The sequence below is a fragment of the Bacteroidetes bacterium SB0662_bin_6 genome, assembly GCA_009839485.1.
GTDB lineage: Bacteria > Bacteroidota > Rhodothermia > Rhodothermales > VXPQ01 > VXPQ01.
In genome coordinates this window covers 57,672-115,342 of record VXPQ01000009.1, presented here as the reverse complement: position 1 = coordinate 115,342, position 57,671 = coordinate 57,672, and the positions used below count along the sequence as shown (strand labels likewise).

Genomic DNA, 57,671 nt, shown 5'->3' with positions numbered 1-57,671 from the left:
CCTCGCAGGGCATGCACCATGAAATAACCGTTGCGCTGAACGGCATTTTCGGTTTCCTGCAGGTCGGTTTTTCCCAAAGGCTCGATAAACCCGACCACAATATCGGCATCAGCATGAAGCGATTTTTTTAAGTGAAAGGGGGGTTCCCAACAACTCTTTTTCAATAGGATCGCCGGTCAAGCACCCGGTACTGGATCGCCTCTGCAAGGTGTTCAGGCCGTATCGTTTGGGATGTCGCCATATCCGCAATGGTGCGAGCTACCTTGAGTATGCGGCCGTACGCCCGGGCGCTAAGGCCCAGCCGCTGAATAACCGTTTTCAGAAGATTTTCCCCCGTGGCGTCCAGCGAACAATATTTCCGGACGAGCCGCATCGACATCTGGGCATTGCAATAGGCATTGTGCGGCAAGCCTTTGAATCGCTTGCGCTGTATCTCCCGCGCAGCCAATACGCGGCGCCGTACATCCTCCGACGATTCGGCCTCTCCCCGGTGAGATAATGTGTCGAACGGTACGGGCAGCACTTCGAGATGCAGATCAATGCGATCCATAAGGGGACCGCTTATTTTTCCGAGATACCGCTGAATCTGAGCCGGGGTGCATACGCAGTTTCCGCTCAGGCTGTGCAGCATCCCGCATGGGCATGGATTCATACTGGCGATAAGCATGAACCGGGCAGGGTACGCTACCGTAATGCGCGCCCGGCTGATCGTGATTTTCCCTTCTTCCAGCGGCTGCCGCAGCACCTCGAGGACCTGCCGCTTGAATTCCGGCAATTCGTCCAGGAACAGCACGCCGTTGTGCGCCAGCGAGATTTCTCCAGGCATCGGATTGCTGCCCCCGCCACACAAGCCGGCATCCGAAATAGTATGATGAGGAGCACGAAACGGCCGCGTCGTCACCACGCCCCGTTCGTTCAATACCCCGCCGACCGAATGAATCTGCGTCGTTTCCAGGGCTTCTTCCCGGCTGAGCGGGGGAAGTATAGTCGCAATCCTCCGAGCCAGCATGGTTTTCCCTGCGCCGGGAGGCCCCACCATCATCGCATTGTGTCCCCCCGCAGCAGCCACCTCAAGCGCCCGTTTCACGTCCTCCTGCCCCCGAACGTCTGAAAAGTCGCAGTCGACCCGCCGGGATTCGTGATCAAGCCGATAGGTGTTTTCCCTGAATGGAACCGGCCCGCCGGGCGCTTGCCTGAGGAAAGCATGCCCTTCGCGGATATTGGCCAAAGGAAGCACCTCCATATCGTTGACCAAAGAGGCTTCTCTGGCGTTTCCGGAAGGTACGATCACGGATTTCATGCCTTCCCTCCTGGCCCGCATCACCATAGGCAACACCCCCCGAATCGGGCGGACATCGCCGTTCAGCGCAAGCTCTCCAAGGACGCATGTCGTTGCAAGCGCCTCGTGCTTCGCGTCCTGCATGTGGGCCGCCAGTAATCCCAGCGCAATCGGAAGATCGAACGCCGCTCCTTCCTTCCTGAAATCGGCCGGGGCGAGGTTAATGGTGATCTTTCCATGAGGCAACGGGATGCCCGTGTTCTGGAAAGCAGCGTATATACGATCGCGACTCTCCCGAACCGCTCCGTCCGGCAAGCCCACCACGGCATAACTCGGCAATCCCGTCGAAATGCTTGTTTCGATCTCGACGGGAAGGGCATCTATGCCACACGTAGCGGCGCTCCGAACATGCGAAAGCATGGAAGCGTGTCATGATTTAACAGGCGAAATACGACGAACCCGCCTATAGACACGAAAAACGGGCAGGCATAACCTTCAAACCGCATATTCCGTACTTTTGGGTAATCCCATGCCCGGTGGGGGCCCCGCTGACCGCGTCATTCCGCATTATGCGGGGCCGCCACATACACTGCTTCATCATTCCTTGCCAACGCACCCCTCTCAGCCTCTGAGCTTTGCGGACTTAGGGCCTGTTGACACTAATCAGAGTATCCCGATGACGTACGGCATTACAGGCAATACACAAAAAAACCGCCTCTGGGAGCCGGTCGCAGAACTGGTTACCTGGCTGGAGCGCGAGGGGCTCTCCTTCAAGTTGAATAGCGACCTGGCCAACGGCCTGAGAGAACGGGAACTGCTGGATGCCGCGCTATGCGGATCCAGCGCCACCAGGGATCTGGCGCAGGAATCGGATATCATCCTGTCGTTCGGCGGCGACGGCACCCTGCTGACCAGTGCTCAGGAAGCAGGGACTTACGGAACGCCCATTCTCGGCATAAATATCGGACGGCTGGGCTTTCTGGCCGATATCGAAGTAACACAGGTCCGGGACACGATCAGATCCCTGGAACAAGGCATTTACCGGATCGAGGAGCGCCTCCCGCTGACGGCCCGGGTGACAAGCCCGAACGGTGACCGTAAATACTGGGCGCTCAACGAATTCGCGCTGGAGCGCAGCGGGTCGGCGGGACTCATATCCATCCGCGTGACCGTGGACGGCGTACACCTGAATGACTACTGGACCGATGGCCTGATCGTCGCCACCCCGACCGGATCGACCGCATACTCGATGTCGGCCGGCGGCCCGATTGTCGTCCCGGGAAGCGAGGTGTTCATTCTCTCCCCGCTTGCGCCGCACAGCCTCACGGTGCGCCCCATCGTACTGTCCGCCGATTCGATCATCGAAGCCGAGGTATTGAGCAACGACACGCCGTATGTATTGGGCTTCGACGGCAACAGCCAATCCTTCGACCACGACGAACGCTCCGCGGCATTCCGGTTCAGCAGAGCAAACCACCGGGTACGCCTTGTCAAGCTTCCCGAACAGCACTACTTCCAGACGCTCCGTTCCAAACTGATGTGGGGCGCCCGGGGAAGAGATTAAGGAGCCTCTGATTAAATCCGCATGGGCGAGGACCTTGGGACACGCCTTCTCTCAAAACATAAACGTGCGGTTGACGAGCCCCTAAAACGAAACCTCGATCGTGACGCGTCCCATTCTGTTCTTTCCTTTGCGGCTAAATTCTCTTTCATCTCCCTCCTGATAATCCGAGCCGAACCACCACAGGTTAGGAATGATACGCACGTTTTCATGGGGTGCAAAAGCCATTCCCGCCAACACGAACGTTTCGTTAAGCAGGGGATCGATTCGTCCGAATTCGCCATCGTTCCTGGTCAGATCGAGCCGACCCACAAATTCCACCAGCGGATTAAGCCTGATCGATCCGAACACACTGATACCGGATAGCCGGTTGAGCGGCTCATAAGAAGCCGTTTCTATAAATCCAGCCGCATTTTCGCTTCTTACGGTATACGCCTGCTCCTCCTCCAACTTCAACTCGTAGAGGAAGGCTTCCAAACCGAATCGGACAATGTCTCCCTCGTATCCTCCGAACACGGAAGTCCGCATTTTACGGTACGGGCGAGATATATCGATATCCCCCTCTATGATAAAATCGTCCAGGTACTTCTCGTAATCCGCCCCCACCGAGAAGACCAGTTTGTCGGACGGGTGGATGGAAATTTGAGCATATCCCTTCTTGTATTTGTCGTCGTCTGCACGATTCCCGTTGCCGTTGGCCAGCATCACCGCGTAGCGAACGAGATCGCCGCGCACCGGAACAGGGCCGTCGAACCGAATCCCGAAATCGCGGGACGAGTTGACCCCCTGCAGATCGAGAATGGTCTTTTCCAGACTGCGATATCCCCAAACACCCTCCGAGAGCTGGAACACGGGAGGCGGCATGACGCCTAACCTGGCGGAATGATCGTCAGTGTACTTCCAATCGATCCACATATCTTTCACAAAGGGGACCGGTCCACCGCTCCCGACTTTGCTATCGCTGGCCTCCAGACGAAAGCGGGCCCTGAAACGCTCGGAAATCGCCGCGTCGGTCGTCAGGTACAGTCTCCGGTACGTGAACCCGTGGAATGCGTCATTGATGGTTGCATCGCGGTCGCTATCCCACAGATTATCCTTGGGCTTTTGCCATAAAGCGGTCTCATCGTCATCGCCGAACCGGTAAAAATAATCCACATAGCCCAGCCCGCCGACTTTTACGGTTTGCCCTGTGGCGTCGCCTGCAAAAAGAGATATGATTAACGCTATTGCAAGAAGTGTACGATTCAGTGTAGCGTTCATGGCTTTACTTTCCTTCAGGGTATAGACATTGACCCTGATCGGCAACGTGTGAAAAGGCTTCCATCAAGTCCGGGCTGGACGCTGCCGGTATAATAGCGCGTAAATGTTATGCAGATATTATGCGAGTATTACGAATGACCCGCCTGGACGCGGAGAACATCGATTCTTCAGTGCGCTGGCGCCGACATGCCTGCAGCGGCGCATGAACTACTCCGCCAGGACGCAACAACACCGGAAAATCGTAAGCCTTTAGATAAGCAGTGGTCAGGGGCGGAATCGAACCGCCGACACACGGATTTTCAGTCCGTTGCTCTACCAACTGAGCTACCTGACCGGAAAGGGCGCCTTGTACGTCCCTTTCAGAACAACGGTTTCGGGGAAGGCTACGCGATGAAATCACTGGATAGCATAATTTTTTTTCGTAATGAGGTTATATAACGCTACCGTGCGTGTCTATAGGGCACATCTGGCAAGATGTGCGCGTGGCGTCGGACCAGGCGCCGTTCTTCATCCGGGGGACGGCGCCGGTTCGACCCTATACCTCCCGGCGTCAAGTGGTACAGATCGAAACCAAAACAGTGGACAGCCGGACCCAAACAGCATCTCTCGTCGAAACAGACGTTACGGTCCATGTCTCTATGCAATTCCCGTAAAGACGGAACCGTTGCATATTCTCAGGGTACGCGACCGTACTGTATTGGTCCGGTAGTTCAGTTTGGTTAGAACGCCTGCCTGTCACGCAGGAGGTCGCGGGTTCGAGTCCCGTCCGGACCGCTTAGCCCATGTTTCCGTGCACTCCCGCACGGCTCGCGCCGCAGGGCGCTTTCTCCCCCTTTTCTCCTCTTCGTATCACGTGAGGACAATCTGTATGTCCATCACGTTCGTGTGGGTCGGGCCTGTCTGGAGAAATCCCGGCATCCGACGCCAGAATCCGTAGGCATCGTTCCGTTTCAGAAACGCCTCCAGCTCCAGCCCCCGCCGGCGCGCCTCGACCGCGGTATCCGGAGTGGCTATCGCACCGGCGGCGTCCGTAGGGCCGTCTATGCCGTCGGTGCCTGCGCTCATAAGGCTTACGTCTTTCTCAGCCCCCGCCATACGGATGGCGGCGGCAAGCGCAAGTTCCTGGTTGCGCCCCCCAAGGCCATCCCCCTCAACCGTCACGAAGGTTTCGCCTCCCCATAAAAGACACCATCCGGGTTCCTGCACCAGGGCGCGACGGACCATGGCCTCTCCGACTTCCCGCGCCTCTCCGGACATCTCACACGAAACAACCTCAACACGGTATCCCAGGCGCTTTGCTTCGGCGGCAGCGGCCTCCAGGGCCGTACGTACGCTGCCCAGCAGCACGGCATGTACCTGACCGGATTCCGACGAGGGGCGTTCGGGCTGCCCGGCGCTTTCCTCGACATATTGCCAGACACTGGCCGGAACCTTGTCGCCGTACCGTTTCAAGACATCCAGCGCTTCCCGGGCCGTATACGGATCGGGGAGGGTTGGACCGCCCCCGATCACGTACATATGCTCCGTATCGTCTCCCGGCACATCGGAAAGGCATAGCGTCAGCACCTCGGCGGGAGCCGCCGCCTCGGCCAGGCCGCCCCCTCCGATTTGCGAGATGCGCCGGCGCACCTTGTTTATGGCATGAATGTCCGCCCCGGCGACAAGCAGCCTGTAAAATGCCTCGCGGGCGTCCTCCAGCGAAATACCCGCCGGAAAAGCAACACACAGTGCAGAGCCGCCTCCTGAAGCGGGGACGATCAGCAGATCGTCGGGGCCCAGCCCGGAAACCGCATCCAGCATGGATTGCGCAGCCAGCACACTGTTCTTGTCCGGCAACGGGTGCCCCGCCTCGACCACGTGGAAATTCCCCGGGATGACCGGCGTCTTCCCGGATGCACCGGGCCATATCCGCTTCGCATAGCCGTACGGAACGGCTGCCCACCCCGTGTACATCCGATCACCAAGGCGTTCACTCAGGGCAGCGACCATCGCCATGGAGGCCTTCCCCATACCCGCCACCACGATCTTTTCGTACTCTTCAAGAGAGCGGGCAAGCCCGGCACGCCAATCCGTCCCGTCCAGCAAAGCGTCCGCCTGCACGGAGGAAACGCCTGCATCAAAAATCCGGAGGGAATCTTCGACCCGGCCGGAAAAAGAAGGGCGCATGGCCATCTCTTCAATTCTCCTTCGCCTTGCCGTCCGTTTCGTGAAAAATCTTTGTGGCGGCGCTGATCATGGATGCCATATCCGCCATGTTGGCGGGAAGAATCAATGTATTTCCGGCCTTAGCCAGCGCACCGAAACGCTCCAGATAATTTTCGGCGATACGAAGTTGCAGCGCCTTGTCGCCTCCCTCGGCGAGCAAGGCCTCGGCCACCTTCCTCAGGCCCTCGGCGGTAGCCTCGGCCACCCTCAGAATAGCCTCCGCCTCGCCTCGTGCTTCATTGATTTGCTGCTGCATGGCCGCTTCGGATTCAAGAATGACCCGCTTCTTTTCCCCTTCGGCCTGATTGATCTGGGCATCCCGATCCCCCTCCGATTGCAGCACGACCGCCCTCTTTTCGCGCTCGGCGCGCATCTGCTTCTCCATGGCGGAAAGCACATCTTCGGGCGGGTTGATGTTCTTGATTTCGTAGCGAAGCACCTTCACCCCCCAGGGCTCGGAAGCAAGATCGAGTTCCCTGACGACATTCATATTGATGGCGGCGCGTTCCTCGAAGGTCTTGTCGAGTTCGATTTTTCCGATCTCGCTGCGCAATGTGGTCTGGGCCAGTTGGGAAATAGCGAATACGTAATTCCCGATTCCGTAGGAGGCGCGTTCGGCGTTCATGACCTGCATGTACAACACACCGTCTATACCCACCTGCACATTGTCGCTGGTAATGCACACCTGTTCGGAGATGTCCATCGCATGCTCCTTCAGGCTGTGCTTGTACGCTACCCGTTCGACGAAGGGGATAAGAATATTGAAGCCGGGATCCAGCGTGCGGGAATACCGCCCCAGATTCTCGACGACATAGGCGCTTTGCTGCGGTACGATCACCGCCGTTTTGATGATAACCACGATGGCCGCCAGAGCGATGACGCCGCCAACGATCAAGCCAATGTCAAACATATTCTTTACCCGTTGAATGGATACAGCAGCCTTATGCGCCGGCTGAAGCTTCGATTTCCAGCAAGGTGTTGTCGACAGCGATTACCTCGGCCTGTCCGCCGGCCGAAAGAGATTCGGAACCGACGTTTCTGGCGGTCCATGTCGATCCGCGCAATTCCACCCGGCAGCGCGCACCCGGGGCCACGTTCTCGGAGAGACTCACGGTCTCGCCGACAAGGGGATTGCCGGATTTAGGCGTCTGGCCGCGCAAGCGGATGTACAGGCTTTGCCGGAAAAACAGCATGGAAAAAATGGCCAGCCCGGCAAAAAGCACCCATTGCCCCCATATGGGCAAGGTCAATCCAACCAACCCGACCAGGCCCGTCAATATGGCCGCAAAGCCAATGATAACCAGATAGAACGCCGCCTCAAGGCCCATCAATTCTACGATCATCAGGCCAAATCCAATGACCAGCCAGCCCCACCAATCCATAAGATTTACCCTTTGATTTGAATCAAATACGACCACGCCGGCAAACTCTTTCGCCGCTCACCATGGTACGCCGATACAAGGGCGCGGTTCATTCTTTCCGGGCCTGCCCATAGTAGGCCTCGGGGCCGTGCTTGCGCAGAAAATGCTTGTCCCGGAGCGCATCATCGATCGGGCCGGCCTCTGGCCGCAGGAGCCGGGTACGCCACGCCATACATGCCACGGTTTCGAGCACGATAGCGTTCTCTACCGCCTCGGCGGCATTCCCGCCCCAGGCAAACGGTCCATGGCAAGCCACCAGCACGGCGGGCATCTCCACAGGATCTATTCCCCCCTGCTCAAAACACTCGACGATGACAAGCCCCGTGTTTCGCTCGTACTCTTCCGCGATCTCGTCTTCGCGCATCCGCCGCGTCACGGGGATGCTTCCCCGGAAATGATCGGCATGGGTCGTGCCGAGGCAATCAATAGGCAACTCAGCCTGCGCCCAACTCACTGCGTATGGGGAATGCGTATGTACGATAGCCCCCACGTCCGGCCAGGCCCGGTACAACGCCAGATGGGTCGGGGCGTCCGAGGAGGGATGAAACCGACCTTCCACCACCTCCCCCGTCTCCAGCGACAGCACCACCATGTCATCCACGGCAAGCCGGTCGTACGGAACCCCGCTGGGCTTGATCGCCATAACGCCCGCCTGGGCATCCGCAGCGCTGGCATTACCCCAGGTTCTTTCCACCAACCTCTCGATATCGAGGTTGGCCCGCCACGCCTGTTCCTTCAACTCGGCATACGCTGTACTCATCCCCGCACCTCGTCGCGTAGCGTAAGCAGCACTTTCATCACATCGAACAGGTGAGGCCCTTGCACTATATCCGGCGCACCATCTCCCTGTACGGCCTGCATGCCAAAGGCATCATGCATCCGACGGTAAAGCGCGTACAGCCGATCATAGGTCCTGCATCGTTCCGGATCGGGCTCGAACACCCGTGCACGCACACCCGTCATGGCGCGCAGGGCTTCCGGGAACCCATCGTGTCCCCCCGCAGCCTTCCCCGCCACTACGGACGCACTCACGGCTGCGCCCAGCGCACAGGTCCGGGCGCTCCGCGAAATCATGATCGGACGCCCCATCACATCTGCATAGATTTGCATGACCAATTCGTTTTTGTCCGATATGCCGCCGCAGTTGACAATGCGCTCCACAGGCGCCCCGTACTCCTCGAAGCGCTCCATGATTCTGCGGGCGCCAAAGGCCGTCGCTTCGATCAGGGCCCGGTATATTTCCGCCGGCGTGCTGTGAAGGGTCAACCCCACGATCAGCCCGGTCAGCCGCTGATCTACAAGAATCGTCCGGTTCCCATTGAGCCAGTCCAGCGCAAGAAGCCCGCTTTCGCCGGGGCGCAGCCGCCCGGCTTCCTCCGTGAGGGCCTCGTGCCCCTGCCCATCCGGTCGCACCCGGCGCACAAACCAGTTGAAAATGTCTCCTACGGCAGACTGTCCGGCCTCCATCCCGTAGTGTCCGGGGAGCACGGATTCCGGCACAATGCCACACAATCCGGGAATGTCCCCGGGATTTTCCTCCAGCGGGGCTACCATCAGATCGCATGTGGAGGTACCGATGATCTTGACGAGTGTGCCGGGAGCAATTCCCGATCCCACCGCGCCCAGATGCGCATCGAATGCGCCGACCGCCACCGGAATGCCGGCGGGCAGGCCCAGCCGTCCGGCCCATTCGTCCGTCAACGGGCCTGCCGCCTGCGACACGTTGAACGTCCGGTCGGGCAGCGTGCTGCGAACCCGCACGAGCGCTTCGTCCAGCGATCCCAGAAATTCCTCATCGGGATACCCGCCCCAATCCGTATGAAACATGGCCTTGTGCCCCGCCGCGCAGATCGACCGCTTCAGCCGGTCGGGCCGCTCCGTACCGGAAAGCATGGCCGGAACCCAGTCCGCGTGCTCCACCCAGGTATACGCCGCCTCGAACACTTCGGGGGCCACTCGCAAACAATGCCATATCTTCGACCAGAACCACTCCGAACTGTAGGTCCCGCCGCATTTTGCAAGGTACTCGGGACGCAACGCACGGGCGCGATCCGTAATCTCCCGGGCTTCGGCGTGCCCCGTATGATCTTTCCAGAGCCAGGCCTGCGCGTCCGGGTCGTCCCGAAACCGGTGGGAGAGGCCCAGCGGAACCCCCTCCTTGTCCACAGGGATCGGAGTAGAGCCGGTGGTATCGACGCCGATGCCTATCACGCGGCGGGCGTCGAATCCATGGTCTTCCTGCGCAGCTTCCTCCATGGCGGCGGCAACACTCCGCTCCACGCCCAATACGTAATCTCCGGGGTGCTGCCGGGAGAGATCGGGCCGATCCCGATCCAGCAATACACCGTCTTCGCCGGAAGGGTATTCGAAAACACCCGTACCCGCCTCGCGCCCCGTGGCGGCATCCACGACGAGCGCACGCACCGAATTGGTGCCGAAGTCCAGTCCTATGGCGTATGCGGAAGCCATGCGGCTTTTGTGCGTGACCCCGGATCGTTAGTGCGCCAGAAGCCAGTCGGCCACCCGGGGATTGAAGTCCTCGATGCGCTCCCAGTGAAAGGCATGGCCCGCCCCCGGATACATATGCAACTCCGCGTTCGGAATCCCCGCAGCCACTTCTTCCACCATCCAGGGCGGCACGAAAATATCCTCCTCCCCGCCAATTACCAGGGTCGGCGCCGTAATCTGCGGAAGCGCCTCCAGTACATTATGCTCGATGCAGGCATGCCCCTGCCCCTCCAGCCCGTGCAGCGGTTGAGGATCCTCGCCCATCGCAGCATTCGTACGCTCATCTATCAATCCGGAATACCCTTCTATATCGTCCCAGGTGCCTTTGGAAAAAATGAGGAGTTGGATGTACTCCGTGAATTCTTCGGGCCGAAGGCGCGCCTTGATGGCCATCATGTGCCGGAAAATGCTGGCGGCATACCGGTCGCATCGCGCCCAGGGGCACATAAGCACGAGAGAACGTACCCGCCCGGGGTTACGGATAGCCAACTGCTGTGCAATGATGCTCCCCATGGACACGCCGACTACGTGCACCCGGTCGAGTTCCAGCGCGTCGAGCAGGCCCGCCATATCGTCCGCCATCCGGGCGCTCGTGTAGCTTCCGCCGGGTTTCGAGGAACGCCCCACGCCGCGATTGTCCGGCATGATGCACCGGAAATGCGCCTTCCAGGCTTCCTTGTGAACCTGCCATACGGAGCCCGGGGCGGTAATGCCCATGATCATAAGAAGCGGCGGCCCGTCGCCGGCTTCCGCGTAATACATGTCGATCCCGTTGGTCTGGACGATAGGCATGGCTGGTCGCGCGTTTAGGACGAATTCGAGAATCGGTTACGAATTGGAGAGGGCGGGCAGCAACGTGTCCCGGATCCATCTTCCGTCGTGACGGGTCACGCCATCGGGATCATCCACCGCCTCGGCCCCTTCATCCTCACAGATGATCCACCCTTCGTACCCCTGCCGGACAAGCCAGTTCGTGATGCCCACAAAATCGATCTTTCCGGCCCCCATGATGACAAATTCCGGATTGCCGTCCCAGTCCTTGTAATGGACGTGGTTGATAAGGCTCGCATACTCCTGCATCTTGGCAAGCGGGTCCATATCCCCGTTGGCGATGTGCCCGACATCGGGCGTCCACCCGGTCACGGATGCATCCAGGCCTTCCAGAATAATCCGGTAATCCTCTTCCGTACGGTTAATGGAAGTGTGCGGAGAATTGGGATGGAACGTGGCTGCCACCCCCGCATCGGCTGCCCGGCGCGACACCGCGTTGACGATGGATACGAGATGCTGTCGGCGGGCTTCGAGTTCGTGGCGGCCCGTGGGAATCTGAACGATGCACAGCAACGCCCCGGGGAAGCGTTGCAACAGCCGGATCGTTTCATCGGCCTGCCGGCGCTCCTCCCCGGTTTCTTCGGGGCCGTCCCATTCAAGCACGAGCGCCACGGCGGCAAGATTGATGCCCGCCTTGCGCAGTTCATCCTCGAGCCGCACCGGATCGGACAAGTCGCCCATCCAGGAATGCACCGGTTCGATCCCCGTAAAGCCCGCCTCCGCAGACACGCGGATCATATGATCGAGGCGATTCGCATGCGCCTTGCCGTTCTCCTTCATGAACCAGGTGTAGACCTCGGCGCCGAAACGAAAGGGGGGAATGAATGTGCCGGGCATGTGCTGAAAAAGGGTATGGACAGGTTCTGAAAAAATGTGGAGCCAGGGATCAGTGAGGTAATTTAACCGGGCGCCGTTTCGCATAGTTGCCGCTTGATAAAGGCATATCCCTGTTCCGCAATGTCCCAGGGCTCGGAGAAACTTCGCCACACGTTGATCGCATTCGCAAAATCCGGATCGGCCCGGGTGAACGATTCGATGGTGAGCCACCCCTTGTAGCCCACCTCCGACAACGTGTCGAACACCTCCTTCCAGGCTACAACCCCGTCGCCCGGCGTCCCCCGGTCGTTCTCGCTGATATGCACATGGACCAGATGCGGCGCAGCCGTGCGGATAGCCCCGGCGAAGGATTTTTCCTCGATGTTCGAATGATGCGTGTCAAACATGACCTGCACGAACGGATGATCCACCATCTCGGTCAGTTCAACCAGTTGCTGCATCGTGTTGCACAGGTAACATTCGAAGCGGTTCAGCGCCTCCAGCGCCAGCATGACGCCGGCCTGCTCGGCGTATTCGCCCGCCTGCCGCAGCACTTCGGCGCTCCATTTGGCCTCGTCCGGCGTGGGAGCCGCTTTGGTAAACCAGGCAAAAGCGGAATGGAACGGTCCGCAGATCACGTCCGCGCCGGTATCTACGGCCCGATCGATAGCCCACTTGATTTTCTCCAGGCCCTGTTGCCGGACAGCAGGATCGGAACTGGCCGGATTGTGTTCCGGCGCCAGGGCAAGGCACGACGAGCACGCCATATCCAGATCGGCCAGAAACGCCCCCAAGCCACGGTATGCAGCAGCATCCTGCGCCCCCATCGAATACTCTATCCCGTCGTATCCAATGTCCCGGATCCGTTCAATGTGCGGGTAAAGCGCTTCCGATACGGTGGCGGACCAGGGAAGCAGGTTGAAGCCGATGCGGTGCATAGCGGTTTTGATGCGGTTTCAGGGCACAGGATCAGGAACCGTGTGGGGAGAGCAAGATAAGGAAGCGACGGAAAAGCGGGAAAGGACGGAAATAAATGCCCGGCAAGCAATCGCGGGCAAAATTCAATAGCCGTTATCGGCCGATGGCTCCTGATTTTTTCGTTGGCAGGTTATATTCGGCAATGGCATGTGTCTACAGGAGCATCTTTGAACAACGAGCAAGGGCTTCCTCACTCGTCGCGTCCCGCTTCGCGAAAACTATTTTACGGCATGGCCCCGGGATGCTCTGATCAGGGAACCTCTGAATAAATCCACCTTGGTCAGAATATCCCTTGAACTTTCCGCACTAATATTCGTCCTTAACAGGCAAGGCAGCTGGCGGACTTCGGCCCGGCGCACCCCATCTGCGAAACGAAATCCCCATTGATTCCATGGAAGCACTGACAACCTGGCCTTGGGGAACGATATGGCAAGCCATCGGCGCGCTTGCCGCCGTCCTCGCCCTGATATATGCGCCCTATGCCGTACTTTGGAACGCATTGCGGGCGGACAACAAAGAAACGCGGCAAAAAATGGACAAGGGCTTTGCCGACATGCGGGTTTCAATGGAAACCGGATTCGCGGAGATTCGCGCCGAATTCCGGGGCGCGGGCAAGCACAGGCTTGACCTGGACAAACGTCTGGCCGTCGTCGAAGATCGGGCAGGCGTTACCTTCCCCCGCCCGGAAATGCCTGACCCCGATAACGTGGGAAAGTAGAGGCAGTCCGGGTTGATTGGACAGATTTCGGCGGAATTTAAGGTGTACTGCTGCACCCTTGTTCTGACCCAATCAACCAGACGGAACCCATATCGAGACAAACGCGCAGAACCCGTATTTCTTCGTCCGCGGCGACAGCGCGCTGGCCGAATTCGCCAAGGTCCCAATGATCCGTTTTCACCCCTTTTGAGTAAAAACTACTCTATTTCGGAGTAATTTCTACTACATTTCGGAGTAGTTTTTACTCAGAAAGGCATATTGAAGGCGTGATTCCCCCTGTACCAGTATGCAATTCGAATTCGACTCCAGAGAAAACGAGCGCAATCTCCTGCAGTGCACCCAAGGGATTCGCAGTCGATCGCTGTCCAACATGGCGTGTAGGTTGTTGGGAGCGTTACATTTCATTAGAAATGAAAATAAACACCTTATAAAAACACGGATCCCCTTCCTTCATCTAACAAAGCACGGGAGCATAAGCAATCCGACGCGACAGTACGCTTAAGGAACCTCTGATTAGATCCGCATGGGCGCGTCCCAAGGTCCCTGTTCCCGGTTGCAATTTTGCGGTTCGGCGCGCTGGATGGTCTCGTTCGCGCAAATTCAGAGCGGCAAAGCGCTTTTTTTCAAGGCGGACAAGGCAATTCTCTGAGATGTCTACTTTGAACATCAGAGGCGGTCCGGGTTGATTGGACAGATTTATCCAGAAGGTAACAAAAAAATTATGCTTATAGCCTAAAATATTACAGTTAAAATATATTTATGGCTTGCAAGGCACTATGGTGTATTGATAATTTAGACGGCTTCCATATCCACGCCTGATCATCCCCCAAGCCAATCATGACACGCTTTCTTCTTTCCGCTTTCCTTGCTCTCTTCCTTGTTGGTGCGGCCCAAGCGCAGGTTACTCTGGTATCCAACAATGGGCAAAGCGGAAACGGTACTCGGTCCGTTAATCAGATAACGCAACAGTTTGCTACAGGCGACAACCAGTATGGATACCAGTTAACCAAAATCGAACTTCACGGCAGCGGGTTTACGACAGACCACGCTTTGCCTGATCCGCCAGTACAGGGGGGTACGGGCCACAGGAACATATTGCCTCGCAACTACATGCGTTTGAGAGATTGCACTAACTCCTGCGATAATATCTTAGACAGGATTGTGGCAGAGATAAGTACGGACGGCAATACCGCCAGTTTTTCTTTCAGCCCATCTGTATATCTCAAACCGGAAACCAAGTACAGAATATTAACAGGCGGCACTTGGGGCAGTGCGCAAATAAACCAAACCTCATCGAACAACCAAGATTCGGGCGGCGCAAGTGGATGGGCTATCAATGATAACTCAAATTACGTAGCCATAGTAGTAAACAACAACAACGAGAATATTCCTACTTGGACTAATAATACCAACTCGCTCAAAATTACCGTTTACGGCACAGTCAGAACCAGCTTTCGTTCCACGCCTAATAATAACACGCCAACCACACCGCCTGTAAACACGCCGCCTACGCCTACGGTATTAAGCAATCCGGGAAATTTACAAGCGAATTTCGACAAGTCTACGTCGAGCGGCCTGATTATTACGCTTTCGTGGAATGCCGTAACCTTCGCTACCGATTACGAATACAAGATATTCGAAGGCGATCCTACAAACAAGGTGTGGCCTGCGCTTATTGATTGGACTTCGGCGGGCAACGTATTGGAAACGGATGTTTCGCTGCAAAGCACCGCAGAAGATTTTACTATATGGGTTCGCGCCAAAAGCGGCGGACAAAAGTCCTCTCATACGCAGCTCGCCGTGTACGACGCGCCTGACATATCGTCGCTTTCCATCATAGCTCTCAATAGCGAAACGGAAACCCCTGTATCCGTACAATTACATCAAAACTACCGAATCCCTTCAACCCGCAAACGACGATAGAGTATTCGCTTGCGCAGGGCGCAAACGTGCGCCTTTCGATTTACGACATGATGAGCCGTGAAGTGAAGGTGCTTGTCAATGGACACAGACCCGCAGGAAAGCACACCGTGCGGTTCGACGCTTCGCATCTTACCAGTGGCTCCTACCTGTACCGTATCCGCACTGAAACATACACCGCCGCAAAAGCAATGATGCTTCACAGGTAGCGTGTGCTCTTAGAGGACTATTCGAATGTCCGGGGGCAGCATGAAACCGCCAGCCAGCCCCGGAGAACACCCCTACAACCCCCTCCTCACCGCCTCCATCGCCCCGAGCACCCGGTTCCAGGTTTCCTGATCCTCCAGGACGGCATTGGGAAACATGCACCCGTCCCAGCAGATGTGCCATGTGCCGGAGATGTCTACTTTGAACATCAGAGGTGGTCCGAAAGATGTCGAATGACAGATTTATCCAGAAGGTAACAAAAAGTCATGCTTATAGCCTAAAATGTTACAGTTAAAATATATTTATGGCTTGGAAGGCACTATGGTGTATTGATAATTTAGTGGAGTTCCATATCCACGCCTGGTCATACCCCAAGCCAATCATGACACGCTTTCTTCTTTCCGCTTTTCTTGCCCTCTTCCTTGTTGGTGCGGCCCAAGCGCAGGTTACTCTGGTATCCAATGATGGGCAAACCCGCAGCGGTCATGTACCTGCGGGTCAAAAGCAACAACCGTTTACTACCGGCGACAACTAGTATGGATACGATTTAACCAAAATCGAACTTCACGGTAGCCAGTTTACGACAGACCATGCTTTGCCTGATCCACCGGTAGACGGGGGTACGGGCCACAGGAACTTGTTGCCTCGCAACATGGCGCACTTGCGGGATTGCAGTAGGACGTGCGATAATATCCGAAACAGGCTTCCAGTCGAGATAAGTTCGGACGGCGGCACCGCCAGTATTACTTTCAGCCCATCTGTATATCTCAAACCGGAAACCAGATACACTATCTTAACCGGCAACACTTGGGGAAGCGCAGTAATAGACTATACAAATTCGGACAACGAAGATGCGGCCAGCGCAAGCGGATGGTCAATAAGGAATACGTCTACGTACGTTGACTCCAACAGATGGGAGCACAACCAATTCGCCTTGAAAATCACCGTTTACGGCACAGTCAGAACCAGCTTTCGTTCTACGCCTACGCCTGTGGGCAATAATAACACGCCAACCACACCGCCTGTAAACCCGCCGCCTACGTCTACGGGATTAAGCAATCCGGGGAATTTACAAGCGAATTTCGACAAGTCTACGTCGAGTAGCCTGATTATTACGCTTTCGTGGAATGCCGTAAATGCTGCTACCGATTACGAATACAAGATATTCGAAGGCGGCCCTACAAACAAGGTATGGCCTGCACTTATTGATTGGACTTCGGCGGGCAACGTATTGGAAACGGATGTTTCGCTGCAAAGCACCGCAGAAGATTTTACTATATGGGTTCGCGCCAAAAGCGGCGGACAAAAGTCCTCTCATACGCAGCTCGCCGTGTACGACGCGCCTGACATATCGTCGCTTTCCATCATAGCTCTCAATAGCGAAACGGAAACCCCTGTATCCGTACAATTACATCAAAACTACCGAATCCCTTCAACCCGCAAACGACGATAGAGTATTCGCTTGCGCAGGGCGCAAACGTGCGCCTTTCGATTTACGACATGATGAGCCGTGAAGTGAAGGTGCTTGTCAATGGACACAGACCCGCAGGAAAGCACACCGTGCGGTTCGACGCTTCGCATCTTACCAGTGGCTCCTACCTGTACCGTATCCGCACTGAAACATACACCGCCGCAAAAGCAATGATGCTTCACAGGTAGCGTGTGCTCTTAGAGGACTATTCGAATGTCCGGGGGCAGCATGAAACGATTCGTCAATCCTGTGAAACGATTATGTACTTAAAATACAAGGGTTTATCGAGTTGTCACAAATATCGTTTCACCGAAAATGAAACGATACTGCCGGGCTTTGCGCTGGACATGCAGAAGATATTCGGAGCATAAGCAACCCGACGCGACAGTACGCTTAAGGAACCTCTGATTATATCCGCATGGGCGCGTCCCAAGGTCCCTGTTCCCGGTTGCGATTTTGCGGTTCGGCGCGCTGGATGGTCTTGTTGCGTGATTCAGAGGTCAGAGGCCCCTCCTCACCGCCTCCATCGCCCCGAGCACCCGATTCCACGTCTCCTGATCCTCCAGTACGGCATTGGGAAACATGCACCCGTCCCAGCAGATGTGCCGGATGCCGTCCCGCAGTTCGCCCTGGTCATCGAGCAGCCACTGCCGGCTGCACCATACCATGTCCAGTTTGCCGTCGGGGGAATCGACCGGGCAATGTCGTCCTGTCTTGTCGTGCGAACCGCTTCCGAACACGGTCCCGTCGGTCTGCGCCACGTGAAAATCGAACAGCCAGGGCGCCAGGGCGCCGGTCATGATCCGGTAGGCCTCCTGGAATTCTTCCTCCGTGTACCCATCCTGCAGCAAAGCCGCCTCGGGCGCATTGTATCCGAGCAAATACAAATAGGTGTGGGCCAGATCGGCCTGAAATCCGAGCGAATCAGGACGCCCTACCTCTTCCAGAAGGCGCAGCATCTCGGTCCAGGAATGCATGGCCGCCCAGCAAATCTCCCCTTCCGCCGCAATGCGTTCCCCGTGGTCTTCCGCGATGACCGCCGCCTCGCGAAACGTGTCCGCAATCTTTGTCGTGTTCTCCACGGGGTGCTCCGCCCACTCGACAGGCCCCGCCGCCGAATCGATCCGGATGACCCCGCAGGACCGAACGCCGTGCGCGTTCAACACGGAAGCATACCGGCATGCACTCCGCACGGCCTCCACGAAGCGCCGGCGATCGTCGCGGTCCCCCATCGCACTGCCGCCCAGCATGTCGGGATACACAGGCGCTACGACGGAACCCACACCGAGCCCCAGCGATGCGATGCGGTCCGCAAGGCGCCGGATTTCGTCGCCCGGAGCCTCGATGTCGATATGCGGGGGGTACAGGAAAAGGTCCACCCCATCGAAACGAACGGGCTCTTCTCCCTCGATACGGGCGTCCGCCGTGAACTGGAGCATCCGGTCCAGACTGATCGCAGGTTCGTCAGCATCCGGCCCCTTGCCCACCAGCCCCGGCCACATGGCGTTATGAAGAAATAATCGACGCATTTTTTGCGGAGGATAAGGCAAATCACGAATGAGGGCAATAACCAGGCCGGGCCGCAAGGCGTTGCAAAGAAATAATCACCGCATTTTTTGCGGAGAATGCCGAACCGCAAAATCGCAACCGAGAACAGGGACCTTGGGACGCGCATTCGAACAAAACATAGGGCCCGGGATATCCTGCAAGCTCGCGGTCAACCGCACGTTTATGTTTTGAGAGAAGGCGCGTCCCAAGGTCCTCAATCAGAGGTTCCCATGGCTTCCGCCTCGGCCCGCAAACGCCGGTACACATCGCGCGCCTCTTCGAACTGTGCATAGACGTGATCTTTTTCCCGTTGGGAGCGCCAGCCCGGCCACTCTTCGGCCATGGCATGCAGTTTATCGATCCAGGCAATACCGTAATCGGCGGCCTCTACCGAGCGCACCGGGACGCCGTCCGCAATAACCCAGACCGGATTCGTCAAGACAAAGGCATACGGAATATCGAGCGGGAATCGTTCTTCGGGCACGCCGTTTACCCGCAGATGGTACCACCCGGACCCCTCGGGATAGAACGTGTCCTCGAAGGTCATGGACTTGCGGTCGCCTTCAAAAAGGAGTTCCTGCACGACCTCCCCGTTGAACACGAGCTCGGCTTTTTCCAGCGGCGTGATCGAGGTGACCTCGAAACGCACCGTTACGCCCGTTCCCCCGGCAATATCGACGGTTTCGCCCGGTATCCGCCCGTCCACCGTAAAGTCGGCGAGGGGTCCGCTCGATGCGAAGGCGCGCCCGGCAGCCATCCCCTCGAACCAACTCCGCATACCCAGCGCGCCATCCGTCGGCTTGACATACGTCCGGACCGATCCGACCAGAGGGGTTTGCTGCAGGTTGCTGATGGAATCCTCCCCGCCAACGAGCGCGGTGGGTATCCCGTTGTTCCACACGGCGTACAGCGGAGGATAGCCGTCGAGAGCCGTAGACCACTCCAGGGCGTCTGTCGTCCCCAGCGCGGCGTCCACCATAAAGCCCCTCGCCCGACCGAGATCCTCTTCCAGCGGATCGCCGCGGAAAAACGGATGCACATACCCGGTCCAGGCGCCCTGCTCCTTGGCCTTTATGAACATGTCCGTATTCGAGGGATACAGGCTCTCGATGGCCGTGCCTTCGTAGCCGGTCACGTACGGGGAAATGAGATGGTCCCGCATCCCGAACATGAACACATGGCCATAGAAAGGCGGCCGGTATTCCTGTCCGACCACCACGATCATGTCGGGCGTCGACACGGGATGCGCCCCCCCGCCCGGCACGAAAAATTGCTGGTCGAGAATCCGATTATCCTTGTTCGCTACCTGTTCAAGCACCAGATCCTGATCCTCCGCCTCAGACATCATCATCAGGTTTTCAAGGGTGTTGTGCAGGTTGCCCCCATAGTTCATATGCACATGCGTAGAGGCACTGTACCAGCCTTTCTCCGCCATATCGATGATGGGATCGAGCACCATGTCATGCCGGAGCGTCTCTCCCGCCACGATCCGCAGCGTATCCGTTACCGGCGCATGTTCGAAACCCTTGACCGCCCGGACGATCACCTGCCCCTCGGGGAGTTCCAGATCGAACGATCCGGTATGATGAAACGCCCACTGCACTGCGCGAGGCGCAATGCGCGCATAGGCGTCGGTGGGCGCATAAAATTTACCGTCGGAAGCAATGAGGTGAATCCGACTCCCAGTGGGGAATCCGTCCGGGCCCGTGGTCGTAACGGACAGCTTACCCACAGGGTGCTTCCAGCGACGCTCCACGATCTCCACATCGACGATCTTCCCGCCGTAGGTTTCGAGCAACTTCAACTGGGGCAGCCCGTCCCGGTTGTCGATGTAGGCGATCCACTCCCCGTCCGGCGACCAGCGGGGATGAAACGCGTCATGGATGAAAAACGTGAGTTTGTAGGGCTCGCCGCCCACGGTCGGCTGCACATAGAGGTTGTTGAACTGATCCGCAGCGCCCCGCGTGGACGAAAACACGAACCGTTTCCCGTCCATCGACACATCGGGTTGCGTACGATACAATGTTTGCTCCTGAAGCACGACAACACGGTCCGTAAACCCGTCTTCGCGAGCCGGTACGCGGAACACGTTCCCGCTGCCCAGCGCCACATCGCGGTTCGACACCAGCAGCAACTCCTCGCCGGAAGGAAGCCATGCCGGGCTGGTATGGATGTCCTGCGGCCCGAAATAAAGCCGATCGCGCCCGAAATCGTTATCCCGCGTGACGGCAACAGGCTCCCCGGCCCACTGCCCTTCCGAAATCGGTCGGATATACACATTGAAATATCCTGCCGGCTCCGTCGAAACGTAGGCGATGCGGGTTCCGTCCGGGCTGAAGCGCGGATCCGCGAAAACATGCAGGCTCCGCTCGCCGAGCGGCTGCGTTTCCCCTGTCTCCGTATCCAGTATCTCGAGTCCTATCTCCCCGCCATGATCGTCGGCGGTGTAGACCAGCCAGCGCCCGTCCGGGGAATAGTTCGGGGACGAGTAATACTTGGGGCCCGCCACCAACTGGGTCGCTATCCCGGTGGAAATTTCCACGCTCCATACCGCTCCCTGCATGGCTACGGCGATGTGCTTCCCGTCGGGATGCCAGCTCGGATACCAGGGCGTGGAAGAGGGAGCAGGCGGAAGATAGAAGTTTTCCATGTACCCGCCGCCTGCGCGAGCTCCCGGATAGCCTCCGAAATAATGCGTGACAGGAAAAAAAGCGCCTTCGGATTGCGCCGACGCCGGCACGGGCCCAATCAGACTCCATAGCGCAGCGCAGGCAATGATACCTGCGCACGCTTTCATACTTTTTCGCAACGACGACGAAATGTTCATGCGCTGTACCATTGATTGCATCATGGATACCGAGCTACCGGACCCATTCGGCGGCTTCTTCGGCGGTCATATCCAGGTCCGCCGGATAAATACCGGTCACGTGGGTTCCGAAACCATAAAACGTGGGGCGGTACCGGCCAACATAGCCTACATCGGCTTCTTCCGGCGTCATGTCTTCCATACCCAGCCCCCAGAATGTCGCATTGACCAACAAACGCCGGACCCCCTCGCTTTCCAGATCCACGGAGGCCCCCAGCGTCGTGGTGAAAACGCGTGAGGTGTTGCCTGTCTCCCCCGTCCAGTGACGGCGCCAGGCGATGGGCACGATGGACGTTTCATATTCGGGCGGAGCATAGGGGTCCAGTCCCTTCAGGGTCAATCCGTAGAGCAGCACCTCCGTACCTTCCGGCAATACCGTGAGCCCGTACACATCCGTATCCCCGTATACGTTGTCGCCGATCCCGTTCAGAATCGGATCGTCTTCGTAGAGATAGTTGATTACACCGCGCGTCCCCTCCACGGCGTGGCGTCCATGGTGGCTGATCCAGGTTTCCCCGAGCACCTGCCTGCCCCATCCCCCTTCCCATCCGGGGACCTCGCTCCGCCAATCGTATCGCATGAACGGATGGTTTGCATCCCTGAAATAAAACGCGTGCGTAGCCGTCCGAAGTCCGATGATCGGCTTGCCCGAATTGGTGAACGCCTCGATATGCCGCATCTGCTCTTCCGGGAGATCGCGAAAGCGCGTGAAAAGAATCATCAGATCCGCTTCCTCGAGCAGGTGCAACCCGGGAATGTTATGCAGTTCTTCCGGGTCGATCTCCCCGCTCTCCGGGTCTACGGCGTAAAGCGTCGTCGTTTTGAAACCGTGCCGGAACGCGAGGATGCGAGCCAACTGGGTGAGCGCCTCTTCGGAGCGATATTCCTCGTCTCCGGTTACGAGCACGATGTGCTTGCCCTGCCCGGGCCCCTCGGCGCCTTCGTACACGACCCAGGGCGTATCGTCCTGCGATTGCGCGGCCACGAATGCCGGAGCGGTCATGGTAAGTGATACGCCCAGGGCAAAAAGCAAAGAGAATCGTGGAATCATGACAAAACGATACGATTGAATGATACAGTTATGCGATTTGTCTGCAGAGTGGCTTATCCACACCATAGGATACTACGTAAGGAAGCGAACGAACGCAATACGACTATAGGATGCTCTGATTAATTCCGCAAAGTTCAGAGGCTGCTTAAGCAATGGTTGGTCCTGGAGCGCACAACAAGATCATCCAACGCCGAACCGCAAAATCGCAACCGAGAACAGGGACCTTGGGACGCGCATTCGAACAAAACATAGGGCCCGGGATATCCTGCAAACTCGCGGCCAACCGCACGTTTATGTTTTGAGAGAAGGCGCGTCCCAAGGTCCTCGCCCATGCGGATTTAATCAGAGGCGCCTATCCGGATCGCCTTGCCCGCTTGCGCGCCCAGCCCAGCGCCAGACTCGCAATGATCGCCATCACGATGGCCACCACGTTGAACAAAATGTCCACGGGGTCAAATACGCGGTTGGGCACAAACACCTGGATGCACTCGTCGAGCACGCCGATCAGCGATGCGATCAGCAGAGCCAGCAGGGCGGGTACGGGAACGCGGCGCCCCTGGCTCGCGCGTTCCAGAAGCGCCTCATAGATGAGTACAGCCACCACGCTGTACTCGATGAGATGGGAGCGCTCCGTTACGGCCGTCATGCGAACGAACACCAGCAGATAGACAGCCGCAACACCCAGTGCGACGCTGATTTCGATCCCGCTTGGACGCATCCTCAACCCTTGCGCAACGACGGCCCCCAGAACCAGAAGACAGGCGAGAAGAAAAAAGATTGCGTTCCAATCGCTGCTCGGCAGCAGCCCCTCCAGCTTCTGCGCCAAACCGAAAGCCAGGTAGACCGCCCCCAGAACGACGAGCGTCCAGGCCCAAAGGCGCCGTTCTCGGTCAGAGGAAAAAAGGGACATGGCGCTTAAAACGACAACCCGCTATGTCGAGCCTCCTGCTCAGCTCCCGGGCACCTTGTGTACGGTGAGATAAACGGCTTCTTTCAGGATACCGCCCTCAACAGCCGGAACCTGCATACGCACCAGCATCTGATCCACCGGCTGCATGTCCGGCAGAACAAGGCGTACGCGGCGGCCATCCACCTGCACCGCCTCCACAGGCACTGCATCGCGTCCATGCTCTTCGGGATGCTCCACGGACCAGTCGTAGGAGCCGTACCGGCGCTGCCACTTGTAATTCCACCGGCTTACGTCGTAGCGGGCAGGATCCGAAGCAGCGGCAGCGTCCACCGGGAAATTGAAGGTGAACTCGATGCCGTCGGATTTTACATGGGTTTCGGTTACGTATTGTCCCTCGCCCCCCCTGTACCGGATACGGTCGAGGTGCGCATACCGCGTGGCGAACCCATCGTCCCAGCCTGTCAGACCCGTCAGGTAAATCTGCCCGTCCGCGGGGTTCACGCGCACACGCTGCGTACCGGCGTCAAACTGGAAAGGCAGCGCCGCTGCCGCGGCCTGCGTCACGCCATTCACCTCGTCGAACATCAAATAATACGCCCAGCCCTTGCCGAAGCTGGTGTTGAGCATCCGATCCCCCAGCGGCCCCCAGTTCGCATCCGTCCATATACCCCCGCCCGGAGAATTGTCGAATTCCTGGGGGAGCCAGATCACCGGCTCGGTAAAGGAATCCGGCACGGCAGCGGTATCGATAACCGCAGACCACTCCCCTTCGGGAATGGCTACATCCAGCCCATCGGGTGACCACCCGCGTTCGGCGAAGTTGTTTACGTACCCGTAAAACTTGCCGGGCTCCACGAGATTGATTTCGTTGGCGGGCGTCCAGTTTCCCTGGTTGTCGGTGACGAACACGCGCCCGTCCGGCGCCACGGTAAGTCCGTTCGGCGTACGGAATCCGGTAGCGATCGTGCCGCCTGTGCCGTCCGGAGCGACACGAACCAGATCGCCCGGCGTGGCATTATTCGTATACTGCCCGGACTTGGCGTAATAGAGGTTACCTTCCGCATCGGCCTGGAGCCCGAAGGCAAACGAATGGAAAAAGTCCGACACGTCCTTATCCGCATAGAACGTTTCGTAGTAGTCGGTCTCCATGTCTCCGTTCAGATCGTGTAGCCGTACAATCCGGTCACGGGCTGCGATATAGATGGCGCCGTCGACCACCTCGACCCCCATCGGCTCATGCAGACCCGTAGCGATCCGCCGCCACATGACTTCATCGAGTGCATCGTCCAGGCCGTCGGCTGCCCACACGTCGCCGAGATAGGTAGTCAGCACCATGCGTCCGTCCGGATAAAACGCGAGTGCGGTGGGGCGTATCCAGCTGTTCCACGGATTGACGAAGGGCAAGCCGATCTTGTCCACCGTATAGGGATAATCTTCCGGCAGATCGACCAGTTTCTCCGGGGTGTCCCGATCCTCGTCCTCGTAATACATCGGATCGTAATGAGCGCGGGGCATGTCCGGCTCGCCCCCGGTTACGACCGTTTCCGGCCACTGTGAAGGACCGCCTCCGGTCATGGCTGCAAGATCGGGGGTATCCCCGGCGGATATTTCCTCGATGGCGCCGCCTTGTACACCTGCACGCCGGCGGATCTGCACCGTACGCGCGACATCGCTCGCAGGAATATGCAGAAAGACCTCTCCGCCCTCCCCGGACGATGCCATCCCTTTGACATCTCCGGTTACCTCCGCCATTACTTCATGCCCGACAATCAGGCGATGCGCCCGCTCCGAGGGGCCAATCTGCAACGTATGCAGGAGTACAAGATCGGCTCCGTCGCGCGTTGCCGCGGGCCATTCCAGCACGTCGCGTCCCAGGATCGAGTAGGACAACACCACTTCCTTCCCATACCGGTAATGCCCATGGAATGTCATTACCTCGGCGGGGAGCGGAGTACGCGGTGAGGTTTCCATATCGAGCGCGGCGTATTCACCGGGATATTCCCAGCGCCACACGGCAAGCCCCTCCAGTTCCCGTCCGGAAATAACCGGCCTGCCCTCGCCCCGGTACTGTTCGAACTTCGTTTCGGAAAGGTCCAGCCCACCCTGCCAGGCAGCAGCAAGGCGCATACGCAGCACGTTGTAACTCAGATAGACGTCTTCATCCAGCCCAATGGTAAGCACGGCGCTGGCTTTGCCGTCCAATTGGGAATACATGACATTGCCATAATCTCCGGGATGCTCAATCGCCCAGCGCATTCCGGCAGCCTGAAGCCCTTCCGCGGCGGCCTCGACCACATCCTGACCGGCTTCTTCCCCGGCGGGCAACCCGGCGAGATAGTCCTCTGTGATCTCGAAATACTGCCCGGGATTTTCCGGCTTGATGAGTTCCTCGCGAATGTACTGGATCACATAATATCTCTCTTCCGGCGTCAGCCAACTCTGAGCCGCCATCTGTCCTTTCCCGTACGTAACGGTTTGCCACATCGCGTAGGGATCGTTGCCGTACCGCAACGTATCTGCATTGAACGACCGAGCGAAAGGCAAGAGCGCTCCCCCGTCCACCCCATGACAGGCAGCGCATGCCCGCATATAAATATCCCGCCCTGCCTTTAGGGTCTCCGTGTCAAGACTGCGCAGGATGGCGGCATGATCGTCGTTTGCTGCAGAGCGATCCGAATCGCTTTCAATATCCCTGGCCATAAAGCCGGCCGTAAAGCTGGCCAATGCCAGCACGAAAAGCACAAGAAGCCCTGTGGGTAATAAAGGTGACTTGTGAGCAAAGCGATAAAATCGCATGGGGGACAAGGGATTATCTTGAAAAAGCCGGCGGATGTGTATGAGAATAGAACCGGTGGCCACGCTACTCTTCGTCGTAGGCGACCACCTCCATCACGCCCTTCATCGTAATCCAGTGGGCGGGAAACGTACAGATGTAGGGATAATTTCCTTCCTGTTCGGGGGCCGTAAACTGGAGCCGGGCCGATTCGCCCTCCTGAAGCATCCTGGTGGCATGCATCACGGCAGGCGAGTCGGGAATAAACTCTTTTTCGAAAGCATCCGGATCCGTGGCCATGGCGTCCGCCGCCCTGCCCACCATCTCCCCGGCTCCGGGACGCACGATGACGAGGTTGTGCGGGAGTACATCCGTATTCCGCAAAACGATTTCCACCTGCTGCCCGGGCGCTACCCGAAATGCCGTCACGTCGTATATCATTTGCGCCTCAACCGTCGTGATCTCGACGATACGGGTCTGCAATACCCGAAGCGCTTCCGTGAATGCCGAGGAGTCGTCCAGACGGGCAGCAGATTTCTCTGCAAGGGAAACCAGGCCCCGGAACCGGGCACCGTGACGGTCTTCGACGGGTATTGTGCGGGCCTCGTCGATGAGTCGCTGCGCAATGGCGGCGTAATCATGGACGCCCCATGCCTCCGAAGGGATAGCATCCGCCGCAGCCACCAGCACGGGATCGATCTGCCCGGCGGCTATATGCCCGGCGAAAAATGCGAAAGTTTCGGCAGGCGCCACTCCCAAGCCCGCCAGCACCTCCACGGCCGTATCCCGCCACGCGGCGTCTTCCCAGTCATCCATACGCCGCAGCATCGCCTCGTGCAGTTGCAGGCGCACATCCTCGGAAGGGATGCGGAGACCGCCCCGCAAGGCGGATATCATGATGCCAGTGAGACTATCGGGGTCGACGTACGATTCGGCCGGATTTTCAATCACGTCCTCCATTTCGATCAGTACTTGTTCCGGGCCTTCCCCGCGCATCCATCCGGCAAACCCCGTTTCCCGGAGAATCTCCGTCTCTCCCTCTACCGCCATAAACGTCAGGGCAAGACCGATCCCAAAGCCAGTAGGATCGTCAAACGCCTCCACCGGCTCTCCCAGCAAGAGCGTACTCAGAGCCTCCGCAGCGTCTTCGGAAATATCCTCTTCCGCAAGCGCATCTATAATGGCTTCGGCACGCGCGCGCCCAGCCTCAATCGGCCCGGCATCGGACGAAACGTCCGGCTGCGCGGAAGCATCTTCCGCAAGCCGCGCTACCGCCTGCGCCCGGTGCGCCTCCTCGAATCCCTTCGCGCGCAGCACGGATTCGTACACTTCCCGGGCGAAAATAGACCGCTGCATGACCGAAGGATCGGCCCGGCGCAACAAGTATAAGGTCCCTTCCGTAGACAGAGGCGGCGCCCTGTGCGCTATCTCCGGCTCCCACCTCGGCTTCAAGGCCCGGATGGTCTCGTTGAGGCCGTAGTCGAGGTAATAATCCATCTCGTAATCGAGGGCCTCCAGCGCATGGAATGCGGCCTCCGCCGAATCCATGTAACTCAGCGCCACCACAGCCTCCAGCCGCACCAGCGGATGCGGATCCTGAACCTGCCGGGCAAGCAGCGCAAGCGGATCCGCAATATCCCGGCGCCAGTGACGAAGCACGCGGGTAGCGGCGGCGCGGGCACGGTGATCGTCCGCATCAAGCAATTGCTCCAGCAACCCGGTGTTTATCAGGTGGTGCGTCTGATGCACCCACAGCGCCTCCAGCAGGTAATGCTCGTAGTGCTCAGCATCCGGATCGAGGCCGTCAATCCATGTCTCGAGCGCCTCCTGCACTGCATCCGGATCATGCAAACGCAACTCGCGGCGCACGCGGTAACGCACCTGATCTTCGTACGTCTTCAGGAGGTCCAGTAATTCGCCGATCGGGCGCCCCGCGATATCCGGCGGCGTCAACAGCGGACTTCCCTCGTGTGTAATCCGCCAGATTCTTCCGTGCGTCTTGTCGCGGCGGGCGTCCCGAAGGGAATATTGCATGTGCCCGACCAGCGGATTGAACCAATCCACGATATACAAAGCCCCATCCGGGCCGAATTGCATATCGACCGGGCGGAAATTGATATCGGTGGACACAAGCAGCGGCTCGATTTCCTCGCCCGCAAAACCGGACCCTTCCGGATGGACACGGTGTTGTTTGATCCCGTGAAATCCGATGGTATTGTTGTACAGAAAATCGCCCTGGGCCTCCTCGGGGAAATGGCGGCTGCTCACGAATTCCGATCCGGCCGTGGGGCGCACGATCGTCGTGAACACCTTCATGCGGGGATGCTTTTCCGGATACGGCAGATACCCTGTCAGCGGAAGCCCGAAATAATTGTTTCCATTGGAGGCGTCCGAAATAAAGTTCTGCCCCCAGCGATCGAATTCGTGCCCCCAGGGATTGGCGAACCGGTAGCTCACATAGCGTTCGAGGCGGTGAGCCCGCGGCTCGTACCGGAACACTCCGGAATACTGCATGCGCACGGGCCCATAGGGCGTTTCCACCTGCGAATGATGGAAGGTGCCCTCCTGGAAATAGAGCGCCCCGCCCGGCCCCCATACGAAACTGTGAATGGCGTGATGGCTGTCCTCCGTACCGAAACCGTGCAGCAGTACGCGTCGCTCGTCGGCGACATCGTCCCCGTCGGTATCACGCAGAAAAAGAAGATCGGGCGGCTGCGACACATACGCGCCGCCGTCCCCCAGTTCGAAGCCCACAGGCTGGTACAACCCGTCGGCGAAAACGGTATGCTTGTCCGCGCGCCCGTCGCCGTCGGTATCTTCAAGGATGATGAGCTTGTCGTCGGGATCGATCCCCGGTTCCTGGTGCGGATAGGCAGGCATGGTAATGACCCAGAGCCGGCCGCGCGCATCGAAGGTCATCGCTACAGGATTTCCGATGGGAAAATCCTCCTCCGAAGCGAACAGGTTGACGGCATAGCCTTCCGCCATCTTCAGATGCTGCCGGGCTATCTCCGTATCCACGGTGGCCATATCCATGACCCCGCCCCGATTGGGCTCGATGGCTTCCACGGAGCGGTCGAGGGCCGAGCGTTCCTGGGCATGTACGCCGGACAAAAACACACTGCCGGATAAAAGGCCGCAAAACAGGACTGCAAACACGAGCGCCGGGCGGCGCAACAAGAAACGGGAAGACACGAGACTATTTCGCTTGATCATGGATACCTCCTTACCTGCCTTCGGCGGGCGGAAAGATTTCGGGGCTGACCACAGTCCGGGCGAATGCATGAATCTGTCCCTCCTCACGAACCACCATCGCATCCAGCGTATCCATCTCGGAAGGGAAATTCACCACCCCGAAAGGCCGGCGGCGACGCCCGTACACATATTCCCCGTTGACAGGACGGTACCGGTAGAAAAACTGTTCGTTTTTATAGGCAATCATGGCCCGCAGGCGCTCGAAGCCGCTATCGTCCGGGGTCGCTTCTATCGCTTTTTCGGAAGCCTGCCGCAACCCGGCGTCGGACATTTCCGTGATCCCCAGCCCCCGGAGAAGCAATCCGGCCATGACAAGGTGACCATAGGCATTGAAATGTATGCCATTGAATGTCAGGGGGCGATCCGATTCCCGCATGATGGCGCGGGTCGGGGCGAAGAGATCGGTAAAGCCCACGTCCAGTTCCTCCGCTACTTCCCGCATAACCCCGGTATACAACGCCAGATCGCGGTTTCTCTGCGCAATATCCACAGCAACCCCCGGCGTCTCCTCCTGCGCCGCAGGGGAAACCAGCATGACCCGTGGAGGAGCAACCGCATTGAACCGCTGCGACCGGATATCGACAACCAGGTCCCGCAAGGCGCCCCGGTATGCATCCAGCCCCTCCGGACCCGCAAACGATTCATTCACGCCAAAAAACATCAGCACCACATCCGGCTGCTGGTGGGCAAGATGCACCTCCAGCGAACCGAAATTGAGCGGGCGGGGGCGCAAGGTCACTTCGTCGCCGCTCCATGCGAGATTTCGAAACGTCAGGGCGCTGTCAGGATATTGCGCGGTAAGCAGCGCCTCGAAATACCCGAAATGCTGCATACGCTCGGCGGAAGCGCCTCCTGTAATCACCACATGATTTTCCGCGGCAAACCATGTCTCGCCATCCATAAGCGGCTGGGCGGAAACACGCACTGCCGGATACAGCATAGCCCCGGCGAGGAAAAAAATCCTGAGCCGGCGCATCGCCCCGTGCAGAGACGTCTTGCCGCGGCGATGCAAAAGAAAGACCGGCAAGCACGGCCTGAAACGCAATATCATATGGATACGCTGATTAAGTCCACAAATCTCAGGGGGTGAGAGGGGTGCGCTGGCGAGGCATGACGAACGGATCGTTAATACGGATAGCAGTATAGGCAGACGAAGCCCGATATTCAACGCCCCGTATACGCAGGATACTCTGATTAGGGCCTGTTCACACTATGCAGCAAAGCTCAGCGCTTCACGTCCACACCGCGCCGAATCATCGGCAAGGCTTCGGGGCCATAGTTGAACAACAGGTCCAGCGCGGACATCTCCGGAAAAAATCCTTCGAAGTTCTGCCGGTATCTGAGTTCCCCGAGATGCACCACAGCGCCGACCCGGGTCAGGCGCCGATCTGCTTCCTCGGTATCCGCCGCAGAAAGAAAAACGCCGCCTGTCAACGCATGAATGTCAGGGACCGTGGATGGGGCGCCGGCTACCTCTGAAGCGCGGACAAGCGGGGTTTCGATCCCGAACAATTCAGCGACCTTTTGCACGGAGGCGCACGTAAGCGCGCCAAGGCAATCCCATTCCCGTTCGAAAAACGGAGCCAGTTCCGGCTCGTAAAACTCAAAAAACGGTGTGGTCCGGTAATTGTATGCGAACGCCCGCCAGTGTTTGCGTATCCAGCGTTCCGGTCCCCGGATTTCGATTTCCCGGATAGATCGACCCTGCCCCCCTGCCGCAAGCGGTATGCTCAACCACTGCCCTCCCGAAGGACTGCGCACCAGCGTCCGATTCTGACGCGACTGCCGGCTATACAGAAACGTATCTGCCAGCACCATCCTGTCGGCGGCGTCCATGAGCGCCACAAAAAGCGGGCGCGGCCAGTATTCGGGCGGGCGTACGGCGACAAGCGGACGCATGGCCGGCACTTACTTCAACAGCACCATGCTTTGCGTTTTTTGCCAGACATCCGTCGCCAGGCGATAGAAATAGACGCCGCTCCGCACCGATTGACCCTGCGCATCTTTCCCGTCCCAACGCACCCGATAGCGCCCCGGCGCCTGCGACGCATTGACCAGGCGCCGCACCTCGCGGCCCGACACGTCATACACCGTCAGGATCACATGGACCTGTTGCGGCAACGCGTAGACGATTTCCGTCGCCGGATTGAAGGGATTCGGATAATTTCCTTCCAGCACAAAGTCCGTCGGCAGCGTAGTCTCCGCATCTTCCACACCCGTCACCGTACCGGTATCGGGCATGACTACCGTAACATTGGGAATGCGCACCATGTTGTAGCCTCCACCCGACACTTGATGCGTGATCGTAGCCGCATCGGTATTCATATCGGCATCTCTCTGTGCTGTCAATGTAACCGTCTGCGGAAGATGCCAGGCGGGCGTAGTGAACCGCAACGTCTCCGGCGACACGGAAAGTTTATCCGGGACACTGCTCATCGGAGTAATGGTTACCGTATTCAGGGGAAATGCGCGCAACCTTACCGTGTATGTGATGCTTTCGCCTTCATTGACGACAAGCGTTGAATCCGATAACATCACGCTACGCGCTTCATCATCCCATATAGTCGCATTGACGCTGCTGACAGGAATATTGGTGTAGTCGCCTCCAATTGCAACGTGATTGATCGCAAACCTTTCGGAAACGGCATTGTCATCCTGTTTGGCGGTCACCTTGACGAGATGAGGCGTACTCCAGTGTAACAACGGATCGGTCGACGCGGGAGCGCCCGGCCGAAACTCCAAAACCGTAGGTTCAACTTCTGCGACTGCAGTGTTCGTTGGCTGCACGACAATGAACACTTTTTCTGTAGGACTTGTCTCGAGTTTTATGGTATACGTATTCGTGTGCCCTTCATGCATAACCAGACTCGACCGCGAAACCGTTGCGGCAGGGCTGGGAACGAACGGATCCGGATCGACGACAAGGACCTCAACCTCACCGATGACCACATCGTCGTAGCCTCCTCCGCTCGCCTTGTGGCTTATCGTAACATCTTCGTTATTGCCATCGTCGTCCTCCAGAGGGGTGACGGTGACGGTTTGCGGTTCAAACCAATTGTCCTGGGTAAATATCAGCGTCCTGGTCTGGGGGAACTCCGCCGGCGCCGGCGATGAAACTTCCACAGCAAGCTTGTCGCTGGGCGTCACAACGACCAGCACCGTGCCCGAAGGACGCGTCGCGAGACTCAACGCATAATCGGCGGTGATAGCGGCGTTCCCGCCATCGGGTTCCACGGTGATGAGACTCGTCTCGCTGACGTTTACCGCCAGAACAGGAGCGCCGTGGTCGGAAACAGTCACGGTAACGGTCCCGCCTTCCGGATCGCAATTCGTTCCGGGCACCGCTCCGACCACGGCATGCGCGATCGAAACCGTACCTCCAACATCGTCCTCATCCGGCGTAACGGCTACCCGGAACTTCATCAACACAACTCCATCAATGGGGCCTTCGAACTGCATCACTTTCGGTGAAATGCTCACGCTGACACTGGGGGCTGAACTCGAGATCGTGGGAACCACGTACACACTCTCGCCCGACCCCAGTGACGTCAACCTGAGAAAGGCTTCATATTCGCCGAACACATCGGATTCACTCAGCGACAAGGAAGTCGGCGTCACCCCCGCGCATGGCGTAAGCATCGGGGCCTGTCCCTTTACGGCCTGCGCCGGAAGAAACGTGAGCATGCCAAGGAGCATGCAGGTTGCGAAGCGCCGCGAAAGGGAATACAGATGCGATGCGCCTGAATACGGAATACGCGTCTTCATGATCTTGCCCGTAATATGCCCATATGAGTACGATCGGATTCCCGAATCGAAACGCACTGTCTCGCACAAGTACGGGAAAAACAGCACGGATCTGAAAATCCTTTTTGAAAAAACTCCCGAACCTCAGGTAAAGACCGGATTCATGCAAAAATGATTCCGGGAATCCGGAATCGCACAGGTCGGCGCTTCAGGGGCACGCTGGAAAATACAAACCGAATCACAAAAAAGAGGAAAAAAGGAACTGCGCTTTATTCGTATGTTATTCGTTTAAAACAACCCGGAATACAGTGGGCTTTCCTCTGTGTTCTCTGTCAGGATTCCTCGATTCGCAGCGTGAAACCCTTATCCATCGAACCGGGCGATACCATCGGCGTCGTCGCGCCGGCAAGCGCGCCCCCGGACATGGCCCGATTCCGGGCAGGCATCGCGCAGCTCGAACGCCGGGGCTACCGGGTGGAGTTGGGAAGATCCACGTTCGCAAAAGACGGTTACCTCTCAGGAACGGACGCCGAGCGGCTCGACGAATTGAACGGGTTTCTCCGACGGGACGATGTGCGTATGCTCATCGCGGTACGCGGCGGGTACGGGTGCCTGCGCTTGTTGCCGCACCTCGATTACGAAGCAGCCGGAACGCATCCCAAACTTCTTGTCGGATACAGCGACATCACGGCGCTGCATCTCGCCCTGTGGCGTTATGCGGATCTGCCGGGCATTTCAGGACCCATGATCGCCGTCGACTGGCCCGATCTCGATTCCGCCTCGGAAGCGCTGTTCTGGGCGATTGCCCGGGGAGAAACCTGTGATCCCCTGATCGGTCCGGCCGGGGAAATCCTCCAACCGCTCCGGGCGGGAACCGCAGAGGGGCCCCTTCTTGGCGGAAACCTTTCCACGATCGTCCGACTGCTGGGCACACCCTATCTGCCCTCGTTCGAACAGGCTATCCTGTTCGTGGAAGACGTGAACGAACCTCCCTACCGCATTGACGCCATGCTGGCCCAGTTGCGGCTTGCGGGCGTTTTCGACCAACTGGGAGGGCTTGTTCTGGGGAGTTTCACCCGGACGCGACCCGAAACCGACAAAACCGATGCATCGCCTTCGCCCGGCGAGATTTTTCGCGAATATTTTGCCGGCGCAGGCTTTCCTGTAGCCGAAGGACTCGTCTATGGTCATTTTCCGGTGAAAAATTCGCTTCCCGTTGGCGGACGCGCCCGTCTGCAGGTAACTTCCGACATGGCGCAGCTCGGTCTCGTCGAACCCGTTGTTTCTTCCCCCTTGTAAAGCCATGTATCTGCAGGCTTCATGACGCGATCCCGTCTCAGCGTAGCCGTCTTCGCTTCCGGGCGCGGCTCGAATTTTCAAGCCATTCTGGACCAGACAGACAAACCGGACCCGGATTTCAAGGTGGTCTGTTGCATATCGGACCGGCGCAATGCAGGCGCCCTGGACCTGGCTTCCAAGCGAGATATCCCTGCGGTAATCCTCCATCCGCGGGATTTTCCGACCGAGGAGGACTATAGTCGGATACTGCTCGAAAAATTGCGTACGTACGGCGCCGACTTCATCGCACTGGCCGGATTTCTGAAGAAGATCCCCGTCGGCGTCATCGAACAGTTCAAGAAGCGCATCGTCAATGTGCACCCGTCGCTTTTGCCCGCCTTTGGCGGCCCGGGCATGTACGGACGCCGGGTGCATGAGGCGGTCATAGAATACGGCGTCCACTGGACGGGAGCATCCGTACACCTTGTAGAGGAAGTGTACGATACCGGCCCTATCGTCCTGCAGGAAGCCGTGCCTGTCCTGCCCGAAGATACTCCGGACGATGTCGCCGCGCGTGTGCTCGCGGTGGAACACCGTCTCCTCCCTGAAGCATTGCGGTTATTTGCGCAGGGCCGAGTGACGTTCGAAGGCCGCCGGGTGCGCATCGCTGCATCGTAAATCGACTGATTTTTTTCGGAAACTCACGTTCTCTCCAACCGATGATTCGCGTAAAGGACCTTCCTCCGCCCGATGATATTGTTCCCGTGCGCCGGGCCCTGCTCTCCGTATTCGATAAAACCGGCCTCATCCCTTTTGCGCAACGCCTGCACGAACAGGACATCGCCTTGATTTCCACGGGGGGTACCTGCCGCAGTCTGCGGGAAGCCGGTTTGCCGGTTACCGACGTATCCGACGTGACGGGATATCCTGAAATACTCGATGGGCGTGTCAAAACGCTCCATCCCGCTATACACGGAGGCCTGCTGGCCCGGCGAAACGACGCGGAAGACATGAACGCGCTGCAGGCGCTCTCCATTACGCCGATCGACCTCGTCGTGGTTAATCTGTATCCCTTCGAAGAAGTCACAGCAAAGGATGTTACAGAGGCTGAGGCCATAGAGAATATTGATATCGGCGGCCCGACAATGATCCGCGCCGCCGCCAAAAATTATTTTTACACCGGAGTCGTTACCTCCCCGGCGCAATACGAGGCGGTGGCCGGCGAACTGCTCGACCTGAGCGGCAGGCTTACCATGGCGACACGCCGGGCGCTCGCTCAGGAAGCATTCCAACGCACCGGAACGTACGACCAGGCCATTGAAGCCTGGTTCGCACAGCATAACAAATCGGGCAACGACGACCAGGTATCCGATTTGCCTTCCGGACTGCGTCCCGTCCTGCCCAAAAAACGCTCGCTCCGATATGGCGAAAATCCTCATCAGCAAGCAGCGCTATATGGTGGAGCCGAAGATACCTGGACGCAAATCCATGGCAAGGAATTGTCTTTCAACAACCTCATAGACCTCGACGCGGCATTGCAGCTCATCGGCGAATTCGAAACGGATACCCCGGCTTGCGCGATTCTCAAGCATACCAACCCGTGCGGAGTAGCCGTAGCCGACACGCTGGAAAACGCCTGGGCCGGCGCCTTCGCTACCGACCGGCAATCGCCGTTCGGCGGCATTGTGATCGTCAATCGCCCGCTGGATCAGGCCACCGCGGAGGCTATCGATGCCATTTTCACGGAAATTATTATCGCGCCGGAATTCGAACCGGGTGTTACGGAATTACTGGAGCAGAAAAAAAATCGGCGTCTGATCCGTTCGGGCGCGACCTTAAGCAAAGCGCCGGCGCTCGACATGCGCAGTATCTCCGGCAATCTGCTCGTGCAAACGGCAAACCCGCCTCTTCCCTCTCCGGAAGATATGCGAAACCATCTGCAGGTCGTGACCGAACGCGCTCCTGACGAGCGTGAATGGCAGGATCTCGATTTTGCCTGGCGGGTCGTCAAGCATGTCAAGAGTAATGCGATTGTCTACGCCCGCAACCGTCGTACGCTCGGCATCGGCGCCGGACAAATGAGCCGGATCGACGCTTCGGAGATCGCTGTAATGAAAGGGAAAAAGTCGGAACTCGACTTCAAAAATTCGGTGATAGCATCGGATGCTTTCTTCCCGTTTGCCGACGGACTGGTCACAGCGGCGAAAACCGGAGCCCGTGCCGTCATTCAGCCAGGCGGTTCCCGGCGGGACGACGAAGTAATTGCCGCAGCGAACGAATACGGCATGGCGATGATATGTACGGGAGTACGCCACTTCCGCCATTAGGGTAGGATCGGGCGAATCTATTCTCCGGCGCGCTCGTTTACGACCTGCAATCACATATGGATACCGGCGGTTCTTCTTAACCGTGCTTCTGGAAACGCAATGGGGTTTTTGAATTTTTCTTCGGACGTAGCCATTGATCTCGGCACGGCGAATACTCTGATTTACATCAAGGAACAGGGTATTGTGCTCAACGAGCCCAGCATCGTTGCCGTGAACCGGAGCACAGGGAAAGCTATGGCGATCGGGTACGATGCCCAGAGAATGCATGAGCGTACGAATAAGCAAATAGAAACCATCCGCCCTCTCAAGGATGGCGTGATCGCCGATTTCGAGATTGCCGAGCAGCTTATCCGGGGACTGATTCGCAAAGTGCGGACGGGCTGGCTCTCGTCCATCCATAACATGGTTGTCTGTGTGCCCAGCGGCATCACCGAGGTGGAAAAGCGGGCAGTGCGCGACTCGGCGGAGCACGCCGGCGCACGAAAAGTGTACCTCATTGACGAACCGATGGCTGCGGCCATTGGAATCGGGCTGGACGTGAACGAGCCGGTCGGCAATATGATCGTGGACATCGGCGGAGGTACCACGGAAATTGCGGTCATTACGCTTTCGGGAATCGTGATTAATGAGTCCATACGCATCGGGGGCAATGAACTCGACAACGCCATCGTGCAGTATTTCAAACGGAATCACAACCTGCTGATTGGCCAACGAACCGCCGAACGCATGAAATGCGAAGTGGGAAGCGCCCGCGAACTCGATCCGGAACTGGAAATCGCCGTACGGGGACGGGATCTGGTAAGCGGTATCCCGAAAGTGCGTAACATTTCTTCGGAAGACATCCGCGAAGCCTTGCGCGACCGGATCGAATTGATCGTCGCAGCCATCCTGCGTTGTCTGGAACGTACGCCGCCGGAACTCGGCGCCGATGTATTGGAACGCGGTATTATGCTGACAGGTGGAGGCGCTATGCTGAAAGGCCTCGACAGCTTGATCAGAAGCCGTGTGGAACTGCCCGTCCATCAATCGGAAAACCCGTTGTATGCCGTCGCGCAGGGTACCGGGAAAGTGCTTGAAAACCTGAAGGATTACCACAATGTCCTTACATGAATACCCGTCTACTGGCTCATATTCGGGATGGGTTGTTTCTCGGCACGCTCCTCATCATTGCCGGGCTCACCATGCTGACGGCAAACCGGGGTATTGTACGCAGCATGCGGATCGGGGCGCTTGAAACCACAGCGTGGCTGGAAGCCCGCTACGCCCGGGTGGCCCAGAATTTCAATGCCATCTCCGAAAACAGCGCCTTGCGCGAGGAGAATATCCGACTCTCCAGCCAGATCGCGCGTTCTCGCGAGGCGCTGGTCGAAAACGAGCGGCTCCGCCATCTTATCGGATACCGCAACGAAACCGCCTATAACCTGCTCCCCGCGCGGATTATCAACAAGGATATTACCGGGCAATGGAACTACCTTACGCTCGATGTAGGGGAGAAAGACAGCGTGACGACCCACATGGCTGTCATAAACGAACGCGGCATCATCGGATATACCACCCTGGTGAGCAGGCATTATTCGAAGGTCATGCCCTACGTCAATACGGAAGTATATATCTCTGCAAAAATCCAGCCGTTGCAGGCCTACGGAATCATTCGCTGGGATGGAGTGCGGACAGATCGATTGCATCTTGATTCAATCGTCAAGACGGAACCCGTCGAAACGGGCCAATCCGTCGTCACCGCAGGATACAGCAGCATCTTTCCGGCAGGCCTTCCTATCGGCTCCATAGATTCCATCTCGGTCAGGCCCGGGCGGGACGAGCTTACTGTATTCGTCCGCCCCGCCGCATCCATATCGACAGCAGAACATGTCTTTGTAGTGCGGGAGCAACCCGATCCGGAACGCATCGAATTCGAACAACAGGACATCCGTTAGAATTCCTCATCATACCCTTCCTTCGTCGCCCTTCCCGGTAGAAACATGGGTGCAAAACGTTTGATTACTCTCCTGTTTTTGTGCTCCGCAGCGAGCTGTGTCACGGCAGTATACGCCCAGGAAAGCGAGGGCATTCGCCGTCTGCGCAACCCCATCGATCACCTGCTCGATGCAGAGCCGTTCGAGAACGGCTTCTGGGGCGTGCATATTGTGGATATCGAAAGCGGACGCGTGCTCTACGCTCGTAACGCCGGTAAATCTTTTGTACCTGCCTCGAACACCAAACTGTATACCACGGCTGCCGCCCTGGATCTGCTCGGACCGGACTATCGCTTCGAAACCGGGCTGTATACCGACGGGATGGTTGACGAAGAGGGCGTGCTCCACGGTAATGTAATCGTGCGCGGCGGGGCCGATCCCACACTGGGCGGACATTACCTGAGCGACTCGGGGGATTGGGATGAGGACATCGACGCCCTCGTCGTCTTCCGTAATTGGGCGGATTCGCTGCGCGCCGCCGGCATACGCCGCATTACAGGCGACCTCATAGGCGACGACGATGTGATTGACGACGTACCGCTGGGCGTAAACTGGTCATGGGACGATGAAACCTGGTATTACTCCGCACAGCTTGGGGGACTGGCGTTCCATGACAATGTCATTCACTTGTACGTAGACGGGCGTACCCCCGGCATGCCTGCCAACCTGACCTGGGAGCCGCTGAACACGGACTACGTACAGGTTATTAACAGGACGCTCACCACAGAACCGGGCACGGGCCTGAAAGAAGGTTACCAGCGACAACGCGGCACGAACACGATCGAGGTTACGACACGCGTACCTGCGGGAGCAAGTGAACTTGAGGAAATTACGGTCGAAAACCCGACCAGATACACGGTATATGTGCTGCGGGAAACGCTGCTTCAATCAGGAATCGCCGTGACAGGCGATCCCGTGGACGTAGACGCCTTGTCCATCAAACCCGCTTATGAAACGCCGTCATATCGCCGGGTGGCGATCCATCGTTCGGCGCCGCTCCCGGAAATTGCTTCCCTGATCAACAAACCCAGCCAGAACCTTTACGCCGATCTTCTGATGAAAATGCTTGGGGCGGCGCTTCCGCAAGAAGACAACGACCTCGACCCGGGATCGGCAGCCATGGGTATCGAAACAGCGATGAGCACGTTCGCCCGGGCCGGCGTCGACACGAGTGCTATTCGCCTGGTGGATGGGTCGGGATTGTCACGCTTGAACCTTGTTGCTCCGGAGATGACCACTGCGCTTCTGTCCTTCATGTGGACGCACCCGGACACAAGGGTGCGCGACGCATTTTACGATTCACTGCCCGTTGCAGGACAAAGCGGATCATTGAAACACCGTATGCGACGAGGACTCGCGACAGAAAATATGCGCGGCAAGACAGGCACCTTGACCTTTGCGAGCAGCTTGAGCGGGTATGTCCGGGCCCATGACGGACGCATGCTCGCCTTCTCCATTATGTCCAACCACCATATATCGGGCTCTACCGGCATCCGCAGAATACAGGACGCCATTGTGGAGTTACTGGCGGGATTCGAGTAAATCACCTGGGGCAGGATACGCTGATCGAAGCGGACTTGATCAGGATATCCCGAAATGCTGTGCTGTCCTCTCCAAAACAGGACGGTTTTACCAGAACCTTTCAGGGATATTCACGTCTACATGCAATACAGACTCGTGTTTATCAGGAATAGAAAGAACATTATTTCGAGAAGCGAACGAAAAAAGACCTGGATGACGCCTGCGAATGTTTCCGTATACCCCAATATGCATGGAACCACTGTTCTGGGATTGCGGCACCGTGGAAAAGTAGTACTCGGTTCCGACGGACAGGCCACCATGAATAATGTCGTCGTAAAGCACCGGGCACAGAAGGTGCGCACGCTCTACGACGGCAAAATACTTGCAGGGTTTGCAGGCGCCACCGCTGATGCTTTCACGTTGTTCGAGCGCTTCGAGGAAAAACTGCAACAATATGGAGGAAACGTAACCCGGTCGGCCGTCGAACTTGCCAAAGACTGGCGTACAGACCGATACTTGCGGCGGCTTGAGGCGTTGCTTGCCGTCGGCGCCCCCGAACGGCTATTACTGGTAAGCGGCACAGGGGATGTCATAGAGCCGGACGATGAGATTATCGCCATAGGATCAGGCGGGGCCTATGCGCTTGCCGCTACCCGCGCCACCCTGCTCCACGCCAACCACCTCGAAGCCCGAAACATTGTTGAGCAAGCGCTTCGCATCACCGCCGACATTTGCATTTACACGAACGATCACTTGTCTGTTCTGGAAATAGACGCAATAGACGCCGACTAAACGGCAAGCGGGCGGGCGACGCCCGAATACAACACGAAATACCCCCATTATCTTTAATAACAAACAAAGTATTCCAGCCATGTCCTACACGCGAAAAACAAGCAAAACCACCCCGGATACGGCAAGCACCGTACTTTTTGTCGACTATGATGATCTTCACAGGAGCCTGACCCGGCTCACCCACAATGAAAACGCATCCGTGAAAGTGATTTCGGAAATGATCGATGCACTCCGGAATAACGTTCCGGAAGAAGAAGGCCCCATCGCAGAAACACGTGCGTACGGTGATTTCGCATCGCTTCACAGGGCCGGAGATCAGGCAAAAAACATGCTCTATATGAAGGGCATCGAAACCCGCTATGCACCGAATGCAAACCGGGACAGTACGATCGAACTGCAGATTGGCATAGACGCCATGGAATTGCTGCACAACCGGTCTGACGTTGCCCGTCTCGTACTGCTCAGCGGGCAACGCATGTATCTCCCGCTTGTACAGGTTTTCAGGAAATACGAACGGGATATCCTGGTTGCAAGCCTTGCGGACCCCGCTTCGCCGGAGCATGGCTTTTCCGGAGGAAGCGACTGGTTCCTTTCGGCCCGGGAATTGCTGAGCGCTTCGGCTCGGGAGTTTCTGAATGCACCGTCTCCGGCCACGGCATCCCGAGGGAAGATAGCCCCGGTCCAGCGCAGACCGCGTATAGCCCCGGCGCCGGTCGAACGCAGGCCCCGTACGGCCCCGCCTGCCCCTGCCCCTACAGGCCCCCTTGAAGAAATCGACGATCCGATTCTCGTCCGCACGCTGGAAATTATCGACGATCACTTCGGACAATATGACGAGGTGTACCTGACGCCGTTGCTTCGGAAACTCTCGGATCTCGTGGACGAGCGCCGGTACGACCCGAAGAATCTCATCAGCGACCTCGAAGAGCAACAAGCCGTCCGGCTTGAAAAACGCAGCGGTTTCCCTCACGACTATACCGTGCTCATCCTCGACGAACGGCATCCGACCGTCGCCCGTATCCTGTCCGGAAGGCAAAGAAGCGCAGACCTTCAGGAGCCGACCGGTACATCTTCTTCCTGGTACTACGATGACGACGAGACATCCGAAGATACCGAGAACGGCATGCGAATGGATGTCGACAAGGATGAGGAATCCGGGGAATACGAAGAGGACACGTTCGACTACGACGAATACGACCGGGATATCGGCGCCAGCGCGTAACGGCTGGAACAGGCGCGCCCTTGTGAAGAACTATGTGCGGCATGACGACAATACGCTGTAAACCCGATGAAATGACCCCGCGTGAAATCGTGGCGGAACTCGACAAGTATATCGTCGGGCAGGAAGACGCCAAGAAGAACGTGGCGATCGCGCTGAGAAATCGGTGGAGAAGAAGGAATGCATCGGAGGAAATGCGCGACGAAATCATCCCGAACAACATCCTGATGATCGGCCCGACAGGCGTCGGAAAGACCGAAATCGCGCGGCGCCTCGCGAGGCTTGCAGGAGCCCCCTTCATCAAGGTGGAAGCCACAAAATTCACGGAAGTCGGCTACGTAGGGCGTGATGTGGACAGCATGATCCGGGACCTGGTCGATATCGCTATCAATATGGTTCGGGAGGAGCAAACCGAGATTCTGAAGGAGCGCGCCCAGGATCTTGCGCAGGAGCGCATCCTGGATATTCTTGTCCCGCCTGCACAGAAGCCGGGGGCGGCTGCCGTCGGAACCGGCTTTACCGTACAGGGGCCTGAAAGCAATGGAGAAAATGCGGCCGAAGGCGGGGACGACTCGACAAGCCGAACGCGCGAAAAATTCCGGAAAAAGCTTGCTGCAGGCGAATTGGAGGATCGGGAAATCGAGGTGGAAGTGTCGGCGGACAACGCACCCATGCTTCAGGTCTTCGGCCCTATGGGTATGGAGGAAATGGGGATGAACCTCCAGGATATTTTCGGGGAAATGGGAAACCGGCAGCGGAAAAAGCGTCGGGTAAAGATTGCCGAAGCCCGCACCCTCCTGTCGAAGGAAGAAGCACAGAAGCTGATCGACATGGACAAGGTGAAGAAAGAAGCCCTTGAGCGTGTGGAAAATTCCGGCATTGTTTTCATCGATGAAATCGACAAAGTGGCAGGGCGAAGCGCAAAAAGCGGCGGCCCGGATGTCTCCCGCGAAGGCGTGCAGCGGGACCTGCTCCCCATGGTGGAGGGATCGAACGTAACCACGAAGCACGGTATGGTTAAAACGGACCATATCCTGTTCATCGCAGGGGGAGCATTTCATGTCTCCAAACCCAGTGACCTGATCCCGGAAATGCAGGGCCGTTTCCCGATCCGCGTGGAGTTGCAAAGTCTGGGAGAAGAAGATTTCTACCGGATTCTCACCGAGCCGAGGAATGCGCTCCTGAAGCAATATGCAGCGCTTCTTGCTTCGGAAAACGTGTGTATCGAATTCACGGACGGTGCAGTACGACGTATCGCAGCCGTTGCGGCGCAAGTGAACGCCGACGTGGAAAACATAGGGGCGCGCCGACTGCACACTATCCTGACCACGTTGCTCGAGGACATCCTGTTCGATACCCCCAACGATCACCGGGCGGAAATCCTCATCGACGAAGAGATGGTGAACGAAACATTGAATTCGGTGATCGAAAACCGGGATCTGAGCCAATACATTTTATAAACCGGATAAACCGGATCGGAGCAATCGAGACATTCCTGCGCCGATGCGAATCAGGCAGCAGGCAGGAAACGACGTGCAAATAGGCGCCCTTGCGGGGAAAACATAACCCTCATCGTATTCCATGAACCGCGTCTGCCCGAACCATGCCGCACCTGTGCAGGGTGACGAAGCGGAACGCTGGAAAGCGCTGCAGGCCGTTTCCACCCCGCACACGCCGTTTTGCCGTCTCGACTACGTGCGCGCTGTAGCTTCCGGAGCAGGGTTGCATCTCGGTATCCACATCGTTTCGGAGAACGGGCAGGATATGGCAGGCGCGGCAGTCACATGGAAACGCCGCGGTCCCTGGCGTGAAGCTATCGTGCCCCCTTTCACGCCATTTTCGGCAGTGACTCTGCGCGATGCCCTGAATCCGGCCGACATTCATTCCCGAACCACCCCGCTTGAGTCCCTGCTTGCCGAACTGGAAGCCGGATATGATCGAATTCACGTACATCTGGACCCGGAATACACCGATATACGTCCCGCGCAGTGGAGGGGATGGACCACACGCCCGCTGTATACCTACCGGCTGAATACCGGGGACGGTCCGGAAACCTGGTCGAAAGGCGCCGCACGCACCTTTCGCAGCGGAAAGGACGCCTACGACCTGCTGGAAGGAAACGGGGTCGGCAGCACCGCAGCCCTGTTGGCTGCGGCAAGCTACGCCCGGCAGGGCCGCAAAACCCCGCTGGACAAGGCTGCGCTCGAAGCGCTTGTGCGGACTGTCGAAAACACCGGGTTAGCTTCTTCCTTTGCCGTCCGGCGCCGCGACAGTGGAGACATACAAGCCGGCATCGTCGTGCTCCATGCAAATCGAAAAGGCTATTACTGGGTGGTCGGTAGCGTTCCGGGGCCGGCCATGACGGTACTCCTCGGAAAAATGCTTCCGAGACTGCATGCTTCCGGTATCGAAGAATTCGATCTGATGGGAGCCAACACGCCGACCATCGCCGAATTCAAACGACGCTTCGGGGCCAGACTCACGTCATACTATCGCATCGGGTTCTGCAGGAAGCCCATGCTTCAATGGCTTTGTACACTTCGGGAAATGAGGAGGTAACGTCATCGTACAACCGGCGCATATCCCGGCGCTTCAGACGGATCGGCATAATACGGGCGATCGCCGTCGGCACAGCGTGGAATCCCGTCCTCCGCTCTTTGTACTGGCCGGCGCCTTTCTCTGTTATTATTTGCGCTTCGGATACGATTATGCCCAAAGTGACCAGGACGAATTCATTCCGTATCTGCTTCACCAATTGAATCCGGCACGGTTTGCCGAAGACTGGCTCGTGCATCTTCAGGCCACCGAATTCAGCGTACGCACCTATTTCGTATGGCTTGTGCAATTCTTTTCCACGATTATGCCCGTCTGGCTTGCAATATTGATCCTGTATACGGCTTGCTGGCTGTGCATTGCATGGTCTGTATGGAAAATCGCCTGGTGCTTCACTGCGGATCGCCTCGTTGCTTCAGGAGCGGTGTTCGTGACGCTTTTAGCCACTCCCGTATGGACGCTGGGAGGCAATGATCTGGTGCATGGCATGCTCGTTCCCAGTATGGCCGGTTGGGCAATCGGGGGCCTTGCTGTATATCTTTTTCTGAAATCGCGCCCGCTTGCATCGGCCGTACTCCTTGGCGTGGCATGCTGGATGCAGGCCCTGGTGGGGCTTCAACTTGCCGCCCTCCTGTGCATCACCCAGTTGCCGGATTGCTTGCGGGAGCATAAACGCCCTTTACGACGCCTTATCGCATTTTCCCTCGTCTTCGCAGCTTGCGCCCTGCCGACGCTCGGGCCGATTTTCTATCAGCAGGTTCTTGTAACGACGCCGCAGGAAACGGACCCCTCCCTATTCTACATTATGGCGGAATTCCGAAATCCGCATCACTATCTGCCCGGATCGTTCCATCCCAAAAGAATGTTGGGATTCGCCCTGATTGCCGGCGCCGGACTTGCGGCGCTTGCATGGCAGCCCGTCAAGCAACAACTCCGGCACAGGAAATTTCTTCTGCGCATCCTCGTGGCCATAGCCGTATTCTGCATAACGGGATGGGTCTTCACGGAAATCATCCCTGTGCTGGCGATTGCGAAGGTGCAACTGTTCAAGACCACCGTACTGGCAAAAGTATTGCTGATCATTACGGCAGGAAGTGCAGTAAATGCCTTGCTGCCTCATGGAATCCGCCGGATGCTGCATGGGTTTTTGCGTCATGAACGTATTGGCGCAATCACGGTCGCCGCAGCCTGGATTATCGCCATGGCGCTCACCCTGCCGGAAAACGGCTACCTGCACAATAAGGTAGGGCCCTGGAAGCGGGCCGCGGCCCCAATAGGCGCCGTGCAGAAATGGGTGCGGACACACACCCCGCACGATGCAGTATTTGCGACGCCCCCCTCCTTGTCCAGCTTCCGGTCAGAGGCGCAGCGCGCCATCGTGGTGAACCACAAGGCGATCCCGTTCACGGACCGGCATATGATTACCTGGTTTGAACGTCTGACCGATCTGGCGCCGGTCGGCCGGCCGGAACGCGGTTCGCCGGACCTGCTCTACAGACTGGACGCTGCGTTCGAGTCGCTCACCGAGCGCCAGCTTGTCGAACTCGGGCAACGGTACAAATTCCGCCATGTGCTTCGGAGCACGCCGCTGCCCGAACCGCTGTCGGCATTCCGGCAGGTATTCAGCGCGGAAAATCTGTTTGTGTACGAGCGTTCGAACCACGCGATATGAAGAACCTACGGACCTGGATCGGGCAGCTTTATGCGCGGGAAGGATTCCGCGGGCCGGTAATGACCCTTCTTTCCGGTACCGCGGTGACGTTCGTTATCTCGTATCTGGCCCTTCCGGTACTCACCCGCTTATTCACAACCCAGGCCTTTGGAATCTCCGATTATTTCATAACGATCGTGAGTGTCCTCACAGCGCTTGCGTCCTTGCGCTATGAAGAAGCCGTTATGCTGCCCGAACGCGACCAAAGGGCGCGTACCGTCCTGTGGTTGGCGGGAATCATCACGATTGGCGTCACAGCCATGGTAGCCGTGGGCTCGCTATGGAGCCGGGAAATCACTTCTCTGCTGGGCGCCCCTGAGGAGATCGCTCCCTGGTTGTGGCTCGTTGCGCCCGCGTTGCTGCTGATACGGTTCGGAAAACTTGCCGAGGCATGGCTCACGCGTAAACGGGCGTTTCGTACGATTACCGGTGCGGAAGCAACCAACAAGATAGCCATCATTTCCAGCCGCATCGGCCTTGGCGCAGGTACGCCCCTCGGCGCAGGGGGATTGATTTTGGGATTCATCACCGGGCAGGCGCTGGGAGCGGCGTATTTCGGGGCAGCGCTCCTTCGCCGCAACAGAGCGCCTGACGCGCGCCGCCCCTCGATGAGCGAACTTCGATCCGTGGCCAGGCGCTACCGGCGGTTCCCCCTGTACGCCATGCCCTCCTCTTTACTGAATACCGTATTGGGCCGCCTGCCGGTGCTCCTGCTTCCGGTCTATTTTGGCTGGGACGTAACAGGCCTGTACGGACGCGCCTTCGCCGTGCTGGCCATCCCGTTGAGTCTTATCGGAACGGCGGTAGCGCAGGTTTTTTTCGTGGACGGCGCAACAGCCCACAGGGAAAACCGACTCGCTGGTTTCACGGAAAGCGTGCATGCACGTCTGGTCATGGTCGGTATGTTTCCCTGCATGCTGCTGATCGCTGCCGGGCCGGAATTGTTTGCCTTCGTCTTCGGAGCCGGTTGGCGCGCAGCCGGCGTCTACGAACAATACCTTGCCTGCTGGTTCTTTCTGAGCGCCGTAGCCTCCCCGCTCACACGGCTCTTCGACATTCTCGAACTGCAACGAGCGGAATTGGGGATCAGTATCGGATCGTTCCTGCTTCTTGCGGCGGCTCTGTTCTGGGGTGGAAATACAGGCAACGTCCTGCTTACGATGGGTCTGATGGCAGGAGCCGGGGCATTCGCGCGCATCTTCCAGATCGCCGCAATGCTGAAGTTTGCGAAAGTATCCCTGCGACGCGCCGGAGGCGCCTATATTCGCTATGCCCTTATCGCACTACCCCCGGTGGCGTGTGTCTGGCTTGCCCGGGGCGTATGGCCTGCATGGGCAGTTGCCCTGACCGCAATCGCGGCAGGCGCCGCCTATTTCGGCTTCGTCGTATGGCGGGAGAAAATGTGGCCGGGCGCAAACGGAACCCCGGCTACAAGCCAGCGCGACGAGAACGAGGAATAATCAGAATATCCTGTAGAGAACCTGCCCGTCACAGGATAGAGCGAAACGTAGGCGGCAACCCGTTCCCCTCCGAATGGACAGCCTCCGGACTTTCGGAGACACCAGACTGCGCGTTGTTGCAATGCGTGTCGAATGCATGTGCAAGATCACTGGCTATCGCACTGGCGCTGCGTCCCTCGATATGGCGACGCTCCATGACATACACCGGCTCGCCTTCCTTCAGCAGGGCAACGAACGGTGAAGAGGGAGGGATGCCCACAAGATACTCGCGCAGGCGGGAAGTGGCTTCGAGATCCTGACCGGCAAACACGGTTACTTTTCGATCTGGCTGCACGGGATTACGGAGCGCCATGGCTATCGCCGGACGAGCGCTTGAAGCAGCACAGCCGCATACCGTGTTGATGACGACAAGCGTTGTTCCCTGCTTGCTTTCCTCAAGAGATTTCTCGACCGCCTCCGCATCGAGCAATTCTTCGATGCCCAGTTGCACGAGTTCCTGCCGCATGGGTGTTACAAGAGCTTCGGGATAAGGCATGATACCAGAAGGTTGGATGGGTCGATAAAAACAGTCGGGGACGGCATACTGAGCAACAGACCGCTTGCGTGTTCACTGCATACCACGTATGCCGTATCTTTGCATGCAGGTACCTGTATGCCTTTCCTTTGATCCCGCCACCGCACGAAAACGGCGAAGCAACGCAAGAAGCGTTTCAGCTGCCGGTTCCTCCTTTTTGATTGCGCCCCGCACACACCGGAAATGCCGTCATGAGGAATTCCCCAAAGAAACATAAGCTCTGTACCCTGACAGCGTTGGTGCTATTCCTGCTTGTTTCCGGATGCGCATCGTCCGGTTCGATGTACAGATCGGGAACGGTTGAATCCCGCATCCATGCCGAGTACGCCCACTGGCGCGGAACCCCATATCTGCTGGGCGGCACGACGAAAAGAGGGGTCGATTGTTCGGCGTTCGTCCAGAACGTATATGCCGATGCCTTCGGGATCGATCTTCCCCGCTCCACCGCGGATCAGGTCCGGGAAGGACGCAGGGTGCAGCCGGCGCAACTGAAGGCGGGAGATCTTGTGTTTTTCCGGCCGCCGGGCGCCTCGCGACACGTAGGTATCTATCTCGAAAACGGGACCTTCACACACGCTTCCACATCGCAAGGCGTTACCCTGGGTTCTCTGGAAGAGGCATACTGGCAGTCCGCATACTGGACCTCTCGCCGTCTGCTCGACAACCGGGGTAATCCCCCCCGGAAGACACGGGATAAAGACCGGACCCGACCCGAACGGCAACCTGCAAAGAGACCGGGATGGTGAGCGGAACAGATCATGCCGGATATACGTTTACCGGCCTTCTCTGAGGTCGCTTTGTATTGAGTGTTTCCGCGACCTGTGTACTGCCGGGCTGTTGTCCGCATTTTTCACCCTTCTGTCCGTCAACCATCAGGAACGCGTATCTCCGCGCAGGGCTCAAATATCGTATACCTGACCCGGGAAGGGCTCGAAAAGCTCAGGAAAGAGTTGCGCTTCCTGAAGACAAAAGAGCGTACCCGTATTTCCAGAGCTATTCAGGAAGCACGGGAAAAGGGCGACCTGTCCGAGAATGCAGAATATGACGCCGCGAAGGAAGCACAGGGACTTCTCGAAGCACGGATTGCCAAAATGGAAACGACGGTCTCGCAAGCCCGCCTCGTGGACGAGAAGCAGGTAGACCCGGAGAAGGCCTATATTCTATCCAACGTCCGCGTAAAAAATCATGGTACGGGCTCCGAGCAAACCTTCCGGCTGGTTTCGGCGGCGGAGGCGGATATCCGAACGGGAAAAATCTCCGTGACAAGCCCGATAGGGAGTGCGCTTCTCGGAAAAGCGCCCGGTGACGTCATAGAGGTTGACGTACCGGCAGGCAAGGTAAAAATGGAGGTCCTCGCGATAAGCCGCTAGGGCCTGTTTCCGGGCTTACAGGCGCCGCACATCCACCGTCAGATCCTGCAAACCCGTTCCCCTGGCCACAAGCCGGTCCCCATCTTCCACAGCCGCAACGCCTTCCGGCGTACCCGTATACATAAGGTCGCCGGGCATCAACGTAAAGATGGACGAGGCATACGCAACGAGTTCGTCCACGCCAAATACCATGCGGGAAACACTCCCCTGCTGCCGCATCACCCCATTGACGTGCAGAGAAATACCGAGGCGGCGAGGATCGGAAATGTCGCGGGCAGATGTAAAAGCGCCCAAGGGGGCAAAGGTGTCGAATCCCTTTGCAACCGACCAGGGAAGGCCGTTTCGCTTGGCTTCGGCCTGCAGATCCCGGGCCGTCATATCGATTCCGAGCGCGTACCCTTCCACATGCTTCATGGCATCGGACACGGGAATATTTTTGCCCTTTTTTCCAATGAGGACAACCAGCTCCACTTCATGATGTACCTCGCGGGAAGCAGACGGCAGCAGCACCTCTCCCCCATTTCCGATCAGGGCGGTCGGAGGCTTCAGGAATATTACCGGCGCCACAGGTATGGCGCTCTGCATTTCGGCGGCGTGCGCGGCATAATTCCGCCCGATGCACAGCACTTTTCCCGGCCGGATATTCAGGCCGGATATCGGCAGGTTTATATCCATGACATGCTTACGAATGGGGTTTCGCTTCTGCGTGGTTCCGGAATGATGCAGTTATATGGAACACGAGATTTTCTGTGTTGTTAGATTTTGCTGCGCATTCAATGCGGCGCACGGAAGGTGAAAGACAAGCGCTATGAAGGCGAGCTCCGAAAGCACCTTCAACGCCGTAATCATGAATCCGTTGTCACAGGAAAACAAGCTCTCGCGTCGGTACCCAATCCGGCGCCCAAAAGAAGAGAAAAGAATATGTATGCCATCGTAGAAATTGCCGGCAAGCAATTTTCGGTTCGCGAAAAAGATCGGCTGATCGTCCCGCATCTGGAAGGAAAAGCGAACGACTCCGTTACATTGGACCGTGTACTATTGATAGCCGGAAAAGATGGGGTACAAATCGGCACACCGGTCGTACCCGATGCCTCGGTCAAGGCAAAAATCCTCGAGCATGTCAAAGGCGATAAAATTCTTGTCTTCCGCAAGAAAAGACGCAAGCGGTTCAAGGTAAAGCGCGGGCATCGCCAGCCCTATACGCGTATTGAAATCGGGACGCTTTCCTCCGGCGACGAAAAGAAACCCGCCGCAAAGAAAACGGCTGCCACGAAACCTGCGGCAAAAAAGACGGCCGCAAAGAAACCCGCTGCAAAGAAAACGACCGCCAGCGCGAAAACAGCAGGCGCTGCACAAAAAACCGTTAAGAAAAAGCCTGCCCCCAAGGCCACCGAAGAGGCCATACCTCCTGAAAGCGAAGCCGCTTCCTGAAATTCCGCTTCGACAAAACGTTTTTTACCACTAAACAGGAAAAGTCGTCATGGCGCATAAAAAAGGCGTAGGTTCCACAAAGAACGGCCGTGACTCGAACCCCAAAATGCTGGGGGTGAAAGTCTATGCCGGCCAATCCATCCAGGCCGGCGGCATCATCGTGCGTCAACGCGGAACCAAGTTTCACCCTGGCCGCAATGTGGGTCACGGCGGAGACGACACGCTGTTCGCCAGGTCAAACGGAACCGTGCGCTTCTCACGCAGTCGTGCCGGACGACGGTTCGTGCATGTGGATCTCGACGGAGAGTGATTGCGCCACATCTTGCGCATCAGCACGCACCGTTCACCAGGGCCTGTTAACACTATGCAGTGGCGCTCTGCGGGGCCTAATCCCATGTCAGCGGATCGATCCGGAAAATATTCCTGAGCGCCGCAAATAATTCCGGATGTCTCCTCGCCATGAGATCGGGGCGTTCGAAAAAATTCTCCACGGCTACGGCAAACAATTCCGCCGGATTCTGAGCCGCGTAACGTCGTAGCATAGATCGGCCTATACGCACGCGCCGGATTTCCTTGCGCACCAATTCCCGCCAGGCCGCCGCAGACGCCGAAGCAATGAGAGACGGCGCCCCGTTGGCAAAGTTGTTTTCGTAATCGAGCAGGTGGGCCATTTCATGGAGCACCACATTATGGCCGTCCCCCGGATTCTTCCATCCCTGACGGACGGATTCCACGGACAGAATCACGGGCCCCTGCGAATGCGCCATTCCTTCGAATTCCCCGTCTTCGCCGGCTGCATACTCATCGTCGAAACGGTCCGGATACAATAATATCGTGCAGCGTGAAGGCCATTCCCGATCCGGCCGGCCATGCAGAAGAAGCGCGGCGCCGGCTGCAACCGCCGCCCTCAGCTCGTCGGTGACCTCCACTCCCGATACGCCTTCGAAGGTCCATTCGGAAAGAATAATTTTCATATCGCGCTCGAACCGTTCCCGTTCGACATAACGATAGAAAGGAAAATCCGCCCTGAGCCATCCGACCACAGCGGGGGACAACGGCTTGCGTACAGTCAGTAAGCGACGCAATGGCCGCCGTGCTCCCCAGCCTGCCACAAGGATAAACATTGCTACGCCGAACACCCATCCCGCCGAGGTGGATGGCTCGGTCGCGATACCTGCGCCGGCGCCTGTCACCCCCGCCAGCACCAGGAAAAACACCACGCTTTTTCGATTGACTACCTGCACGATTCCGTGTTTTTTTCGAACAAAACAGCTATGGGGTAGTGTAATACGGCTTGTAATACCGATCCGGCAAACCTGATCATGAATAGTATCTTCAACGAGGTGATCTGATGGGCACGATGAACAAGATGCGAGAGAACACAGGCATCATCCTGTGGATTCTGGTGTTCGCGTTCGGAGTAATCTGGGTGCTCCAGGATTCCGGCGGCCTGGACGCCGTCGGCATCGGCACTGGCGTAGACATTGCAGCCGTGGATGGAGATCCCGTTCCCTATCAGACATATGTCCAGACGGTACAGCAACAGGTACAGCAATATCAGGACCAGACGGGAGAATCGATACCTCCGCAACTGCTGGAGCAGCAGCGGGAGTTTATTTTCCAGGCTCTCGTTGATGACAAGTTGCGCGAACATGAGATGGATCGCCTGGGCATATCGGTTACCGGCGAGGAAATCTATGAAATGGTGACAGGCGACAATCCGCATGCGATCATCCGCACGTATTTCAGCGATGAACAAGGCAATGTGGACAGGGGCCTTCTTCAAAATTTCATTGAAAATCCGGACGCCAGCGAAGACTGGATTCAGATCGAGGACTATCTCCGTTCGGAGCGACGGCGTCAGAAGATGGACAACCTCCTCGCGGCAACGGTGCATGTCACCGATCGCAACGTAGAGGAAGAATACCGGCGCCGCAACCTGAGCGTGAATGTGGAATGGGCGGGATTGCCGTACGCGTCCATTCCAAATGACTCGGTGGTGGTTGAGGAGCGTGACCTGAGGAGATTCTATGACGATCACCGGGACGAGTACGCACGTAATCGCGCGTATGACATAGCGTATGTTTCGCAGTCCAAATTACCCTCCGCGGAAGATTCCGCCGCGGTCTATGCAGAACTCGAACGTATGAAGGACAGTTTTGCGGCGGCGGAAGACGATTCGTTATTCCTCCTTCGCAATGTGTCCCGGCGACCCTTCTCCGACGCCTGGTTCAGTGCCGGTGACCTCGATACGGAAATTGCCTCCGTGGTTTTCCCCAACCCGGAAAGGGGATCGGTGCTGGGTCCGGTCGCCGTAGGCAGTGAAGCGCACCTTGTCAAAATCAGAGACATACGACCTGCGGAAGACGTTTCCGTGCGCGCATCGCATATATTACTGCGCACCTCCGACGAGGATGAGAACATACGCAGTCAATTGACCGAGATACGCAACCGCATCCAGTCAGGGGAAGTTGATTTCGCGGAAATGGCCCGGCAATATTCCGAAGACGGATCGGCTCCGCAGGGTGGTGACCTGGGCTGGTTCGGTCCCGGCCGCATGGTGGCGCCCTTCGAAGAGGCGGCGTTCGGGGCTCGTGTAAATCAGGTCGTCGGTCCGATCAAAACGCAATTCGGGTATCACCTGATTGTTGTCGTCGCACGTGCGGAGAACGAGGTGAATATCGCGGATTTCGCTCTGGAAATCGACGCGAATGTCGCCACGCTCAACCAGATTCAGGAACAACTGGAAGACCTCCGGTACTTTGCGGAAGAGACAGGAGATTTTGACCAGGAAGCGCAACGTATGGGTATGAGCATTCAGCGGGTCCGGGTTGAAGAGGAACAGGTAGACATTCCGGGAATCGGCAGCGGGTATGCCGTGCTCGACTTTCTCGAAACGTCAGAGCAAAATGATATAAGCGACATCATCGAACTGGACGAAACCTTTATCATCGTTCATGTCGACGAGATTATACCGGAGGGCTACCAGTCTTTCGAAGAGGTACAAACGGAAATAGAACCCCGGACCTATATCGAGAAGAAAAAAGAGGTGCTCGTAGAGCGTTTGGAACGCGCTTACGAGTCCGGAGGCTTCGACAATCTTTCGAGTATACCCGGCATCCGGACGCAGAACGCTTTTTTAACCTTTGAATCGAATGTGGTCCCCGGGCTCGGCGCCGAACCCTTGTTCGTGGGGACTGCGTTTGCTCTTGACGAGAGCGCCTCTTCGGGCATCGTTGCCGGAGACAATAGCGTCTTTGCCTTGCGGGTAAGCCAGATCAACGAACCGGCGCCTATCACGGAAAGCGAACAGGAAAATATCCGGCAGCAACTATTGCAGCAGCGGCAAAACGCCGTGCGCACCCAATGGATTACATCCCTGCGCGAACATGCGGATATCGATGACTTCCGCAGTCGTTTCCGTCAGCAGCAATAGCGGCAGGCGTCGTTACGCCTCAAAGGTTCCCCGATACACCACCTCCGCAGGACCTTCCAGGTAAAGGTCTCGTACGCCCCGTTCTCCCAGTCGGAATCCTACCGTCAGACGCCCGCCGGGCATATCCACATCGATCCGGTCAGCGTCTGTGCGTTCCAGCATACGCGCCACCACAGCGGAGGCCACCGCCCCCGTACCGCATGCCAGCGTTTCCGCCTCCACGCCTTTTTCGTAGGTACGGACAAGCAATCGACCATCGTCTACGACTTCGACAAAGTCGATGTTGGCTCCGGCCGGAGCCAGTGCTTCATCCTGCCGGATCGCCGGCCCCCAGGTCCCCACGGGAATATCGGCCGCGCGATCCACGAAACACACGAGGTGTTCCGTACCGGTCCAGATATAATGGGCATCGGCAATGTTCATTTCCGCCATGCTGCGAAGTACCCGGTGCGGCGTATAGCCGGCCAGCGCATGCTGGTAGATGCGCACGGCCCCGCCTTCCGGGCCTTCCGCCCGAAAAACACCCGCATCTGTTTCGATCTGCATCTCTGACGTATCCATCCCGGCCCGCCGGGCAAACAGCACAAGGCAACGGGCGCCGTTTCCGCACATGGTGCCGATCGTACCGTCCGCGTTGACGTAACGCATCCGAAAATCATGCCCGGCATCGTCCGGAGCATTGAATGCCAGCAGGCCATCCGCACCAATGCCTTTGCGCCGAGGGCACAGGCGCTGGGCAAAGCCGCTCAATTCTGCATCGGAATAACGATAGAAACGATTGTCAATGACGATAAAATCGTTTCCGGCCCCATTCATTTTTGTAAATTCCACAATGATTTGCATAGCAAGCAAGGTGACCTCTTGGCGGAAAAGACATTAACGATCGAAGGCGTCGAACCCCTCCTCCTGTACGGCTTCAACGACGCATATCTGCGCAAGATCGAAGAGGCCTTTCCCGAAACGCACGTCACGGCGCGCGGCGATGCGCTTATGCTCAACGGCAAAAAAAGCGCCGTGGAAGACATTGAGCGAATCGTCGAAGAACTCGTTAACGTCATTACCCGTAACGGCGCCCTGACCGAAAACGATGTAGACACCGTACTGGCTCTCTTCACCACCGGGGACGGCGCGGGTTCCCGTTCCACGGGTACGCACCATGTCATCCTGTTCACCCCCTCGGGTAAAGCCATTCGGGCAACGATGCGCGGCCAGGTCCACCTGGTGGAGGCTGCCAGGTCGAACGACATCGTTTTCGCCATTGGCCCGGCGGGCACGGGAAAAACCTACACCGCGGTTGCTCTGGCGGTATCTGCACTCAAATCACGCAAGGTGAAACGGATCGTACTGTCCCGACCGGCCGTAGAGGCCGGTGAACGGCTTGGCTTTCTGCCGGGAGATTTCCGGGAAAAGGTCGATCCATACCTGCGCCCCCTCTACGATGCCCTTGAAGACATGCTCTCCAGCGAAAAGTTGCGGGGGCTCATGGAAAAGAAAGTGGTGGAAATTGTGCCGCTGGCCTACATGCGCGGGCGTACGCTGAACAATGCGTTCGTTATTCTGGATGAGGCGCAAAACGCCACCTCGCTGCAAATGAAGATGTTTCTGACGCGTATCGGGGTAAACAGTCAGGCGATCGTCACCGGGGACATTACCCAAACGGACTTACCGGCCCGCGAGCAAAGCGGACTCGTCGAGGTCCGGAACGTGCTGTCCGACATAGAGGGCATCCAATTCGTTTACTTTGACCGCCATGACGTTATGCGTCATCGCCTCGTGAAAAACATTATCGACGCCTACGAACGCGGCGGGCCGGATGTCAGAGATAGTACGCCGGATCAGGAAGCCGCGTCGTAATCGTAAAACCCGCGCCCGGATTTGCGGCCCAGCCGGCCTGCATCCACCATCTCTCTGAGAAGAGAACAGGGCCGGTATCGATCGTCGTCCAGTCCCTCATAGAGCACTTCCATAATCGACAAGCACACATCCAGACCGATGAAGTCCGCAAGAGCAAGCGGTCCCATCGGATGACGCATTCCAAGGGTCATCACTTTATCGACACTCTCCGGCGATGCTACGCCTTCCATGACACAGCGGCAGGCCTCGTTGATCATCGGCATCAGAACCCGGTTCGAAACGAATCCCGGAGCATCCCGCACCTCGACCGGCTCTTTGCCAAGATCGCGCGCGAGGCGGAACACTTGCTCGAATGTCGCCTCGCTCGTCGCCGGACCACGCACGACTTCAACCAGCTTCATAACCGGTACGGGATTAAAGAAATGCATACCGATTACCTGTTCGGGGCGGGCGGTCGCAGAGGCCAGCGAGGCAATGGATATGGAAGAGGTGTTGCTCGCCAGCACGGCATGGGCCGGCGCCGCAGCATCCAGCCTCGTGAACACGGTTTGTTTGAGCGCCGCGTCCTCCGGTACGGCCTCTATAACCAGATCGGCGTGCGCCACCCCCTCATGCAGATCGGAAAAAGAAACAATTCGGCGCAAGATGTCTTCCGGCTGGGCAACACCCTGGCGGTCCAGATTTCGCCGGATCGAAACAAGGGCCCGTTCAAGAGCGGCCGCGGACACGTCGACGAGATGTACCGGATGCCCATGCAGGGCAAAGACATGAGCAATGCCGCATCCCATTGCGCCGGCTCCCACTACAGATGTCCTGCACCGGCTCATGCGACTTGAACCAGAATGAGGAA

47 protein-coding genes, 2 tRNA genes and 1 pseudogene are annotated in these 57,671 nt (G+C 57.7%); 25 read left to right on the top strand and 25 right to left on the bottom strand.

Going from position 1 to position 57,671, the window contains the following annotated elements; all coding sequences use genetic code 11:
• Window positions 1–160 precede the first annotated feature (160 nt).
• On the bottom strand, window positions 161–1,699 hold the full coding sequence (locus tag F4Y00_01350) for a YifB family Mg chelatase-like AAA ATPase (protein MYE03610.1): 1,539 nt from the start codon (window positions 1,697–1,699) through the stop codon (window positions 161–163).
• A gap of 256 nt (window positions 1,700–1,955) precedes the next feature.
• Between F4Y00_01350 and F4Y00_01345 the strand changes: the two genes are divergently transcribed.
• Window positions 1,956–2,843: an ATP-NAD kinase gene (locus F4Y00_01345; protein ID MYE03609.1), complete on the top strand. Its 888-nt coding sequence runs from the start codon at window positions 1,956–1,958 to the stop codon at window positions 2,841–2,843.
• Window positions 2,844–2,924: 81 nt separating this feature from the next.
• Here the strand turns inward: F4Y00_01345 and F4Y00_01340 are convergent, their stop codons facing one another.
• Entirely contained in the window at window positions 2,925–4,100 is a 1,176-nt protein-coding gene (locus F4Y00_01340; protein ID MYE03608.1) for a hypothetical protein, read from the bottom strand.
• A gap of 261 nt (window positions 4,101–4,361) precedes the next feature.
• Window positions 4,362–4,434: transfer RNA gene (locus tag F4Y00_01335), tRNA-Phe, on the bottom strand.
• Between the two features lie 365 nt (window positions 4,435–4,799).
• Between F4Y00_01335 and F4Y00_01330 the strand changes: the two genes are divergently transcribed.
• Window positions 4,800–4,874, top strand: a tRNA-Asp gene (locus F4Y00_01330).
• 75 nt (window positions 4,875–4,949) lie between these two features.
• Here the strand turns inward: F4Y00_01330 and F4Y00_01325 are convergent.
• The 8 genes from F4Y00_01325 to F4Y00_01290 form a co-directional block, all read right to left on the bottom strand.
• Entirely contained in the window at window positions 4,950–6,272 is a 1,323-nt protein-coding gene (locus tag F4Y00_01325; GenBank protein ID MYE03607.1) for a DUF4147 domain-containing protein, read from the bottom strand.
• Between the two features lie 4 nt (window positions 6,273–6,276).
• Entirely contained in the window at window positions 6,277–7,215 is a 939-nt protein-coding gene (locus F4Y00_01320) for a paraslipin (protein MYE03606.1), read from the bottom strand.
• A 31-nt stretch (window positions 7,216–7,246) separates the two neighbouring features.
• Entirely contained in the window at window positions 7,247–7,687 is a 441-nt protein-coding gene (locus F4Y00_01315) for an NfeD family protein (GenBank protein MYE03605.1), read from the bottom strand.
• Between the two features lie 88 nt (window positions 7,688–7,775).
• The gene (araD, locus tag F4Y00_01310; protein MYE03604.1) at window positions 7,776–8,486 is read right to left on the bottom strand and encodes an L-ribulose-5-phosphate 4-epimerase AraD; all 711 of its coding nucleotides are present in this window, start codon (window positions 8,484–8,486) and stop codon (window positions 7,776–7,778) included.
• Window positions 8,483–10,195, bottom strand: coding sequence for a ribulokinase (locus tag F4Y00_01305; GenBank protein ID MYE03603.1), 1,713 nt, complete (start codon window positions 10,193–10,195; stop codon window positions 8,483–8,485). The genes araD and F4Y00_01305 overlap by 4 nt, the downstream gene beginning before the upstream one ends.
• A gap of 27 nt (window positions 10,196–10,222) precedes the next feature.
• Window positions 10,223–11,026, bottom strand: a complete 804-nt coding sequence (locus F4Y00_01300; GenBank protein ID MYE03602.1) for an alpha/beta hydrolase — start codon at window positions 11,024–11,026, stop codon at window positions 10,223–10,225.
• A gap of 36 nt (window positions 11,027–11,062) precedes the next feature.
• Window positions 11,063–11,845: a sugar phosphate isomerase/epimerase gene (locus F4Y00_01295; GenBank protein ID MYE03601.1), complete on the bottom strand. Its 783-nt coding sequence runs from the start codon at window positions 11,843–11,845 to the stop codon at window positions 11,063–11,065.
• Between the two features lie 119 nt (window positions 11,846–11,964).
• Window positions 11,965–12,819 (bottom strand): TIM barrel protein, encoded by an 855-nt coding sequence (locus F4Y00_01290; GenBank protein ID MYE03600.1) that lies wholly within the window; start codon window positions 12,817–12,819, stop codon window positions 11,965–11,967.
• Window positions 12,820–13,250: 431 nt separating this feature from the next.
• On the opposite strand from F4Y00_01290, the gene F4Y00_01285 reads away from it, so the two are divergent.
• From F4Y00_01285 to F4Y00_01265, 5 genes are all read left to right on the top strand, one after another.
• Window positions 13,251–13,577, top strand: coding sequence for a hypothetical protein (locus F4Y00_01285; protein MYE03599.1), 327 nt, complete (start codon window positions 13,251–13,253; stop codon window positions 13,575–13,577).
• A gap of 837 nt (window positions 13,578–14,414) precedes the next feature.
• The gene (locus F4Y00_01280; protein MYE03598.1) at window positions 14,415–15,500 is read left to right on the top strand and encodes a hypothetical protein; all 1,086 of its coding nucleotides are present in this window, start codon (window positions 14,415–14,417) and stop codon (window positions 15,498–15,500) included.
• Window positions 15,446–15,706, top strand: coding sequence for a T9SS type A sorting domain-containing protein (locus F4Y00_01275; GenBank protein MYE03597.1), 261 nt, complete (start codon window positions 15,446–15,448; stop codon window positions 15,704–15,706). Before F4Y00_01280 ends, F4Y00_01275 begins: the two co-directional genes overlap by 55 nt.
• 932 nt (window positions 15,707–16,638) lie before the next feature.
• Window positions 16,639–17,157 (top strand): hypothetical protein, encoded by a 519-nt coding sequence (locus F4Y00_01270; protein ID MYE03596.1) that lies wholly within the window; start codon window positions 16,639–16,641, stop codon window positions 17,155–17,157.
• Entirely contained in the window at window positions 17,103–17,363 is a 261-nt protein-coding gene (locus tag F4Y00_01265; protein ID MYE03595.1) for a T9SS type A sorting domain-containing protein, read from the top strand. The genes F4Y00_01270 and F4Y00_01265 overlap by 55 nt, the downstream gene beginning before the upstream one ends.
• Window positions 17,364–17,675: 312 nt before the next feature.
• Here the strand turns inward: F4Y00_01265 and F4Y00_01260 are convergent, their stop codons facing one another.
• The 9 genes and pseudogenes from F4Y00_01260 to F4Y00_01220 all read right to left on the bottom strand — a co-directional run bounded on the left by F4Y00_01260 (window position 17,676) and on the right by F4Y00_01220 (window position 33,343).
• Entirely contained in the window at window positions 17,676–18,677 is a 1,002-nt protein-coding gene (locus F4Y00_01260) for a sugar phosphate isomerase/epimerase (GenBank protein MYE03594.1), read from the bottom strand.
• 260 nt (window positions 18,678–18,937) lie between these two features.
• A complete protein-coding gene (locus F4Y00_01255) occupies window positions 18,938–21,574 on the bottom strand; it encodes a hypothetical protein (GenBank protein ID MYE03593.1) in 2,637 nt (878 codons plus the stop codon).
• 10 nt (window positions 21,575–21,584) lie between these two features.
• Window positions 21,585–22,592 (bottom strand): ThuA domain-containing protein, encoded by a 1,008-nt coding sequence (locus tag F4Y00_01250; protein MYE03592.1) that lies wholly within the window; start codon window positions 22,590–22,592, stop codon window positions 21,585–21,587.
• Between the two features lie 400 nt (window positions 22,593–22,992).
• Complete coding sequence (locus F4Y00_01245) at window positions 22,993–23,550, bottom strand: VanZ family protein (protein MYE03591.1); 558 nt, start codon at window positions 23,548–23,550, stop codon at window positions 22,993–22,995.
• Between the two features lie 39 nt (window positions 23,551–23,589).
• Window positions 23,590–26,346 carry a hypothetical protein gene (locus F4Y00_01240; protein ID MYE03590.1) on the bottom strand — a complete coding sequence of 919 codons (2,757 nt, stop codon included), beginning with the start codon at window positions 26,344–26,346 and terminating at the stop codon, window positions 23,590–23,592.
• A 1,417-nt stretch (window positions 26,347–27,763) separates the two neighbouring features.
• Window positions 27,764–29,641 (bottom strand): annotated as a pseudogene (locus F4Y00_01235) (hypothetical protein).
• On the bottom strand, window positions 29,550–30,629 hold the full coding sequence (locus F4Y00_01230) for an SGNH/GDSL hydrolase family protein (protein ID MYE03589.1): 1,080 nt from the start codon (window positions 30,627–30,629) through the stop codon (window positions 29,550–29,552). The pseudogene F4Y00_01235 and the gene F4Y00_01230 overlap by 92 nt, the downstream one beginning before the upstream one ends.
• Before the next feature lie 173 nt (window positions 30,630–30,802).
• Entirely contained in the window at window positions 30,803–31,477 is a 675-nt protein-coding gene (locus F4Y00_01225; protein MYE03588.1) for a WbqC family protein, read from the bottom strand.
• Window positions 31,478–31,486: 9 nt separating this feature from the next.
• Window positions 31,487–33,343, bottom strand: coding sequence for a T9SS type A sorting domain-containing protein (locus tag F4Y00_01220; GenBank protein ID MYE03587.1), 1,857 nt, complete (start codon window positions 33,341–33,343; stop codon window positions 31,487–31,489).
• A 150-nt stretch (window positions 33,344–33,493) separates the two neighbouring features.
• Here F4Y00_01220 and F4Y00_01215 point away from each other — a divergent pair, with 150 nt between their 5' ends.
• The 12 genes from F4Y00_01215 (at window position 33,494) to F4Y00_01160 (ending at window position 48,156) form a co-directional block, all read left to right on the top strand.
• Window positions 33,494–34,621 (top strand): LD-carboxypeptidase, encoded by a 1,128-nt coding sequence (locus F4Y00_01215; protein MYE03586.1) that lies wholly within the window; start codon window positions 33,494–33,496, stop codon window positions 34,619–34,621.
• 21 nt (window positions 34,622–34,642) lie between these two features.
• On the top strand, window positions 34,643–35,278 hold the full coding sequence (locus F4Y00_01210; GenBank protein ID MYE03585.1) for a phosphoribosylglycinamide formyltransferase: 636 nt from the start codon (window positions 34,643–34,645) through the stop codon (window positions 35,276–35,278).
• Between the two features lie 41 nt (window positions 35,279–35,319).
• On the top strand, window positions 35,320–36,927 hold the full coding sequence (gene purH / locus F4Y00_01205; GenBank protein MYE03584.1) for a bifunctional phosphoribosylaminoimidazolecarboxamide formyltransferase/IMP cyclohydrolase: 1,608 nt from the start codon (window positions 35,320–35,322) through the stop codon (window positions 36,925–36,927).
• A 99-nt stretch (window positions 36,928–37,026) separates the two neighbouring features.
• Window positions 37,027–38,037 carry a rod shape-determining protein gene (locus F4Y00_01200; protein MYE03583.1) on the top strand — a complete coding sequence of 337 codons (1,011 nt, stop codon included), beginning with the start codon at window positions 37,027–37,029 and terminating at the stop codon, window positions 38,035–38,037.
• On the top strand, window positions 38,034–38,861 hold the full coding sequence (gene mreC / locus F4Y00_01195) for a rod shape-determining protein MreC (GenBank protein MYE03582.1): 828 nt from the start codon (window positions 38,034–38,036) through the stop codon (window positions 38,859–38,861). Before F4Y00_01200 ends, mreC begins: the two co-directional genes overlap by 4 nt.
• A gap of 45 nt (window positions 38,862–38,906) precedes the next feature.
• On the top strand, window positions 38,907–40,442 hold the full coding sequence (gene dacB / locus F4Y00_01190) for a D-alanyl-D-alanine carboxypeptidase/D-alanyl-D-alanine-endopeptidase (protein MYE03581.1): 1,536 nt from the start codon (window positions 38,907–38,909) through the stop codon (window positions 40,440–40,442).
• Between the two features lie 192 nt (window positions 40,443–40,634).
• Window positions 40,635–41,213, top strand: a complete 579-nt coding sequence (hslV, locus tag F4Y00_01185; protein MYE03580.1) for an ATP-dependent protease subunit HslV — start codon at window positions 40,635–40,637, stop codon at window positions 41,211–41,213.
• Between the two features lie 79 nt (window positions 41,214–41,292).
• The gene (locus F4Y00_01180) at window positions 41,293–42,435 is read left to right on the top strand and encodes an NYN domain-containing protein (GenBank protein ID MYE03579.1); all 1,143 of its coding nucleotides are present in this window, start codon (window positions 41,293–41,295) and stop codon (window positions 42,433–42,435) included.
• 41 nt (window positions 42,436–42,476) lie between these two features.
• Complete coding sequence (gene hslU, locus F4Y00_01175) at window positions 42,477–43,892, top strand: ATP-dependent protease ATPase subunit HslU (protein MYE03578.1); 1,416 nt, start codon at window positions 42,477–42,479, stop codon at window positions 43,890–43,892.
• Window positions 43,893–44,013: 121 nt separating this feature from the next.
• Window positions 44,014–44,991: a GNAT family N-acetyltransferase gene (locus F4Y00_01170; protein ID MYE03577.1), complete on the top strand. Its 978-nt coding sequence runs from the start codon at window positions 44,014–44,016 to the stop codon at window positions 44,989–44,991.
• A gap of 76 nt (window positions 44,992–45,067) precedes the next feature.
• Complete coding sequence (locus tag F4Y00_01165) at window positions 45,068–46,657, top strand: hypothetical protein (protein MYE03576.1); 1,590 nt, start codon at window positions 45,068–45,070, stop codon at window positions 46,655–46,657.
• The gene (locus F4Y00_01160; protein MYE03575.1) at window positions 46,654–48,156 is read left to right on the top strand and encodes a lipopolysaccharide biosynthesis protein; all 1,503 of its coding nucleotides are present in this window, start codon (window positions 46,654–46,656) and stop codon (window positions 48,154–48,156) included. The genes F4Y00_01165 and F4Y00_01160 overlap by 4 nt, the downstream gene beginning before the upstream one ends.
• A gap of 28 nt (window positions 48,157–48,184) precedes the next feature.
• Here the strand turns inward: F4Y00_01160 and F4Y00_01155 are convergent, their stop codons facing one another.
• Window positions 48,185–48,691, bottom strand: coding sequence for a BrxA/BrxB family bacilliredoxin (locus F4Y00_01155; GenBank protein ID MYE03574.1), 507 nt, complete (start codon window positions 48,689–48,691; stop codon window positions 48,185–48,187).
• 230 nt (window positions 48,692–48,921) lie between these two features.
• Here F4Y00_01155 and F4Y00_01150 point away from each other — a divergent pair, with 230 nt between their 5' ends.
• Window positions 48,922–49,476: a hypothetical protein gene (locus F4Y00_01150; GenBank protein ID MYE03573.1), complete on the top strand. Its 555-nt coding sequence runs from the start codon at window positions 48,922–48,924 to the stop codon at window positions 49,474–49,476.
• Between the two features lie 138 nt (window positions 49,477–49,614).
• On the top strand, window positions 49,615–50,100 hold the full coding sequence (greA, locus tag F4Y00_01145) for a transcription elongation factor GreA (protein MYE03572.1): 486 nt from the start codon (window positions 49,615–49,617) through the stop codon (window positions 50,098–50,100).
• A gap of 15 nt (window positions 50,101–50,115) precedes the next feature.
• On the opposite strand, the gene F4Y00_01140 is transcribed toward greA, so the two are convergent.
• A complete protein-coding gene (locus F4Y00_01140; GenBank protein ID MYE03571.1) occupies window positions 50,116–50,775 on the bottom strand; it encodes a fumarylacetoacetate hydrolase family protein in 660 nt (219 codons plus the stop codon).
• A gap of 117 nt (window positions 50,776–50,892) precedes the next feature.
• Here F4Y00_01140 and rplU point away from each other — a divergent pair, with 117 nt between their 5' ends.
• Both rplU and F4Y00_01130 read left to right on the top strand, forming a co-directional pair.
• The gene (rplU, locus tag F4Y00_01135; protein ID MYE03570.1) at window positions 50,893–51,531 is read left to right on the top strand and encodes a 50S ribosomal protein L21; all 639 of its coding nucleotides are present in this window, start codon (window positions 50,893–50,895) and stop codon (window positions 51,529–51,531) included.
• 49 nt (window positions 51,532–51,580) lie between these two features.
• Complete coding sequence (locus tag F4Y00_01130) at window positions 51,581–51,841, top strand: 50S ribosomal protein L27 (protein MYE03569.1); 261 nt, start codon at window positions 51,581–51,583, stop codon at window positions 51,839–51,841.
• A gap of 76 nt (window positions 51,842–51,917) precedes the next feature.
• Here F4Y00_01130 and F4Y00_01125 read toward each other — a convergent pair whose 3' ends face one another.
• The gene (locus tag F4Y00_01125) at window positions 51,918–52,775 is read right to left on the bottom strand and encodes a zinc-dependent peptidase (protein MYE03568.1); all 858 of its coding nucleotides are present in this window, start codon (window positions 52,773–52,775) and stop codon (window positions 51,918–51,920) included.
• Window positions 52,776–52,882: 107 nt separating this feature from the next.
• Between F4Y00_01125 and F4Y00_01120 the strand changes: the two genes are divergently transcribed.
• Window positions 52,883–54,967, top strand: a complete 2,085-nt coding sequence (locus F4Y00_01120; protein ID MYE03567.1) for a peptidylprolyl isomerase — start codon at window positions 52,883–52,885, stop codon at window positions 54,965–54,967.
• Window positions 54,968–54,979: 12 nt separating this feature from the next.
• Here F4Y00_01120 and F4Y00_01115 read toward each other — a convergent pair whose 3' ends face one another.
• Window positions 54,980–55,810 carry a diaminopimelate epimerase gene (locus F4Y00_01115; GenBank protein ID MYE03566.1) on the bottom strand — a complete coding sequence of 277 codons (831 nt, stop codon included), beginning with the start codon at window positions 55,808–55,810 and terminating at the stop codon, window positions 54,980–54,982.
• An 18-nt stretch (window positions 55,811–55,828) separates the two neighbouring features.
• On the opposite strand from F4Y00_01115, the gene F4Y00_01110 reads away from it, so the two are divergent.
• Window positions 55,829–56,821, top strand: a complete 993-nt coding sequence (locus F4Y00_01110; GenBank protein ID MYE03565.1) for a PhoH family protein — start codon at window positions 55,829–55,831, stop codon at window positions 56,819–56,821.
• Here F4Y00_01110 and F4Y00_01105 read toward each other — a convergent pair.
• The gene (locus tag F4Y00_01105) at window positions 56,803–57,648 is read right to left on the bottom strand and encodes a 3-hydroxybutyryl-CoA dehydrogenase (GenBank protein ID MYE03564.1); all 846 of its coding nucleotides are present in this window, start codon (window positions 57,646–57,648) and stop codon (window positions 56,803–56,805) included. The two genes, F4Y00_01110 and F4Y00_01105, sit on opposite strands and share 19 nt — an antisense overlap.
• Window positions 57,649–57,671 lie beyond the last annotated feature (23 nt).

Coding starts and splice junctions, on each gene's coding strand:
- F4Y00_01350 (MYE03610.1), bottom strand. CDS start 1,699: ATGCTTTCGCATGTTCGGAGCGCCGCTACGTGTGGCATAGATGCCCTT.
- F4Y00_01345 (MYE03609.1), top strand. CDS start 1,956: ATGACGTACGGCATTACAGGCAATACACAAAAAAACCGCCTCTGGGAG.
- F4Y00_01340 (MYE03608.1), bottom strand. CDS start 4,100: ATGAACGCTACACTGAATCGTACACTTCTTGCAATAGCGTTAATCATA.
- F4Y00_01325 (MYE03607.1), bottom strand. CDS start 6,272: ATGGCCATGCGCCCTTCTTTTTCCGGCCGGGTCGAAGATTCCCTCCGG.
- F4Y00_01320 (MYE03606.1), bottom strand. CDS start 7,215: ATGTTTGACATTGGCTTGATCGTTGGCGGCGTCATCGCTCTGGCGGCC.
- F4Y00_01315 (MYE03605.1), bottom strand. CDS start 7,687: ATGGATTGGTGGGGCTGGCTGGTCATTGGATTTGGCCTGATGATCGTA.
- araD (MYE03604.1), bottom strand. CDS start 8,486: ATGAGTACAGCGTATGCCGAGTTGAAGGAACAGGCGTGGCGGGCCAAC.
- F4Y00_01305 (MYE03603.1), bottom strand. CDS start 10,195: ATGGCTTCCGCATACGCCATAGGACTGGACTTCGGCACCAATTCGGTG.
- F4Y00_01300 (MYE03602.1), bottom strand. CDS start 11,026: ATGCCTATCGTCCAGACCAACGGGATCGACATGTATTACGCGGAAGCC.
- F4Y00_01295 (MYE03601.1), bottom strand. CDS start 11,845: ATGAAGGAGAACGGCAAGGCGCATGCGAATCGCCTCGATCATATGATC.
- F4Y00_01290 (MYE03600.1), bottom strand. CDS start 12,819: ATGCACCGCATCGGCTTCAACCTGCTTCCCTGGTCCGCCACCGTATCG.
- F4Y00_01285 (MYE03599.1), top strand. CDS start 13,251: ATGGAAGCACTGACAACCTGGCCTTGGGGAACGATATGGCAAGCCATC.
- F4Y00_01280 (MYE03598.1), top strand. CDS start 14,415: ATGACACGCTTTCTTCTTTCCGCTTTCCTTGCTCTCTTCCTTGTTGGT.
- F4Y00_01260 (MYE03594.1), bottom strand. CDS start 18,677: ATGTGGCCGGGGCTGGTGGGCAAGGGGCCGGATGCTGACGAACCTGCG.
- F4Y00_01255 (MYE03593.1), bottom strand. CDS start 21,574: ATGATGCAATCAATGGTACAGCGCATGAACATTTCGTCGTCGTTGCGA.
- F4Y00_01250 (MYE03592.1), bottom strand. CDS start 22,592: ATGACCGCTCCGGCATTCGTGGCCGCGCAATCGCAGGACGATACGCCC.
- F4Y00_01245 (MYE03591.1), bottom strand. CDS start 23,550: ATGTCCCTTTTTTCCTCTGACCGAGAACGGCGCCTTTGGGCCTGGACG.
- F4Y00_01240 (MYE03590.1), bottom strand. CDS start 26,346: ATGCGATTTTATCGCTTTGCTCACAAGTCACCTTTATTACCCACAGGG.
- F4Y00_01230 (MYE03589.1), bottom strand. CDS start 30,629: ATGATATTGCGTTTCAGGCCGTGCTTGCCGGTCTTTCTTTTGCATCGC.
- F4Y00_01225 (MYE03588.1), bottom strand. CDS start 31,477: ATGCGTCCGCTTGTCGCCGTACGCCCGCCCGAATACTGGCCGCGCCCG.
- F4Y00_01220 (MYE03587.1), bottom strand. CDS start 33,343: ATGAAGACGCGTATTCCGTATTCAGGCGCATCGCATCTGTATTCCCTT.
- F4Y00_01215 (MYE03586.1), top strand. CDS start 33,494: ATGATTCCGGGAATCCGGAATCGCACAGGTCGGCGCTTCAGGGGCACG.
- F4Y00_01210 (MYE03585.1), top strand. CDS start 34,643: ATGACGCGATCCCGTCTCAGCGTAGCCGTCTTCGCTTCCGGGCGCGGC.
- purH (MYE03584.1), top strand. CDS start 35,320: ATGATTCGCGTAAAGGACCTTCCTCCGCCCGATGATATTGTTCCCGTG.
- F4Y00_01200 (MYE03583.1), top strand. CDS start 37,027: ATGGGGTTTTTGAATTTTTCTTCGGACGTAGCCATTGATCTCGGCACG.
- mreC (MYE03582.1), top strand. CDS start 38,034: ATGAATACCCGTCTACTGGCTCATATTCGGGATGGGTTGTTTCTCGGC.
- dacB (MYE03581.1), top strand. CDS start 38,907: ATGGGTGCAAAACGTTTGATTACTCTCCTGTTTTTGTGCTCCGCAGCG.
- hslV (MYE03580.1), top strand. CDS start 40,635: ATGACGCCTGCGAATGTTTCCGTATACCCCAATATGCATGGAACCACT.
- F4Y00_01180 (MYE03579.1), top strand. CDS start 41,293: ATGTCCTACACGCGAAAAACAAGCAAAACCACCCCGGATACGGCAAGC.
- hslU (MYE03578.1), top strand. CDS start 42,477: ATGACGACAATACGCTGTAAACCCGATGAAATGACCCCGCGTGAAATC.
- F4Y00_01170 (MYE03577.1), top strand. CDS start 44,014: ATGAACCGCGTCTGCCCGAACCATGCCGCACCTGTGCAGGGTGACGAA.
- F4Y00_01160 (MYE03575.1), top strand. CDS start 46,654: ATGAAGAACCTACGGACCTGGATCGGGCAGCTTTATGCGCGGGAAGGA.
- F4Y00_01155 (MYE03574.1), bottom strand. CDS start 48,691: ATGCCTTATCCCGAAGCTCTTGTAACACCCATGCGGCAGGAACTCGTG.
- F4Y00_01150 (MYE03573.1), top strand. CDS start 48,922: ATGAGGAATTCCCCAAAGAAACATAAGCTCTGTACCCTGACAGCGTTG.
- F4Y00_01140 (MYE03571.1), bottom strand. CDS start 50,775: ATGGATATAAACCTGCCGATATCCGGCCTGAATATCCGGCCGGGAAAA.
- F4Y00_01130 (MYE03569.1), top strand. CDS start 51,581: ATGGCGCATAAAAAAGGCGTAGGTTCCACAAAGAACGGCCGTGACTCG.
- F4Y00_01120 (MYE03567.1), top strand. CDS start 52,883: ATGGGCACGATGAACAAGATGCGAGAGAACACAGGCATCATCCTGTGG.
- F4Y00_01115 (MYE03566.1), bottom strand. CDS start 55,810: ATGCAAATCATTGTGGAATTTACAAAAATGAATGGGGCCGGAAACGAT.
- F4Y00_01105 (MYE03564.1), bottom strand. CDS start 57,648: ATGAGCCGGTGCAGGACATCTGTAGTGGGAGCCGGCGCAATGGGATGC.